This is a genomic window from Isoptericola jiangsuensis (assembly GCF_002563715.1).
Lineage (GTDB): Bacteria > Actinomycetota > Actinomycetes > Actinomycetales > Cellulomonadaceae > Isoptericola > Isoptericola jiangsuensis.
Window position 1 is genome coordinate 1,934,308 of the sequence record NZ_PDJJ01000001.1, and the last position, 57,671, is coordinate 1,991,978.

Annotated in this window: 47 protein-coding genes and 1 tRNA gene (2 of these 48 only partly in view); 40 read left to right on the plus strand and 8 right to left on the minus strand. The window is 73.1% G+C overall.

The window, feature by feature from the left end; genetic code table 11:
- The 19 genes from ATJ88_RS08755 to pyk form a co-directional block, all read left to right on the plus strand.
- Positions 1-31: the 3' end of a ubiquitin-like protein Pup gene (locus tag ATJ88_RS08755; RefSeq protein ID WP_098463496.1), read on the plus strand. It extends 170 nt beyond the left edge of the window; the window shows 31 of its 201 coding nt (coding positions 171-201); the start codon falls outside the window, past its left edge; the stop codon is at positions 29-31.
- Entirely contained in the window at positions 32-889 is an 858-nt protein-coding gene (gene prcB, locus ATJ88_RS08760; RefSeq protein WP_098463497.1) for a proteasome subunit beta, read from the plus strand.
- Positions 886-1,608 carry a proteasome subunit alpha gene (gene prcA, locus ATJ88_RS08765; protein WP_098463498.1) on the plus strand — a complete coding sequence of 241 codons (723 nt, stop codon included), beginning with the start codon at positions 886-888 and terminating at the stop codon, positions 1,606-1,608. The genes prcB and prcA overlap by 4 nt, the downstream gene beginning before the upstream one ends.
- 11 nt (positions 1,609-1,619) lie before the next feature.
- A complete protein-coding gene (gene pafA / locus ATJ88_RS08770; RefSeq protein WP_098463499.1) occupies positions 1,620-2,981 on the plus strand; it encodes a Pup--protein ligase in 1,362 nt (453 codons plus the stop codon).
- A 40-nt stretch (positions 2,982-3,021) separates the two neighbouring features.
- On the plus strand, positions 3,022-4,017 hold the full coding sequence (locus tag ATJ88_RS08775) for an FKBP-type peptidyl-prolyl cis-trans isomerase (RefSeq protein ID WP_245852279.1): 996 nt from the start codon (positions 3,022-3,024) through the stop codon (positions 4,015-4,017).
- Between the two features lie 7 nt (positions 4,018-4,024).
- Positions 4,025-4,795, plus strand: a complete 771-nt coding sequence (hisF, locus tag ATJ88_RS08780) for an imidazole glycerol phosphate synthase subunit HisF (RefSeq protein WP_098463500.1) — start codon at positions 4,025-4,027, stop codon at positions 4,793-4,795.
- A gap of 212 nt (positions 4,796-5,007) precedes the next feature.
- Positions 5,008-6,861, plus strand: a complete 1,854-nt coding sequence (locus ATJ88_RS08785) for an ABC transporter ATP-binding protein (RefSeq protein WP_098465227.1) — start codon at positions 5,008-5,010, stop codon at positions 6,859-6,861.
- Positions 6,858-8,666, plus strand: a complete 1,809-nt coding sequence (locus tag ATJ88_RS08790; RefSeq protein ID WP_098463501.1) for an ABC transporter ATP-binding protein — start codon at positions 6,858-6,860, stop codon at positions 8,664-8,666. The genes ATJ88_RS08785 and ATJ88_RS08790 overlap by 4 nt, the downstream gene beginning before the upstream one ends.
- 42 nt (positions 8,667-8,708) lie before the next feature.
- Positions 8,709-9,095 carry a phosphoribosyl-AMP cyclohydrolase gene (gene hisI / locus ATJ88_RS08795; protein ID WP_098463502.1) on the plus strand — a complete coding sequence of 129 codons (387 nt, stop codon included), beginning with the start codon at positions 8,709-8,711 and terminating at the stop codon, positions 9,093-9,095.
- Positions 9,092-10,678 carry an anthranilate synthase component I gene (locus ATJ88_RS08800; RefSeq protein ID WP_098463503.1) on the plus strand — a complete coding sequence of 529 codons (1,587 nt, stop codon included), beginning with the start codon at positions 9,092-9,094 and terminating at the stop codon, positions 10,676-10,678. Before hisI ends, ATJ88_RS08800 begins: the two co-directional genes overlap by 4 nt.
- A complete protein-coding gene (locus tag ATJ88_RS08805; RefSeq protein WP_098463504.1) occupies positions 10,675-11,262 on the plus strand; it encodes a Trp biosynthesis-associated membrane protein in 588 nt (195 codons plus the stop codon). The genes ATJ88_RS08800 and ATJ88_RS08805 overlap by 4 nt, the downstream gene beginning before the upstream one ends.
- Before the next feature lie 42 nt (positions 11,263-11,304).
- Positions 11,305-11,583, plus strand: a complete 279-nt coding sequence (locus ATJ88_RS08810; protein WP_098463505.1) for an HGxxPAAW family protein — start codon at positions 11,305-11,307, stop codon at positions 11,581-11,583.
- Positions 11,584-11,793: 210 nt separating this feature from the next.
- Positions 11,794-12,618, plus strand: a complete 825-nt coding sequence (trpC, locus tag ATJ88_RS08815; RefSeq protein ID WP_098463506.1) for an indole-3-glycerol phosphate synthase TrpC — start codon at positions 11,794-11,796, stop codon at positions 12,616-12,618.
- 54 nt (positions 12,619-12,672) lie between these two features.
- A complete protein-coding gene (gene trpB / locus ATJ88_RS08820) occupies positions 12,673-13,965 on the plus strand; it encodes a tryptophan synthase subunit beta (RefSeq protein ID WP_098463507.1) in 1,293 nt (430 codons plus the stop codon).
- A complete protein-coding gene (gene trpA / locus ATJ88_RS08825) occupies positions 13,926-14,810 on the plus strand; it encodes a tryptophan synthase subunit alpha (protein ID WP_098463508.1) in 885 nt (294 codons plus the stop codon). Before trpB ends, trpA begins: the two co-directional genes overlap by 40 nt.
- Positions 14,807-15,823, plus strand: coding sequence for a prolipoprotein diacylglyceryl transferase (gene lgt, locus ATJ88_RS08830; protein ID WP_098463509.1), 1,017 nt, complete (start codon positions 14,807-14,809; stop codon positions 15,821-15,823). The genes trpA and lgt overlap by 4 nt, the downstream gene beginning before the upstream one ends.
- A 124-nt stretch (positions 15,824-15,947) precedes the next feature.
- Complete coding sequence (gene gltB / locus ATJ88_RS08835; protein WP_098463510.1) at positions 15,948-20,516, plus strand: glutamate synthase large subunit; 4,569 nt, start codon at positions 15,948-15,950, stop codon at positions 20,514-20,516.
- Positions 20,509-21,975, plus strand: coding sequence for a glutamate synthase subunit beta (locus ATJ88_RS08840; RefSeq protein WP_098463511.1), 1,467 nt, complete (start codon positions 20,509-20,511; stop codon positions 21,973-21,975). The genes gltB and ATJ88_RS08840 overlap by 8 nt, the downstream gene beginning before the upstream one ends.
- Before the next feature lie 77 nt (positions 21,976-22,052).
- The gene (gene pyk / locus ATJ88_RS08845) at positions 22,053-23,492 is read left to right on the plus strand and encodes a pyruvate kinase (RefSeq protein ID WP_098463512.1); all 1,440 of its coding nucleotides are present in this window, start codon (positions 22,053-22,055) and stop codon (positions 23,490-23,492) included.
- A gap of 59 nt (positions 23,493-23,551) precedes the next feature.
- Here pyk and ATJ88_RS08850 read toward each other — a convergent pair.
- Positions 23,552-23,625: transfer RNA gene (locus ATJ88_RS08850), tRNA-Leu, on the minus strand.
- A 130-nt stretch (positions 23,626-23,755) separates the two neighbouring features.
- Here ATJ88_RS08850 and ATJ88_RS08855 point away from each other — a divergent pair.
- Both ATJ88_RS08855 and ATJ88_RS08860 read left to right on the plus strand, forming a co-directional pair.
- A complete protein-coding gene (locus ATJ88_RS08855; RefSeq protein WP_098463513.1) occupies positions 23,756-24,421 on the plus strand; it encodes an ANTAR domain-containing response regulator in 666 nt (221 codons plus the stop codon).
- 126 nt (positions 24,422-24,547) lie between these two features.
- Entirely contained in the window at positions 24,548-25,267 is a 720-nt protein-coding gene (locus ATJ88_RS08860) for a GNAT family N-acetyltransferase (protein ID WP_098463514.1), read from the plus strand.
- A 6-nt stretch (positions 25,268-25,273) separates the two neighbouring features.
- Here ATJ88_RS08860 and ATJ88_RS08865 read toward each other — a convergent pair whose 3' ends face one another.
- Positions 25,274-25,699 carry a PaaI family thioesterase gene (locus tag ATJ88_RS08865; protein WP_098463515.1) on the minus strand — a complete coding sequence of 142 codons (426 nt, stop codon included), beginning with the start codon at positions 25,697-25,699 and terminating at the stop codon, positions 25,274-25,276.
- Here ATJ88_RS08865 and polA point away from each other — a divergent pair.
- On the plus strand, positions 25,698-28,430 hold the full coding sequence (gene polA, locus ATJ88_RS08870) for a DNA polymerase I (RefSeq protein WP_098463516.1): 2,733 nt from the start codon (positions 25,698-25,700) through the stop codon (positions 28,428-28,430). The genes ATJ88_RS08865 and polA overlap by 2 nt on opposite strands.
- A 32-nt stretch (positions 28,431-28,462) precedes the next feature.
- On the opposite strand, the gene ATJ88_RS08875 is transcribed toward polA, so the two are convergent.
- Positions 28,463-29,260, minus strand: a complete 798-nt coding sequence (locus tag ATJ88_RS08875; protein ID WP_098463517.1) for a class I SAM-dependent methyltransferase — start codon at positions 29,258-29,260, stop codon at positions 28,463-28,465.
- An 87-nt stretch (positions 29,261-29,347) separates the two neighbouring features.
- On the opposite strand from ATJ88_RS08875, the gene ATJ88_RS08880 reads away from it, so the two are divergent.
- The 3 genes from ATJ88_RS08880 to coaE all read left to right on the plus strand — a co-directional run bounded on the left by ATJ88_RS08880 (position 29,348) and on the right by coaE (position 32,887).
- The gene (locus ATJ88_RS08880; protein ID WP_098465228.1) at positions 29,348-30,373 is read left to right on the plus strand and encodes a 6-phosphofructokinase; all 1,026 of its coding nucleotides are present in this window, start codon (positions 29,348-29,350) and stop codon (positions 30,371-30,373) included.
- 248 nt (positions 30,374-30,621) lie between these two features.
- Positions 30,622-32,094 carry a 30S ribosomal protein S1 gene (gene rpsA, locus ATJ88_RS08885; protein WP_098463518.1) on the plus strand — a complete coding sequence of 491 codons (1,473 nt, stop codon included), beginning with the start codon at positions 30,622-30,624 and terminating at the stop codon, positions 32,092-32,094.
- Between the two features lie 157 nt (positions 32,095-32,251).
- Positions 32,252-32,887, plus strand: a complete 636-nt coding sequence (gene coaE / locus ATJ88_RS08890) for a dephospho-CoA kinase (protein ID WP_098463519.1) — start codon at positions 32,252-32,254, stop codon at positions 32,885-32,887.
- Between the two features lie 74 nt (positions 32,888-32,961).
- Here coaE and ATJ88_RS08895 read toward each other — a convergent pair whose 3' ends face one another.
- Both ATJ88_RS08895 and ATJ88_RS08900 read right to left on the minus strand, forming a co-directional pair.
- Positions 32,962-36,150 carry a DUF5979 domain-containing protein gene (locus ATJ88_RS08895; protein WP_098463520.1) on the minus strand — a complete coding sequence of 1,063 codons (3,189 nt, stop codon included), beginning with the start codon at positions 36,148-36,150 and terminating at the stop codon, positions 32,962-32,964.
- 107 nt (positions 36,151-36,257) lie between these two features.
- Positions 36,258-37,664 carry a choice-of-anchor A family protein gene (locus ATJ88_RS08900; protein WP_098465229.1) on the minus strand — a complete coding sequence of 469 codons (1,407 nt, stop codon included), beginning with the start codon at positions 37,662-37,664 and terminating at the stop codon, positions 36,258-36,260.
- Positions 37,665-37,833: 169 nt separating this feature from the next.
- Here ATJ88_RS08900 and ATJ88_RS08905 point away from each other — a divergent pair, with 169 nt between their 5' ends.
- From ATJ88_RS08905 to ATJ88_RS08920, 4 genes are all read left to right on the plus strand, one after another.
- Positions 37,834-38,484 carry a pyroglutamyl-peptidase I gene (locus ATJ88_RS08905; protein ID WP_245852283.1) on the plus strand — a complete coding sequence of 217 codons (651 nt, stop codon included), beginning with the start codon at positions 37,834-37,836 and terminating at the stop codon, positions 38,482-38,484.
- Positions 38,485-38,574: 90 nt separating this feature from the next.
- The gene (uvrB, locus tag ATJ88_RS08910; protein WP_098463522.1) at positions 38,575-40,686 is read left to right on the plus strand and encodes an excinuclease ABC subunit UvrB; all 2,112 of its coding nucleotides are present in this window, start codon (positions 38,575-38,577) and stop codon (positions 40,684-40,686) included.
- A gap of 235 nt (positions 40,687-40,921) precedes the next feature.
- Complete coding sequence (locus ATJ88_RS08915; protein ID WP_098463523.1) at positions 40,922-41,926, plus strand: TerC family protein; 1,005 nt, start codon at positions 40,922-40,924, stop codon at positions 41,924-41,926.
- Positions 41,923-42,933, plus strand: a complete 1,011-nt coding sequence (locus ATJ88_RS08920; RefSeq protein ID WP_098463524.1) for a TerC family protein — start codon at positions 41,923-41,925, stop codon at positions 42,931-42,933. Before ATJ88_RS08915 ends, ATJ88_RS08920 begins: the two co-directional genes overlap by 4 nt.
- 2 nt (positions 42,934-42,935) lie before the next feature.
- Here ATJ88_RS08920 and ATJ88_RS08925 read toward each other — a convergent pair whose 3' ends face one another.
- Positions 42,936-43,229 (minus strand): YciI family protein, encoded by a 294-nt coding sequence (locus tag ATJ88_RS08925; RefSeq protein WP_098463525.1) that lies wholly within the window; start codon positions 43,227-43,229, stop codon positions 42,936-42,938.
- A gap of 118 nt (positions 43,230-43,347) precedes the next feature.
- Between ATJ88_RS08925 and uvrA the strand changes: the two genes are divergently transcribed.
- The 11 genes from uvrA (at position 43,348) to ATJ88_RS08980 (ending at position 56,150) form a co-directional block, all read left to right on the plus strand.
- Positions 43,348-46,296 carry an excinuclease ABC subunit UvrA gene (gene uvrA, locus ATJ88_RS08930; protein ID WP_098463526.1) on the plus strand — a complete coding sequence of 983 codons (2,949 nt, stop codon included), beginning with the start codon at positions 43,348-43,350 and terminating at the stop codon, positions 46,294-46,296.
- Positions 46,297-46,313: 17 nt separating this feature from the next.
- On the plus strand, positions 46,314-46,820 hold the full coding sequence (locus ATJ88_RS08935) for an OsmC family protein (RefSeq protein ID WP_098463527.1): 507 nt from the start codon (positions 46,314-46,316) through the stop codon (positions 46,818-46,820).
- A gap of 50 nt (positions 46,821-46,870) precedes the next feature.
- Positions 46,871-48,865, plus strand: a complete 1,995-nt coding sequence (uvrC, locus tag ATJ88_RS08940; protein WP_098463528.1) for an excinuclease ABC subunit UvrC — start codon at positions 46,871-46,873, stop codon at positions 48,863-48,865.
- 31 nt (positions 48,866-48,896) lie between these two features.
- A complete protein-coding gene (gene rapZ, locus ATJ88_RS08945) occupies positions 48,897-49,832 on the plus strand; it encodes an RNase adapter RapZ (RefSeq protein ID WP_098463529.1) in 936 nt (311 codons plus the stop codon).
- Positions 49,829-50,827: a gluconeogenesis factor YvcK family protein gene (locus tag ATJ88_RS08950; RefSeq protein ID WP_098463530.1), complete on the plus strand. Its 999-nt coding sequence runs from the start codon at positions 49,829-49,831 to the stop codon at positions 50,825-50,827. Before rapZ ends, ATJ88_RS08950 begins: the two co-directional genes overlap by 4 nt.
- A 38-nt stretch (positions 50,828-50,865) precedes the next feature.
- A complete protein-coding gene (whiA, locus tag ATJ88_RS08955; protein WP_098463531.1) occupies positions 50,866-51,846 on the plus strand; it encodes a DNA-binding protein WhiA in 981 nt (326 codons plus the stop codon).
- Positions 51,847-52,081: 235 nt separating this feature from the next.
- The gene (gene gap, locus ATJ88_RS08960) at positions 52,082-53,086 is read left to right on the plus strand and encodes a type I glyceraldehyde-3-phosphate dehydrogenase (RefSeq protein WP_098463532.1); all 1,005 of its coding nucleotides are present in this window, start codon (positions 52,082-52,084) and stop codon (positions 53,084-53,086) included.
- A gap of 144 nt (positions 53,087-53,230) precedes the next feature.
- A complete protein-coding gene (locus tag ATJ88_RS08965) occupies positions 53,231-54,427 on the plus strand; it encodes a phosphoglycerate kinase (RefSeq protein WP_098463533.1) in 1,197 nt (398 codons plus the stop codon).
- A gap of 78 nt (positions 54,428-54,505) precedes the next feature.
- Complete coding sequence (tpiA, locus tag ATJ88_RS08970; RefSeq protein WP_211287565.1) at positions 54,506-55,273, plus strand: triose-phosphate isomerase; 768 nt, start codon at positions 54,506-54,508, stop codon at positions 55,271-55,273.
- Between the two features lie 162 nt (positions 55,274-55,435).
- Positions 55,436-55,681 carry a preprotein translocase subunit SecG gene (gene secG, locus ATJ88_RS08975; RefSeq protein WP_098463535.1) on the plus strand — a complete coding sequence of 82 codons (246 nt, stop codon included), beginning with the start codon at positions 55,436-55,438 and terminating at the stop codon, positions 55,679-55,681.
- Between the two features lie 100 nt (positions 55,682-55,781).
- Complete coding sequence (locus ATJ88_RS08980) at positions 55,782-56,150, plus strand: RNA polymerase-binding protein RbpA (protein WP_098463536.1); 369 nt, start codon at positions 55,782-55,784, stop codon at positions 56,148-56,150.
- Positions 56,151-56,247: 97 nt separating this feature from the next.
- Here the strand turns inward: ATJ88_RS08980 and pgl are convergent, their stop codons facing one another.
- Together pgl and opcA are read right to left on the minus strand one after the other, a co-directional pair.
- A complete protein-coding gene (gene pgl, locus ATJ88_RS08985; protein WP_098463537.1) occupies positions 56,248-57,012 on the minus strand; it encodes a 6-phosphogluconolactonase in 765 nt (254 codons plus the stop codon).
- On the minus strand, positions 57,009-57,671 hold the 3' portion of the coding sequence (gene opcA, locus ATJ88_RS08990) for a glucose-6-phosphate dehydrogenase assembly protein OpcA (RefSeq protein WP_098463538.1). 273 nt of this gene lie beyond the right edge of the window; the window shows 663 of its 936 coding nt (coding positions 274-936); its start codon lies beyond the right edge, outside the window — the gene reads right to left on this strand; its stop codon occupies positions 57,009-57,011. Before opcA ends, pgl begins: the two co-directional genes overlap by 4 nt.

Sequence of the window (57,671 nt, forward strand, 5' to 3'; positions counted from 1 at the left end):
GCGCGGCTTCGTGCAGAAGGGCGGTCAGTGAGTGACGACTGCCGCTGAGGGGGCCGGCCGCCTGCCCGACGCCTTCCTGCGGCCGGGGTCGAGCTCGTTCGTGGAGTTCCTCGCGGACCACGCGCCGGACCTGCTCCCGGGCCGTCGCCCGGGTGCGGGCGGCGCGCCCGCCGCGGACCTCGCGCCGCACGCGACGACGATCGTGGCCCTGACGTTCGGCGGGCCGGACGCGCCGCGCGGCGTCGTCCTGGCCGGCGACCGGCGCGCGACCATGGGGAACCTCATCGCGAGCCGCGAGATCGAGAAGGTGTTCCCGGCGGACGAGTTCTCGGCCGTGGGCATCGCCGGGTCGGCCGGCATCGCCGTGGAGATGGTGCGCCTGTTCCAGCTGGAGCTGGAGCACTACGAGAAGATCGAGGGCTCCCTGCTGTCGCTGGACGGCAAGGCGAACCGGCTGTCGACGATGATCCGCGGCAACCTCCCGCTGGCGATGCAGGGCCTGGCCGTGGTGCCGCTGTTCGCGGGCTACGACCTGGACCGCGCCACGGGGCGGCTGTTCAGCTTCGACGTCACCGGCGGGCGCTATGAGGAGCACGACCACCACTCGGTGGGCTCGGGCTCGGTGTTCGCGCGCGGTGCCCTGAAGAAGCTGTGGCGCCCCGGCCTGCCGGCGGCGGACGCCGTGTCGGTGGCCGTGGAGGCGCTGTACGACGCCGCGGACGACGACAGCGCCACCGGGGGGCCCGACACGGTGCGCCGCATCTGGCCCGTCGTGGCCACGGTCGACGCAGACGGGTACCAGCGCGTGTCGGACGACGTCCTGGCGGGTGTCGTGGAGCGGATCGTCGCGGCGCGCCGCGACGGAGCAGCCGGAGGTGCGCGCGCATGAGCATGCCGTTCTACGTCTCGCCCGAGCAGCTGATGAAGGACCGCGCGGACTTCGCCCGCAAGGGCATCGCGCGGGGCCGGTCCGTGGTCGTCCTCGCCTACGACGAGGGGATCGCGTTCGCGACGGAGAACCCGTCGCGCGCGCTGCACAAGATCTCGGAGATCTACGACCGCATCGCGTTCGCCGCGGTGGGCAAGTACAACGAGTTCGAGAACCTGCGGGTCGCGGGCGTGCGCTACGCCGACCTGCGGGGCTACTCCTACGACCGCACGGACGTCACGGCCCGCGGCCTGGCGAACGCGTACGCCCAGACGCTCGGCACGGTGTTCACCACCGAGTCGAAGCCGCTGGAGGTGGAGCTGGTCGTCGCGGAGGTGGGGTCCACCCCGGCCGCGGACCAGGTCTACCGGCTGTCGTACGACGGCTCGGTCGCCGACGAGCACGGGTTCGTCGTCATGGGCGGCCAGGCGGAGCAGCTCACCGCCCGCGTGCGCGACGGCTGGTCGGAGGGCATGGGCCTGGCCGACGTGCTGCGCCTCGCGGTGCGCACGCTGGGCGCGGTGTCGCCCGACGGCACCGTGGTGGCCGCGGGCGAGGAGCGCGCGATCCCCGCCACGGGTCTGGAGGTGGCGGTGCTGGAGCGTCGCCGGCCCCGCCGGGCGTTCCGGCGTCTGCAGGGCGAGGTGCTCGCCGGCCTGCTGGCCGGCGACGGGAACTGAGGGGGACGGCGATGGACCGACGCATCTTCGGGCTGGAGACGGAGTACGGGGTCACGTGCGCGGCCGAGGACGGGCGCGGCCTGTCCGCGGACGAGGTGGCGCGCTACCTGTTCCGCAAGGTGGTGGCGTGGGGCCGGTCGTCGAACGTGTTCCTGCGCAACGGCTCCCGGCTGTATCTCGACGTGGGCTCCCACCCCGAGTACGCGACGGCCGAGTGCGACGACGTGCGTCAGCTCGTCGCCTACGACCGGGGCGGGGAGCGGATCCTCGAGGGCCTGGTCGCGGACGCGCAGCAGCGTCTGGAGCACGAGGGCCTGCCGGGCAAGGTGCACCTGTTCAAGAACAACACGGACTCGGCGGGCAACTCCTACGGCTGCCACGAGAACTACCTGGTGCGCCGCCAGGGCGACTTCTCGCGGCTGAGCGACGTGCTCGTGCCGTTCCTCATCACGCGGCAGGTCCTCACGGGGGCGGGCAAGGTGCTCGCGACGCCGCGGGGTGCCACGTACTGCCTGTCCCAGCGCGCCGACCACATCTGGGAGGCCGTCTCCAGCGCCACCACCCGGTCGCGCCCGATCATCAACACCCGGGACGAGCCGCACGCCGACGCCGAGCACTACCGGCGGTTGCACGTCATCGTGGGCGACTCGTCGATGTCGGAGTCGACGACGATGCTCAAGGTCGGCGCGACGGACCTGGTGCTGCGCCTCGTCGAGGCGGGCGTGCCGGTGCGCGACCTCAGCCTGGAGAACCCGATCCGCGCGATCCGGGAGATCAGCCACGACTCGTCCGGGCTGCACCCCGTGCAGCTCGCCAACGGGCGCACGGCCACCGCGGTGGACGTCCAGGCGGAGTACTACCAGCGGGTGCGCGAGCACGTCGACGCGCACGTCGACCCGACGCCGCAGGTCAAGGCGGTGCTGGACCTGTGGGAGCGGGGCCTGCGCGCGCTGGAGTCGGGCGACCTGAGCCTGGTCGACCGAGAGCTCGACTGGGTGATCAAGATGCGGCTCATCGACCGCTACCGGGCCAAGCACGGCCTGGAGCTGGACGACCCGCGCGTCGCCCGGCTCGACCTGGCCTACCACGACATCTCCCGCACCGAGGGGCTGTACAACCTGCTGGCGGCGCGCGGCATGGTGGAGCGCGTCGTGACGGACCTCGAGGTGTTCGAGTCCACCGCGGTCCCGCCGCAGACGACCCGCGCCAAGCTCCGGGGCGACTTCGTGCGGGCGGCGCAGGACGCCCGCCGGGACTACACGGTGGACTGGGTGCACCTCAAGCTCAACGACCAGGCGCAGCGCACGGTCCTGTGCAAGGACCCGTTCCGCAGCGTGGACGAGCGCGTGGAGCGCCTCATCGAGTCGATGTGAGGCGCGCGGGGGCCCGGGGCGGGCGTGGCAGACTGTCCCGGTGCTCCCCACGTCCCGCCTCCGCCAGGCCGTCGCGGCCTCGGCGGTCGCCGCGGTGCTGCTGACGGCGGGCTGCTCGTCGTCGGTGTGGTCCGACGTGACGCCGTCGGCCCCGCCGTCCCAGGTGCCGGTCGAGGTCCTGGGGGCGCAGGGCGCGCCGCCGGAGCTGGAGTACCCGCAGCCCTACGCGGTGTCGCGGGCGGGGTCGCGGACCCTCCTGCCGGGCACCGGCGCGGTGCTGGAGGACGGCGGCCCGGTGCTGCTGGACATGTACGCCGAGGACGGCCGCGACGGGAGCGTCATCTCCTCGACCTTCACCGACGCGCCGTCCTGGTACTCGATGGACCCCGAGGCGCTGGGTCAGAACCTCTACGACTCGCTGCGCGGCAAGCGCGTCGGCGCGCGGGTGCTGCTCGTCGAGGAGGACGAGGGCGTCCCCGTGGTCCTCGTGGTGGACGTCCTGCCGACCGCCGCGACGGGTGAGACGGTCGAGGTGCCCGACGGCCTGCCGGACGTGCTGCAGGAGCCCGACGGGTCCCCGCGCGTGCTCGTGCCGGACGGCGACCCGCCGCAGGACCTCGTGGTGCAACCGGTGGTCCGCGGCAACGGCGGCCAGGTGTCCGTCGGGCAGGTCGTCACCGCGCGGTACGTGGCGGTGCGCTGGAGCGACGGTACGGTGGTCGACTCGAGCTGGGGCGAGGGCGTCCCCCCGCAGTCCGCGACGATCGGCATCGGCCAGCTCGTCGAGGCGTGGGACCAGGGCCTGCTGGAGCAGTCGGTGGGGTCGCGGGTCATGCTGGTGGCACCGCCCTACCTGGCGCACGGCGGCACGAACAGCGAGCTGGCGGAGGAGACGATGGTCTACGTCGTGGACATCCTGGACGCCCGCTACCAGGTGACCGAGGAGCTCCCGCCCGACGAGCGCGAGGGCGACGGCGGCACCGGCGACGAGGCCTCCGGCGGGCAGCAGCCCGCCGGCACCACCGAGGAAGGATGACCCGCGCATGACCGTGGCTGTCCGTGTGATCCCGTGCCTGGACGTCGACGCGGGCCGCGTCGTCAAGGGCGTGAACTTCGAGAACCTCCGCGACGCCGGGGACCCGGTGGAGCTCGCCGCCCGGTACGACGCCGAGGGCGCCGACGAGGTGACGTTCCTCGACGTGTCCGCGTCGTCGGGCAACCGCGAGACGATGGTCGACGTCGTGCGCCGCACGGCCGAGCAGGTGTTCGTGCCCCTCACGGTGGGCGGCGGCGTGCGCTCGACGCAGGACGTCGACCGGCTGCTGCGCGCCGGGGCGGACAAGGTGGGCGTGAACACCGCGGCCATCGCACGGCCGGAGCTGGTGGCGGAGATCGCGGACCGGTTCGGCAACCAGGTCCTCACGCTGTCGGTGGACGCGCGCCGCGTGTCGGGCGACACCACGACGCCGTCCGGCTACGAGGTGACGACGCACGGGGGGCGGCGCGGGACCGGCATCGACGCGGTGGAGTGGGCCGAGCGGGCCGCCGGGCTGGGCGCGGGGGAGATCCTGCTGAACTCGATGGACGCCGACGGCACGACGGGCGGGTTCGACCTGGAGATGCTGCGCGCCGTGCGCGAGCGGGTCTCCGTGCCGCTCATCGCGTCGGGTGGTGCCGGCATGCCGGAGCACTTCGTCGAGGCCGCGCGCGCGGGTGCGGACGCGGTCCTCGCGGCGAGCGTGTTCCACTTCGGCGCGCTGACCGTCGGGCAGGTCAAGGACGCGATGCGCGCGGCGGGCGTGGTCGTCCGCTGACGGCCCTCCCGCGGGGGAGTGTCAGGACCGGCGGGTAGCGTGCGGCGAGCCGACGGCGGCGTGGTCCCGGACGTCGGGATGCGGTTGCCCGGAGCGATAGGATCGATTCGATCCCCCTGAACGGAACGTGAGGACCCGCTGTGCCCGAGGTGCCCGACGACGACCGCCCGGCGACGCTGAGCGGGTCACGGCTGCGTCGCAGCGCCGCGCTGATGTGGCGCGGCATGCGGACCAGCCCCCGCCTGTACGTGCTGGCCGTGCTGGCCGCGGCCGTGTTCGGCGCCACCACCGTCGCGATCAGCCGCGCCGTCGGCTGGGCGACCGACGCCGTGGTCGTCCCCGCCATCGCGGGGGACGACGCTGCCCGCGGTGACGTCTGGCTCGCCGGGCTGGTGCTGGTGGGCGTCGCCGTCACGCTCGCGGTGTCGGTCGCGTTCCGGCGCATCTGGGCCGGGTGGGGGTACGTGGGCATCCAGGCGCACCACCGCCGCGCCCTGACCCGGCAGTACCTGCGCCTGCCGATGTCGTGGCACCGGGCGCACCCCGCCGGGCAGCTCCTGTCCAACGCGAGCGCGGACGTCGAGGCCGCCACCGGCGTGTTCAACCCGCTGCCCTTCGCGCTCGGCGTCGTCGTGATGATCGGCGTCGCCACCGTGATGCTGCTGGCGATCGACCCGTGGCTGGCGGCGGCCGCCCTCGTCGTCATCCCGGCCACCATCGCCGCGAACCTGGTGTTCCAGCGGTACATGGACCCGGCCGCGACGCGGGCGCAGCAGCTGCGCGCGGACGTCGCCGACGTCGCCCACGAGTCCTTCGAGGCCGCCCTGCTCGTCAAGGCGCTCGGCACCGCCGACCGCGAGGAGGCCCGGTTCGCGGAGCGGACCGAGGCGCTGCGGCGCGCCAACGTGCGCGTCGGCGTCGTGCGGGCCGTCTTCGACCCGGTCGTCGAGCTGCTGCCGAACCTCGGCACGCTCCTCGTGCTCGGTGTGGGGGCGTGGCGGGCCACGGTCGGCGCGGTCGACGTGGGCGACGTGGTCACGGCCGCCTACCTGCTCACCCTCATGGCGGTCCCGGTGCGCGCCTTCGGCTGGGTGCTCGGCGAGCTGCCGCGCGGCCTGGTCGGCCACGACCGCATCAGCCGGGTGCTCGACACCCGCGGCGAGCTCGTGCCCGGCGACGGCTCGCTGACCCCCGGCGGCGACGGCCTGGCCGTCCGGCTCGAGGGCGTCGGGGTCGACGTCCCGGTGGCGGGCCGCCGCGTCACCCTGCTCGACGACGTCGACCTGGACGTCGCGCCGGGCACCACCGTCGCCGTCGTGGGACCGACCGGTGCCGGCAAGACCACGCTGGTGTCGCTCCTCAGCCGACTCAGCGACCCGACGCGGGGCACGGTGCGGCTCGACGGCGCGGACGTCCGGGACCTCGCCGACGGCCAGGTCCCGTCCCAGGTGGCCCTGGTCGCCCAGCAGACCTTCGTCTTCGAGGACACGGTGCGCGCGAACGTCACCCTGGCCGACGAGGTCTCGCCCACGGTCGACGCGCAGGTCTGGGAGGCCCTGCGTCTGGCCCGCGTCGACGACGTGGTGCGTGCCCTGCCCGACGGCCTCGACGCGGCGCTCGGCGAGCGCGGGGCGAACCTGTCCGGCGGGCAGCGGCAGCGCCTCGCGCTGGCCCGCGCGCTCGTGCGCCGCCCCCGCCTGCTCGTCCTCGACGACGCCACGAGCGCCGTCGACCCCCGCGTCGAGCAGGAGATCCTCGCCGGGCTCTCCGCGGGGGAGGACGGACGCCGTCCCACGACGGTCGTCATGGTCGCCTACCGCATGTCGTCGGTGGCGATGGCGGACGTCGTCGTGCACGTCGAGGCGGGCCGCGTCGTCGACGTCGGCACGCACGCCGAGCTCCTCGCCCGCGACCCGGGGTACCGGGCGCTGGCCACCGCCTACGAGGCCGAGACCGCCCGCCGCCGCGAGGAGCGGGCCGACGAACAGGCCGTGGAGGACCCGGACGGGATCGCCGCGGCGACGCGGCGGGACACCGCCGACGAGGACCAGGAGGTCGCCCGATGAGCGACTCGCGCATCGCCGTCGCCAGCGACCTCGGCGTGCTCGCCACCCTGCGCCGCGGGGTGCAGATCTCGCCGCAGATCGTCCACGGGCTCTGGCTCACCCTCGCGATCGCGGTCGTCGCGGCCGCGGGACGCGTGGTCGTGCCCCTGACCGTCCAGCGCACCGTCGACGACGGCATCCTCGCCGACGGCGGCCCCGACACGAGCCGGATCGTCCTGCTGACGGCCGTGGCCGCGGGCGCCATCGTCGTGGCGGGGATGTGCACCGCGGTGGTCAACATCCGGCTGTTCCGCTCCACCGAGTCGGGCCTGGCGGCGCTGCGCGTCAAGGCGTTCCGGCACGTGCACGACCTGTCGACGCTGTCGCAGGGCTCGGAGCGGCGCGGCTCGCTCGTCTCCCGGGTCACCGGCGACGTCGACACGATCTCGCTGTTCGTGCAGTGGGGCGGCATCATGCTGCTCGTCTCCAGCCTGCAGATCATCGTCGCCACCGTCCTCATGGCCGTGTACTCGCCGGTCCTCACCGTCGTGGTGTGGCTGTGCTTCGTCCCGCTGTTCCTCGTGCTGCGCCGCGCCCAGCGGTCCGTCGGCGAGCGCTTCGCGAGGGTCCGGGCCAAGGTCGGCACGATGCTCGGCGCGGTGTCCGAGGCCGTCGTCGGCGCCGAGACGGTGCGCGCGTACGGTGTCGCGGACCGCACGGGGAGGCGGATCGACGCGGCGGTCGAGGACACCCGGCTCGCGCAGGGCCGTGCCCAGGTGCTCGTGGCCGCCGTGTTCTCCTCCGGCACCCTCATGGCCAACCTCGTCCTCGCGGTCGTGGTCGTGGCGGGCACCTACCTCGGCATCGGGGGCCGGCTCACCGCGGGCGAGCTCGTCGCGTTCCTGTTCCTCGTGCAGCTGTTCACCGGCCCCGTGCAGATGGCCACCGAGATCCTCAACGAGCTGCAGAACGCCGTCGCCGGCTGGCGGCGCGTCATCGCCGTCGTCGACACACCGATCGACGTCCCCGACCCGGGGGCGGACGGCGTCGACAGCCCGCGCGGCGACGCGCGCGTCACCCTCCGCGGCGTCCGGTTCGCCTACCCCGACGGCCCCGAGGTCCTGCACGGGGTGGACCTCGACCTGCCCGCGCGCCGCAAGATCGCCGTCGTCGGCCGCACCGGGTCGGGCAAGACGACGATCGCGAAGCTCGCGACGCGCCTCATGGACCCCACCGAGGGCAGCGTCGAGCTGGACGGGGTGGACCTGCGCCGGATCCCGCTCGCCCGGCTGCGCGAGCGCGTCGTCCTCGTCCCGCAGGAGGGCTTCCTGTTCGACGGCACGGTGCTGACGAACACGGCCTACGGGCTGCGCGAGCTCCCCGCGGACCCGGCCGCCGACCCCGAGGTGCGCGCCCGGGTCACCGCGGCCTTCGACGCGCTCGGCCTGACGGACTGGGTCGCCGGGCTGCCGGGCGGGCTCGACACCGACGTGGGTCAGCGCGGCGAGGCGCTGTCGGCGGGGGAGCGGCAGCTCGTCGCCGTGGCCCGCGCCTACCTCGCGGCCCCCGACCTGCTCGTCCTCGACGAGGCGACGTCCGCCGTCGACCCCGCGACCGAGGTCCGCATCGCCCGCGCCCTGGACGCCCTCACGTCCGGGCGGTCCACCCTCACCATCGCGCACCGCCTGTCGACCGCCGAGGCGAGCGACCTCGTCGTCGTGGTCGACGACGGGCACGTGGTCGAGGTGGGCCACCACGACGACCTCGCGGCCGCCGGGGGCGTGTACGCCCGGATGCACGCGAGCTGGGTGGCGCAGACCCGCTGAGACGGCGTCCGGGGCGTCGCCCCGGCGTGAAAGGATGCGTGCGTGCAGAACCAGACCTCGCTGGACCCGTCCGTCGCCGACCGCCTCAAGCGTGACGAGCACGGGCTCGTCGCGGCGATCGTGCAGCAGCACGACACCGGTGACGTGCTCATGCTCGGCTGGATGGACGACGAGGCCCTGCACCGCACGCTGACCACGGGCCGGGTGACGTTCTGGAGCCGGTCCCGCGGCGAGTACTGGCGCAAGGGGGACACCTCCGGCCACCGTCAGTACGTCCGCTCCGTCGCGATCGACTGCGACGGTGACGCCCTGCTCGTGCGCGTCGACCAGGTGGGCGCCGCGTGCCACACCGGGACCCGCACCTGCTTCGAGGCCGGCGGCGCGCTGCCCGCCGTCGTCGGCCACCGCGACCCCGAGGAGAACCGGTGACCGCCACGCCCGCCACGCCCGCACCCGCTGCCGTCGCGCCGACGTCCGAGCAGCTCGCGTGGGGTGCCACGTGGCCGGGGCTGGACACGTTCCGCGAGCTGGCGCGCGACCGCCGGGTCGTCCCCGTGGTCCGGCGGGTGCTCGCCGACGACGTCACGCCCGTGGGCCTGTACCGCACCCTCGCGCAGGGTCGGCCCGGCACGTTCGTGCTGGAGTCCGCCGAGGCGGGCGGCGCGTGGGCGCGCTGGTCGTTCGTGGGCGTCGAGGCCCGCGCGACGCTCCTGTCCGACGGCGGCCGGGCGGTGTGGCGGGGCGACGTCCCCGCGGGGATCCCGACCGACGGCGACGTGCTCGACGTCCTCGGCGCCGCGCTGGAGGCGCTGCGCTCGGAGCCGATCGACGGCCTGCCGCCCCTGACGGGCGGGTTCGTCGGCGCCATGGGCTGGGACATCGTGCGGCACTGGGAGCCGACGCTGCCGGCGACGGCCCCGGACGAGCTCGACGTGCCGGAGGTCGCCCTCACCCTGGCGACCGACCTGGTCGCGGTGGACCACCACACCGGGGCCGTGTGGCTCGTGGCGAACGCCGTCAACGGTGACGCCACCGACGAGCGGGTCGACGAGGCGCACGCCGACGCCGTCGCGCGCCTCGACGCCCTGGCGGCGCGTCTCGCCAGCCCGGCGGTGCCGGTGCGCACCGTGCTCGGCGAGGCCCCGGAGCCGGAGCTGGAGTTCCGCTCGACGCGCGCCGAGTTCGAGGACGCGGTCCGCGCCGGCCAGGAGGCGATCCGTGACGGCGAGGTGTTCCAGGTGGTGCTCTCCCAGCGCCTCGACCTCGACTGCCCCGCCCCGCCGCTGGACGTCTACCGGGCGCTGCGGACCATCAACCCGAGCCCGTACATGTACTACTTCCAGCTCCGGGACCACCGTGACCGCGACTTCGCGGTCGTCGGGTCCAGCCCCGAGACGCTGGTCAAGGTCGACGCGGGGCACGTCACCACCTACCCCATCGCGGGGTCGCGGCCCCGCGGCGCCACCGTCGAGGAGGACGTCGCCCTCGGCGAGGAGCTCATCGCCGACCCCAAGGAGCGGGCCGAGCACCTCATGCTCGTCGACCTGTCGCGCAACGACCTGGTCAAGGTGTGCGAGCCGACGTCCGTCGAGGTCGTGGAGTTCATGGCGACCCGGCGCTTCAGCCACATCATGCACCTGTGCTCGACCGTGGTCGGGCGGCTGCGGGCCGGGGCGAGCGCGCTCGACACCCTGCGCGCGACCTTCCCCGCCGGGACGCTGTCCGGCGCGCCGAAGCCCCGTGCCATCGCCCTCATCGACGAGCTGGAGCCCGCGTCGCGCGGCATCTACGGCGGGACCTGCGGCTACCTCGACTTCGGCGGCAACATGGACATGGCCATCGCGATCCGCACCGCGTTCCTCCGCGACGGCCGGGCGTCCGTCCAGGCCGGCGGCGGGATCGTCGCCGACTCCGTGCCGGCGCTGGAGTACGCCGAGTCCCGCAACAAGGCCGCGGCCGCGGTCCGTGCCGTGCAGCTCGCCGCCCGCTTCGCCGACCTGGGGGACGCATGAGCCCCGCGATCCGCACCCGGTCCCGGGCCGTCGTCGCGCTGCTGGCGCTGGGCGGGGCCGCGTTCGCGGTCTCCGCGCCGGTCTGGTTGCGCACCACCGTCTCCACCGCGCTGGAGCCGCAGGTCGCGATCGAGGTGGCCGGGACGACGGCCGCCCCCGCGGTGAGCGCCGCCGCGTTCGTCACGCTCGCCTGCGCCCTCGCCACCACGCTCGCCGGGGCCGTCGCCCGCCGGGTGGCCCTCGCCGTCGCCCTCCTCGGCGGCCTCGCGGTCGGGGGCGGGGCCGCAGCCGTCCTCCTCGATCCCGAGGGCCCGGCGGTGGCCGCCGCGGCCGACGCCGCCGGGGTCACCACCCTCACCTCGTCCGTGACCGTGACCGCGTGGCCCTGGTTCACCCTCGTCGTCGGCCTCGCGATCGTCCTGGTCGCCGTCGCCTCGTTCCTGGGCGCGTCGTCGTGGCAGGCCTCCGGCGGTCGGCACGAGCGGGCCGGCGCGGCACCGGGCCCCGTCGTCGCGGACGAGCCGGACGCGCAGTCCGACTGGGACGCCCTGTCCGGGGGGACCGACCCGTCCGCGGACCGGTAGTGTTTGACCGAGCATCACGTGACCGAAAGGCCTGAGACACCCATGACCGAGAACCGCACCGCCGAGCCGTCGTACCTGCCGGAGGCGGTCCCGCCCACCAACCACGGGCACACCGTCGCCGCCTGGACGGCCATGATCGGAGTGATCCTGGGTGCGCTGGTGTCCTCGGTCGGCGTCCTGCCGGGCGTGCCGTTCGTCCTGTTCTGGGTCGGCCTGGCGATCGCCGTCGCCGCGCTGGTCGTCGGGCTCGTGCTGCGCAACATGGGCTACGGCCAGCCCAAGGCAGGCGTGGTGCCGAAGCGCACCGGCTCCGGCCACTGATCCGTCCGCACGACGCCCGCACCCCGCCCGGGGTGCGGGCGTCGTGCCGTTCCCGGCGGGTCCTGCGTCACGGAGCCATAACGATCCGGGCGGTGCCCGGACGTGATCCGCGCCACGCCACCGCGGACGCGTCTCGCACCTCGGGCGGTGGTCATCCGCTGGTCGAACCGGGCCTACGATGGCAGGACACGACCGGGGGAGGGGAGACGCATGACAGTCCTGGAGGACATCGTCGCGGGTGTGCGCGAGGACCTTGCCGTGCGCCAGGCGCGCACCTCGCTCGACGAGCTCAAGGAACGCGCCGCCAAGGTGCCGGGCGCGCTCGAGTGCTGCAGCACGCTGCTGTCGGCGGACAAGGTCTCGGTCATCGCCGAGGTCAAGAGGTCCAGCCCGTCGAAGGGCGACCTCGCGCCGATCACCGACCCCGCCGCCCTCGCCGCGGAGTACGCGGCCGGCGGGGCCAGCGTCATCTCGGTGCTCACCGAGCAGCGGCGGTTCGGCGGCAGCCTCGCCGACCTCGACGCGGTCCGCGCCCGGGTCGACGTGCCCGTGCTGCGCAAGGACTTCGTCGTCACGCCGTACCAGGTGTGGGAGGCGCGCGCCCACGGCGCGGACGTCGTCCTGCTCATCGTGGCGGCGCTCGAGCAGACCGTGCTGACCTCCCTCGTGGAGCGTGTCCACTCGCTGGGCATGACCGCGCTGGTCGAGGCGCACACGGCCGACGAGGTGCGCCGCGCGCTCGACGCGGGTGCGCGCGTGGTGGGCGTCAACGCCCGCGACCTGAAGACCCTCGAGGTCGACCGTGGGACCTTCGCGCGCCTGGCCCCCCTCATCCCGGACGACGTCGTGCGCGTCGCCGAGTCCGGCGTGCGCGGGCCCCACGACGTGCTCGAGTACGCCCGGGCCGGCGCCCACGCCGTGCTCGTCGGCGAGGCCCTCGTGACCGACGGCGCCCCGCGCCGGTCCGTCGCCGACCTCGTCGCCGCCGGTGCGCACCCCTCGCTGTGGTCGGTCCGTCCCGCCGCCCAGCCCTGACGGGGACCGCCCCGCACCCTGACCCCCCCGAGAGCCGACCCCCGAGGAGCGACCGTGCCTGACCAGCCCGTGCGCGACGCGCTGACCGAGACCCTGGCGAGCCAGGTGGCCGGACGACTCGCCGACGTCCAGGGCCCGTACTTCGGGCAGTTCGGCGGCCGATACGTCCCCGAGGCGCTCATCGCCGCGCTCGACGAGCTCGAGACAGAGTTCCGCAAGGCGCAGGGTGACCCCGGCTTCGCCGCCGAGCTCACCCGTCTGCACCGTGACTACACGGGCCGTCCCTCGCCGCTGACCGAGGTGCCGCGCTTCGCCGCCCACACGGGCGGCGCCCTGCAGGACGTCCGCGTCTTCCTCAAGCGCGAGGACCTCAACCACACGGGCTCGCACAAGATCAACAACGTGCTCGGCCAGGCCCTGCTGGTCAGGCGGATGGGCAAGAAGCGGGTCATCGCGGAGACCGGCGCCGGCCAGCACGGGGTGGCCACCGCCACCGCGGCCGCCCTGCTCGGCCTCGAGTGCGTCGTGTACATGGGCGAGGAGGACACGCGCCGCCAGGCCCTCAACGTCGCCCGCATGGAGCTGCTCGGCGCCACCGTCGTGCCCGTCGCGATCGGCACGCGCACGCTCAAGGACGCCATCAACGAGGCGCTGCGCGACTGGGTGACGAACGTCGACGACACCCACTACCTGCTCGGCACCGTCACCGGCCCGCACCCGTTCCCCGAGATGGTCCGCGAGTTCCACCGGATCATCGGCGAGGAGGCGCGCGAGCAGGTGCTCGACCGCATCGGCCGCCTGCCGGACGTCGTGGCGGCCTGCGTCGGTGGCGGCTCCAACGCGCTCGGGCTGTTCAACGCGTTCCTCGACGACGAGGGCGTCGAGCTGTACGGGTTCGAGGCCGGCGGCGACGGCGTCGACTCCGGCCGCCACGCCGCCCGGTTCTCCGGCGGCGCCCCCGGCGTCCTGCACGGCGCGCGGTCCTACCTGCTCCAGGACGACGACGGCCAGACGCGGCCCAGCCACTCCGTGTCCGCCGGGCTCGACTACCCGAGCGTGGGACCCGCGCACTCGTGGCTGCACGACCTCGGCCGGGCCACCTACGAGCCCGTGACGGACACCGAGGCGATGGACGCCTTCCGCCTGCTGTGCCGCACCGAGGGCATCATCCCCGCCATCGAGTCGGCGCACGCGCTGGCCGGTGCGCTGCGCGTCGGGCGCCGGCTCGTCGCCGAGGGCCGCACCGACCAGGTCGTGCTGGTGAACCTCTCCGGGCGCGGTGACAAGGACGTGGCCACGGCCGCACGATGGTTCGGCCTGCTGCCGGACGCGGAGGAGGACCGGTGAGCACCACGACGACCTCGCGCACGGCGGCGCGGCTCGACGCCCTGCGCGCCGCGGGCCGTCCCGCGCTGGTGGGCTACCTCCCCGTCGGCTACCCCGACGTCGCACGGTCGGTCGAGGCCGTGACGGCCATGGTCGACGCCGGCGTGGACGTGGTCGAGATCGGCGTGCCCTACACCGACCCCGTCATGGACGGCCCCGTCATCCAGGAGGCCGCCGAGGCCGCGCTGCTGGCGGGCACCCGCGTGCGGGACGTGCTGCAGGTCGTGGAGGCCGTGGCCGACCGGTCCGGGGGCACGGTGCCGTCGCTGGTGATGTCGTACTACAACCCGGTGCTGCGGTACGGGGTCGCGGCGTTCGCGCGCGACCTGGCCGCGGCGGGCGGCGCGGGCATGATCACGCCCGACCTCATCCCCGACGAGGCCGGCGAGTGGGTCGCCGCCGCCGACGAGCACGACCTGGACAAGGTCTTCCTCGTGGCGCCGAGCTCCACCCCGGAGCGCCTCCAGCTGACCGCGCGGGCCTCGCGCGGGTTCGTGTACGCGTCCTCCACGATGGGTGTCACCGGTGCCCGGGCGGCCGTCGGCCGTCGGGCCGAGCAGCTCGTCGCGGACACGCGCGCCGCCGGGGCCGAGCACGTGTGCGTCGGCATCGGCGTCACGACCGGCGACCACGCGGCCGAGGTCGGCCGTTACGCGGACGGCGTCATCGTCGGCTCCGCCCTGGTGCGCACCCTGCTGGGCGACGCCCCGTGGTCGGCGCGCCTCGACGCCCTGGGTAAGGTGACCGCCGAGCTCGCCGCCGGTGTGGCGCGGGCCCGGACCACCACCCCCGGAGGACCTGCGTGACCACCGCCGCCCGGATCGCCACGTCGATCCCCAGCCCCGACGAGTCCGTCTGGCACCTCGGCCCCGTGCCGCTGCGCGCCTACGCGCTGGCGATCCTCGCGGGGATCGTCGTCGCCGTGTGGATGACCACCAAGCGGTGGGTCGCGCGCGGCGGCGAGGCTGACGACGTCCTGGACATCGCCTTCTGGGCCGTCCCGTTCGGCATCGTCGGCGGCCGGCTCTACCACGTCTTCTCCACGCCCGACCCCTACTTCGGCGAGGGCGGCGACCCGGTCAAGGCCCTCTACATCTGGCAGGGCGGCCTCGGCATCTGGGGCGCCGTCGCGCTCGGCGCGGTCGGCGCGTGGATCGGCTGCCGCCGCAAGGGCGTCCGCCTCAGCTCCTTCGCCGACGCGCTCGCCCCCGGCCTGCTCGTCGCCCAGGCGATCGGTCGCCTCGGCAACTGGTTCAACCAGGAGCTGTTCGGGGCACCGACCACGCTCCCGTGGGGCCTCGAGATCGACCCCGACGTCATCGAGCAGCTCAACGCCGCCACCGGCACGTCGTTCGCCGCGGGCACCCTGTTCCACCCGACGTTCCTGTACGAGATGCTCTGGAACCTCGGGGCGGCAGCCCTCCTGATCTGGCTCGACCGTCGGTACAGACTCGGTCATGGGAGGGTATTCTGGGCCTACGTCGCGCTCTACACCCTTGGCCGGGTGTGGATCGAGATGCTCCGCATCGACACCGCCGAGGTGGTGCTCGGTCTGCGGCTGAACGTGTGGACGTCGATCGTGCTGGGGCTGCTCGCCCTGGTCGCGTTCGTCGTCATCGGACGGCTGCGCCCGGGCCGCGAGGACGGTGTGGCGCTGCCTGGTCGCGAACCCCGTGACCAGGACGCCGTCGAGGCGGCGACCGAGACCGACGACGCTCCCCGAGGAACGGACGCGTCCGACCCCGAGGGCGCCACCGACACGACCGCCACGGGAACGCGGGCCACCGGGACCGACCAGGACCCGGCACCGCACGCCTGACGTCGGCGAACCGGGTCACCCCCCGGACTCACCGCGTCGAGCATTCCGACGGGCCGACGACGTCCCGAACCACCATGCAAGAAGCAGACGCGCCCGCACGCGGGCGCACAGGAGGACGGTGTTGATGACCACGCCGCAGCACTGGGTCGCGCCCCCCGCGGCGCAGGGCCTCTACGACCCCGCGTCCGAGCACGACGCCTGCGGTGTCGCCTTCGTGGCGACCCTGCGCGGGACGCCCGGCCGCGACATCGTCGATGCGGGCCTGACCGCCCTGCTCAACCTGGACCACCGCGGTGCGGTGGGCGCCGAGGAGAACAGCGGCGACGGCGCGGGGATCCTCACGCAGATCCCCGACGCGTTCGTCCGCGACGTCGTGGACGCGGAGCTCCCGCCCGCGGGCCGGTACGCCATCGGGATGGCGTTCCTGCCGCAGGACCCGGCCGAGGCCGACGCGCTGGCCCGCCGGTTCGAGGCCATCGCCGTCGAGGAGAAGCTCGACGTGCTCGCCTGGCGCGACGTCCCCGTGACCGCCGACCTCGTCGGCCCGACCGCGCGCGCGTCGATGCCGACGTTCCGCCAGGTCGTCGTCGCGGACCCCGAGCGCGAGCTCGCCGGCCTCGACCTGGACCGGCGCACGTACCGGCTGCGCAAGCGCGCCGAGCACGAGCTGGACCTGTTCTTCGCGTCGCTCTCGGCGCGCACGGTGACCTACAAGGGCATGCTGACCACGGCCCAGCTGGAGCCGTTCTTCCCGGACCTGTCCGACCCGCGCTACGCGTCCGAGATCGCGCTGGTCCACTCCCGGTTCTCGACCAACACGTTCCCCTCGTGGCCGCTCGCCCAGCCGTTCCGCCTCATCGCGCACAACGGCGAGATCAACACGGTCAAGGGCAACCGCAACTGGATGGCCGCCCGCGAGGGCACGCTCTCCAGCGACGTGCTCGGGGACCTCGCGCCGCTCCTGCCGGTGTGCAGCGAGGGCTCCAGCGACTCGGCGAGCTTCGACGAGGTGCTCGAGCTGCTGCACCTGTCGGGCCGGTCGCTGCCGCACTCGGTGCTCATGATGGTCCCCGAGGCGTGGGAGAACCACACCGAGATGGACCCCGCGCGCCGGGCGTTCTACCAGTACCACGCGAACCTCATCGAGCCGTGGGACGGCCCGGCCAACCTGACGTTCACCGACGGCACGCTCATCGGCGCGGTCCTGGACCGCAACGGCCTGCGTCCGGGCCGCTACTGGGTCACGGAGGACGGCCTGGTCGTCCTCGGGTCCGAGGCGGGCGTCCTCGACATCGACCCGGCGACGGTCGTGCGCAAGGGCCGCCTGGAGCCGGGCCGCATGTTCCTCGTCGACACGGCCCAGGGCCGCATCGTCGAGGACGACGAGATCAAGTCCCAGCTGGCCGCGCAGCGTCCCTACGGCGAGTGGATCGAGCAGAACTCGATCGCGCTCGAGTCGCTGCCCGAGCGCGAGCACGTCGCCCACTCGCCGGCGTCCGTGCAGCGCCGCCAGCGGGCCTTCGGGTACACCTCCGAGGAGCTCAAGGTCATCCTCACGCCGATGGCGAACACGGGCGCCGAGCCGCTCGGCGCCATGGGCTCGGACACGCCCGTGGCCGTGCTGTCGAACCGGCCGCGGCTGCTGTTCGACTACTTCACGCAGATGTTCGCCCAGGTGACCAACCCGCCGCTCGACGCGATCCGCGAGGAGCTCGTCACGTCGATCGGCGGCGCGATCGGCCCGGAGCCGAACCTGCTGTCGGACACCCCGCTGCACGCCCGCAAGCTGCTGCTGCCGTTCCCCGTGCTCGACAACGACGAGCTCGCCAAGATCGTGCGCATCGACCGCGACGCGCGGCTCGAGGGCGAGTTCCGCGCCGTCATCGTGCGCGGCCTCTACGACGTGTCCGGGGGCGGTCGTGCCCTGCAGGAGCGCCTGCAGGAGATCTTCGCCCAGGTCGACGCGGCCATCGAGGACGGCGCGACGCACATCGTCCTGTCGGACCGCGACTCGGACGCCGAGCGCGCCCCGATCCCGTCGCTGCTGCTCACCAGCGCCGTGCACCACCACCTGCTGCGCCGGCAGACCCGCACGCGGATCTCGCTGCTCGTCGAGGCCGGCGACGTGCGCGAGGTGCACCACGTCGCGCTGCTCATCGGCTACGGCGCCGCCGCGGTGAACCCGTACCTGGCCATGGAGACGGTCGAGGACCTGGCCCGTCGCGGCTACCTCGAGGTCGCGCCCGAGACGGCCGTGAAGAACCTCATCAAGGCGCTCGGCAAGGGCGTCCTCAAGGTGATGTCCAAGATGGGCATCTCCACGATCATGTCGTACCGCGGCGCGCAGGTCTTCGAGGCCGTCGGGCTGTCGCACGAGCTGGTCGAGGACTACTTCACGGGCACGACGAGCCGCCTGGCCGGCATCGGCCTGGACGTCCTGGCCGCCGAGACCGCGGCCCGGCACACCGAGGCCTACCCGGCCTCGGGCAACCACGCCCCGCACGAGCGCCTCACCACCGGTGGCGAGTACCAGTGGCGCCGCGACGGCGAGGAGCACCTGTTCGACCCGGAGACGGTGTTCCGCCTCCAGCACGCGACCCGGTCGGGGCGGATGGACATCTTCCGCCAGTACACGCACCGTGTCGACGAGCAGTCGGAGCGCCTCATGACGCTGCGCGGCCTGCTGCGCTTCGCCGAGGGCCGCGAGCCGGTGCCGCTGGACGAGGTCGAGCCCGTCAGCGAGATCGTCAAGCGGTTCAACACCGGTGCGATGTCCTACGGTGCGATCAGCCAGGAGATGCACGAGACCCTCGCGGTCGCGATGAACCAGCTCGACGGGCGGTCCAACTCCGGCGAGGGCGGCGAGGACCCCGAGCGCCTCTACGACCCGCAGCGTCGTTCGCGCGTCAAGCAGATCGCCTCGGGCCGGTTCGGCGTCACCAGCGAGTACCTGACGCAGGCCGACGACATCCAGCTCAAGCTCGCGCAGGGCGCCAAGCCCGGCGAGGGCGGCCAGCTGCCCGGCCCGAAGGTCTACCCGTGGGTGGCCCGCACCCGGCACTCGACGCCGGGCGTCGGCCTCATCTCGCCGCCGCCGCACCACGACATCTACTCGATCGAAGACCTGGCGCAGCTCATCCACGACGCCAAGAACGCGAACCCGAGCGCCCGGATCCACGTCAAGCTCGTCTCCGAGTTCGGCGTCGGCACGGTCGCCACGGGCGTGTCGAAGGCGCACGCGGACGTCGTCCTCATCTCGGGCCACGACGGCGGCACGGGCGCGAGCCCGCTGACGTCGCTCAAGCACGCCGGCACGCCCTGGGAGATCGGCCTGGCCGAGACCCAGCAGACGCTCGTGCTCAACAACCTGCGCGACCGGATCACGGTGCAGGTCGACGGCCAGATGAAGACCGGCCGCGACGTCGTCGTGGCCGCGCTGCTGGGCGCCGAGGAGTTCGGCTTCGCCACCGCGCCGATGGTGGTCTCGGGCTGCATCATGATGCGCGTCTGCCACCTCGACACCTGCCCCGTGGGCGTCGCCACGCAGAACCCCGAGTTGCGCCGCCGGTTCACCGGCAGCCCGGAGTTCGTCGTCAACTTCTTCGAGTTCATCGCCACCGAGGTGCGCGAGCACCTCGCCGCGCTCGGCTTCCGCTCGATCGAGGAGGCCGTCGGCCAGGTGCAGGTGCTCGACACCCGCGACGCCGTCGACCACTGGAAGGCGCAGGGCCTGGACCTCGCGCCCGTGCTCGAGCGGATCGAGCCCCCGGCGGGCTCGGCCCTGTACCGCACCCAGGCGCAGGACCACGGCCTGGACCGGGCGCTCGACCAGCAGCTCATCGCAGCGGCGAAGCCCGCCCTGGAGGACGCCCGCCCGGTGCGCATGGAGTTCCCCGTGCGCAACGTCAACCGGACCGTCGGCACGATGCTCGGCCACGAGGTGACCAAGCGGTACCGCGGCGAGGGCCTGCCCGACGACACGATCGAGGTCGTGCTCACCGGTTCCGCCGGCCAGTCGTTCGGCGCGTTCCTGCCCCGCGGCGTCACGCTGCGCCTGTTCGGCGACGCGAACGACTACGTCGGCAAGGGACTCTCGGGTGGCCGCGTCGTCGTCCGCCCCGACCGGGCCGCCGTGCTCGAGGGCGCCGCGAACGTCATCGCGGGCAACGTCATCGGCTACGGCGCGACGTCGGGCGAGGTCCTGCTGCGCGGCCGCGTGGGCGAGCGCTTCGGCGTCCGCAACTCCGGGGCGACCCTGGTCGTCGAGGGCGTGGGCGACCACGGCTGCGAGTACATGACCGGCGGCGAGGTGCTGGTGCTCGGCCCCACGGGCCGCAACTTCGGCGCCGGGATGTCCGGCGGCGTCGCCTACGTGCTGGACCTGCGGACCGCGGCGATGAACTCGTCGTCGGTGGCCTCGGGCGAGCTCGTCGTGGGCGCCCTGACCGACGAGGACTGGTCGCGGGTGCGTGAGCTGCTGGAGCGGCACGCCGCCGAGACCGGCTCGACCGTCGCCGCCGCGCTGCTGGACGACGACGGTGCGCGCGCCCGGTTCTCCCGGGTGCTGCCGCCCGCGTGGGCCAACGTCCGCGCGGCACTGGCCGAGGCCGAGGCGGCGGGCACGCCGCTCGGCGAGGGCGAGGACTTCGACCCCACCCTGTGGGAGCGCATCATGGAGGTGGCTCGTGGCTGATCCCCGCGGATTCCTGAAGGTGCGGGAGCGTGAGCTCCCGCCGAACCGCCCCGTCGAGGTGCGGCTGCGCGACTGGAAGGACACCCACGCGCACCGCACCGAGGGCCAGCCGTTCCTCAAGGAGCAGGCGGGCCGCTGCATGGACTGCGGCATCCCGTTCTGCCACCAGGGCTGCCCGCTGGGCAACCTCATCCCCGAGTGGAACGACCTCGTCCGTCAGGGCCAGTGGGCCGACGCCATCGAGCGGCTGCACGCGACGAACAACTTCCCGGAGTTCACGGGCCGCGTCTGCCCCGCGCCGTGCGAGTCGAGCTGCGTGCTGGGCATCAACCAGCCCGCGGTGACGATCAAGAACATCGAGGTCTCGATCATCGACGAGGCGTTCGAGCGCGGGCTCGTCCGCCCCCAGGTGCCGCAGCGCCTCACCGGCAACACGGTCGCCGTCGTCGGCTCGGGTCCCGCAGGCCTGGCCGCGGCGCAGCAGCTCACCCGCGCGGGTCACACCGTGGTGGTGTACGAGCGCGACGACGCGATCGGCGGCCTGCTGCGCTACGGCATCCCCGACTTCAAGCTGGAGAAGGGCCACATCGACCGTCGTCTCGAGCAGATGACGGCCGAGGGCACCCGGTTCCGGCCCGGCGTCGAGATCGGCACCGACATCACGTGGGACGCGCTGCGCCGTCGGTTCGACGCCGTCGTGCTGGCCACCGGCGCCACGGTCCCGCGCGAGCTCGCGGTCCAGGGCCGCGACCTGGCGGGCGTGCACGTCGCGATGGACTTCCTCACGCCGGCGAACAAGGCCGCGGCGGGCGAGCCCGTCGAGGGTGCGCCGAGCGCCGAGGGCAAGCACGTCATCGTCATCGGCGGAGGCGACACCGGCTCCGACTGCGTGGGCACGTCCCTGCGGCAGGGTGCGGCCAGCGTCACCACGCTCGCCATCGGCAAGCGCCCGCCGCACGAGCGGCCCGCGACCCAGCCGTGGCCGACCGACCCGATCCTGTTCGAGGTGTCCACCTCGCACGAGGAGGGTGGCGAGCGCCGCTTCCTGGCCTCGACGGTCGAGCTCGTCGGCGACGACGAGGGCAAGGTCGTGGCGCTGCGGGTCGCCGAGACGGAGTACCTCCCCGACGGCCGTCGCGTGCCGAAGGCCGGGACCGAGCAGGAGATCCCCGCGGACCTCGTGCTGGTCGCGATGGGGTTCACGGGTCCGGAGACGGACTCACTGGTCGCCCAGACGGGCGCCGAGACGACGAGCCGTGGCCTCGTGCACCGTGGCGAGGACTACGCGGCCTCCGTGCCGGGGGTGTTCGTCGCCGGTGACGCGGGCCGCGGCCAGTCGCTGATCGTGTGGGCCATCGCGGAGGGGCGGGCGACCGCCGCCGCGGTGGACGCATTCCTCCAGGGCTCCACGGAGCTGCCGGCCCCGGTGGGCCCGCGCACCGTCGCCCTGAGAGGATGAGACAAGACCCGGGCGCCGTGGGGCGCCCGGGCACGGTCCCGGTGGCGCCGGGACCGTACGACGACGAGGCTGGAGACATGCGCAGAGCGAAGATCGTGTGCACCATCGGACCCGCGACGGCGTCCCCGGAGAAGCTCCGGGAGCTGGTCGACGCGGGTATGGACGTGGCCCGGATCAACCGGAGCCACGGTGAGAAGTCGGAGCACGAGGCCGTCTACCACGGCGTGCGGGCTGCGGCGAAGGACGCAGGGCGGAACGTCGCCGTGCTCGTGGACCTGCAGGGTCCCAAGATCCGGCTCGGCCGGTTCGCCGGTGACGAGAAGCACTTCCTGAACGAGGGCGACACGTTCACCATCACCACGGAGGACGTGGAGGGGTCGCGCGAGCTGGTCTCGACGACGCACCTCGGCCTCCCGCAGGACGCCCGGGTCGGCGACCCGATCCTCATCGACGACGGCAAGGTCCGCGTGCGCGTGACCGCGGTCGAGGGCCCCCGGGTCGTCACCACCGTCGAGATCCCCGGCCCCGTGTCGAACAACAAGGGCCTCAACCTGCCCGGCGTCGCGGTCTCCGTGCCGGCGCTGAGCGAGAAGGACACCGACGACCTGCGCTGGGCGCTGCGTCTCGGCGCCGACCTCATCGCGCTGTCCTTCGTGCGCAACGCGAAGGACTACGACGACGTCCGCACGATCATGGACGAGGAGGGGCGTGTCGTCCCCGTCATCGCCAAGATCGAGAAGCCGCAGGCGGTGGAGAACCTCGAGGAGGTCGTCGCCGCGTTCGACGGCTTCATGGTGGCCCGCGGCGACCTCGCCGTGGAGATGCCGCTGGAGCAGGTCCCGCTCGTGCAGAAGCGCATCGTCGAGCTGGCGCGTCGCAACGCCAAGCCCGTGATCGTCGCGACGCAGGTGCTCGAGTCGATGACCACGAGCCCGCGCCCGACGCGTGCCGAGGCCTCGGACTGCGCGAACGCCGTCCTGGACGGTGCAGACGCGGTCATGCTCTCGGGCGAGACGTCGGTGGGCGACTACCCGATCGTCACCGTGCAGACGATGGCCTCCATCATCGAGGCCACCGAGGAGATGGGCCGGGAGCGCATCGCGCCGCTCGGTTCGACCCCGCACACGCGTGGCGGCGTCATCACCCGGGCCGCCGCCGAGATCGGCGAGACGCTCGGCGTGAAGTACCTGGTGACGTTCACCCAGTCGGGCGACTCGGCGAAGCGCATGTCGCGCCTGCGCTCGGGCATCCCGCTGCTGGCGTTCACCCCGGTGGAGTCGGTGCGCAACGTGCTGGCGCTCACCTGGGGCACGACGACCTACCAGGTGCCGCGGGTCGACTCGGTCGACGCGATGGTGACCCAGGTCGACCAGACCCTCCAGGCCAACGGCCTGGCCGAGGTCGGCGACCGTGTCGTCATCGTCTCGGGCGCGCCGGTCGGCGTCCCGGGCACGACCAACTCGATCCTGGTCCACAAGGTGGGTTCGAGCTCGGACGCGCACGCCATCGCGGAGTGACGTCCTGAACGCCGCAGGGCCCGTCCACCTCGGTGGACGGGCCCTGCGGCGTTCGTGGGTGCCCCGGGTGGGACTCGAACCCACACTGGATCGGGTTTGAGCCGATTGCCTCTGCCGATTGGGCTACCGGGGCGCGGGGCCCATCGAACCACACCGCCGGGTCGGGCGCCCAACCCGTCCGCGCGGGCGGGAGGCGGGTCGTGCCGACGGTCACAGCATCCGACCGGCCGCGATGCGCGCGGTGCGCCTGCCGGGGGTCTACGATGACAACCGTGACCGACGAGAAGCTGCCCCTCGACCTGCCCCCGATGATCGACGCGGAGCCGGCTCCGGCACCTGCCGCGCCCGCGAAGCCGTCGCGCCGCGCGGTGGTCGCCGAGGACGAGGCGCTCATCCGGATGGACGTCGTCGAGACGCTCCGGGAGGCGGGCTTCGACGTCGTGGGCGAGGCGGGCGACGGCGAGACCGCCGTGCAGCTCGCGGTGGAGCTCAAGCCGGACGTCGTCGTCATGGACGTCAAGATGCCCGAGCTCGACGGGATCTCCGCGGCGGAGCGGATCGGCAAGGCGCACGCCGCGCCGGTCGTGCTGCTGACGGCGTTCTCGCAGACCGAGCTGGTCGAGCGGGCCCGCGACGCCGGCGCCATGGCGTACGTCGTCAAGCCGTTCACCCCGGCGGACCTGCTCCCCGCGGTCGAGATCGCGATCTCCCGCTACCAGCAGATCGGCGCCCTGGAGTCCGAGGTCGCGGACCTGCAGGAGCGCTTCGAGACCCGCAAGCGCGTGGACCGCGCCAAGGGTCTGCTCATGACGAAGATGGGGCTGAGCGAGCCGGAGTCCTTCCGCTGGATCCAGAAGACGTCGATGGACCGTCGTCTGACCATGCGCGAGGTGGCCGACGCCGTGATCGAGCAGGTCGGCGGCGCCTGAGACACGTTGTGCGACTCCCTGGGGACCGCTAAGGTCACCAGGGAGTCGTTATCGTTTCGTGACCGGTTCCCCTCGGCGTCTCCCGACGCCGGAGTCGTGCCGTCACAGGATCCGGTAGGGGGTTCGATGCGAGCAGGGATCGAGGTACGCGCCGCGGTCGAGGGCGACCTGCGTGCCGTCGCCGAGCTGACCGCGGCCCACGTCCCCGAGGGCGGCGCGGTCGCCACCGCGGAGCCCCGCCGCCTGTGCGAGCACCTGAGCGTGCTGGTCGCCGCCGGCGGCGAGATCCTGGTGGCCCTGGACGACGGCGAGGTCGTCGGCTTCCTCCTCGCCCGCGTGCTCGGGCCGCGCCTCTACGCCACGACCCCGAGCCTCTACGTCGACGCGATCATGGTGGCGCCGGGCTCGCGGCGTCACGGCGTCGGCCGCGCGCTGCTGGCCGCGGCCCTCGACCTCGCCACGACGGCGGGCGCGGAGAACGTCTACTGCGCGCCGGCGCCGGGGGCGCGGGACATGCACCGGTTCCTCGCGCAGCTCGGCTTCGCGCCCGCCGCGGGCCACCGCGTGGTGACCACGGCCGTGCTGGAACGACGGCTGACGCAGGACGCGGCGCCGCGGCCCACGATCATCCGCCGCGGGGACTCGCGCCGCCGTCGCGACGCCACGAGGGCCGCGATCGAGGACCTGGTCGCGCGCCGCCGCCGGGCGCGCGAGGCGGGGCTGCCCACCGGTCCCGTGGACCTGCGGGCCTTCCAGGCCGAGCACGCCGCCCAGGCCGCCGAGCTCGCGGCCGCCCGCGAGGCGGTGCCCGCCGGCCCGCAGGAACCTCGCACCAGCGCGTCCTGACGGCCCTCAGGGGGCGTCGAGCACCATGCAGGTGAGTCGCGCCGTCGCGACGCGACGCCCGTCGTCGTCGACGACCACGATCTCGTAGGCGGCCGTCGACCGTCCGAGGTGGATCGCCGTCGCCGTGCCGTGCACGGTTCCCGCGCGGGCCCCGCGGTGGTGGGTGACGTTGAGCTCGATGCCGACGGCCGCGCGGCCGGGGCCCGCGTGCACCTGGGCGGCGACGGACCCCAGGGTCTCCGCGAGCGTGGCGGTCGCGCCGCCGTGGAGCAGCCCGGCCGGCTGGGTGTTCCCGGCGACGGGCATGGTGCCGAGGGTGCGCTCGGCACCCACCTCGACGAGCTCGATCCCCGTCCGCTCCAGCAGGGTCCCTGCGGCTGCGCGCCGCCATTCCTGGGTGGTCCGGGGGTGACCCGGCGTCCTGTCGGTCATGGGCGATAGGTTGGCACCCGTGACGACCTCAGCGCGAACCGAGACCGGCGCGGCACCTCGGCCCCGGCTCCTCCTCATCGACGGCCACTCGATGGCGTACCGGGCGTTCTTCGCCCTGCCCGACACGCTGGTGACGTCCAGCGGGCAGGTGACGAACGCCGTGTACGGGTTCACTTCGATGCTCACGAACCTCCTGCGGGACGAGGAGCCGACGCACGTGGCGGTCGCGTTCGACGCGGGGCGCGTGACGTTCCGCACCGAGCGCTACGGGGAGTACAAGGCGAACCGGGCCGCGACCCCGGACGCGTTCCGCGGGCAGGTCCCCCTCATCCAGGAGGTGCTGGAGGCGCTGCGCGTGCCCGCGCTGCAGCGCGAGGGCATCGAGGCGGACGACATCCTGGCCACGCTGGCCCGGCAGGGCCGGGAGGCCGGCATGGAGGTGCTGGTCTGCTCCGGCGACCGGGACTCGCTGCAGCTCGTCACCGACGACGTGACGGTGCTCTACCCGAAGAAGGGCGTGTCCGAGCTCGCCCGCATGACGCCGGACGCGGTGGTCGAGAAGTACAAGGTGCGCCCGGAGCGCTACCCGGACCTCGCGGCGCTCGTGGGGGAGACGAGCGACAACCTGCCGGGCGTGCCCGGCGTCGGCCCGGGCGTCGCGGCGAAGTGGATCGAGCAGTTCGGCGACCTCGACACGCTGCTGGACCGGCAGGACGAGGTGACCGGCAAGCGGGGCGAGGCGCTGCGCGACCACGCCGACCAGGTGCGCCTCAACCGCGAGCTCAACGCCCTGCTCACCGACGTCGAGCTCCCGCTGGGCGTGGCCGACCTCGCGGTCGCCGGGTTCGACCGGGAGGCCGTGCACCGGGTGTCGGACACCCTGCAGTTCGGCACCCTGCGCGACCGTCTGCTCGCGGTGGACCCGGCGGCCGCCGCCGACGAGGAGGACGCCCCCGGCGAGGGCCTGGACGTGACCCTGCACGACGGCCCGCTGGCGTCCTGGCTGGAAGCCCGGGCGGGTCGTCCGACCGGCCTCGACGTGAGCGGGACGGCGCGACCCGGCGCGGGTGACGCGTGGCAGGTCGCGCTCGCGGGGGAGTCGGCGGGAGGTGCCGTCGACGGCGTCGTGCGGGACCTGGCCGACCTCGGCCCGGACGACGAGCGCGCGCTCGCCGCGTGGCTGGCCGACCCGGAGGCCCCCAAGGTGGTCCACGGCGCGAAGGCGACCTGGCACATGCTCGCCGCGCGCGGGCTGGACCTGCGGGGCGTCGTCTTCGACACCGAGCTCGCGGCCTACCTGTGCTACCCGGACCAGCGCGGCTACGACCTGGCCGACCTCGTCGTGCGGCACCTCGGGCGCGAGCTGACGGTCGCGGACGGCGGCGCGCAGGGCGCGCTGGACCTCGACCTGGACGCCGGGGAGCCGGGCGCCGACGCCGCGGCCCGGGCCGCGTCCGTGGTGGATCTCGCAGGGCGTCTGGACGGTCTCCTGGAGGACCGGGGTGCCGGGGGCCTCCTCCGGGACGTCGAGCTCCCGCTCGGGCTCGTGCTGGCCCGGATGGAGGCCACGGGCATCGCCGCCGACACGGCCTTCCTCACCGAGCTGGAGCAGTACTTCGCGACCGGCGTGGCGGACGCCGCGGCCGAGGCGTACGCGGTCATCGGGCGCGAGGTGAACCTGGGCAGCCCGAAGCAGCTCCAGGAGGTGCTCTTCGACCAGCTCGGGATGCCGAGGACGAAGAAGATCAAGACGGGCTACACGACCGACGCTGCCTCCCTCCAGGAGCTCTTCGCCAAGACGGAGCACCCGTTCCTCGCGCACCTGCTCGCGCACCGCGACGCGGCGAAGCTGCGCACCACGGTCGAGGGCCTGCTCAAGGCGGTCCAGCCCGACGGCCGGATCCGCACGACCTTCCAGCAGACCATCGCGGCCACCGGCCGGCTCAGCTCGACCGACCCGAACCTGCAGAACATCCCGATCCGCACCGAGGCGGGCCGGCGCATCCGACGGGCCTTCCGGGTGGGGGACGGCTACGCCGAGCTCCTCACCGCGGACTACAGCCAGATCGAGATGCGGATCATGGCGCACCTGTCGGGCGACGAGGGGCTCATCGCCGCGTTCCGCTCGGGCGAGGACCTCCACCGGTACGTCGGTTCGCGGGTGTTCGACGTGGAGCCCGCCGACGTCACCCCCGAGATGCGGGCCAAGGTCAAGGCGATGAGCTACGGCCTCGCGTACGGCCTGAGCGCGTTCGGCCTGTCCCAGCAGCTCGGCATCCCCACGGGCGAGGCACAGGGCCTCATGGACGACTACTTCACCCGGTTCGGCGGGGTGCGGGACTACCTGACGGGCGTCGTCGAGGAGGCGCGCGCGACGGGGTACACGGCCACGATCCTGGGTCGGCGCCGCTACCTCCCGGACCTCACGAGCGACAACCGGCAGCGGCGCCAGATGGCGGAACGGATGGCGCTCAACGCCCCCATCCAGGGCAGCGCCGCGGACATCATCAAGCTCGCGATGCTCGGCGTGCAGCGCGAGCTGGACTCCCGCGAGCTGGGTTCCCGCCTGCTGCTGCAGGTGCACGACGAACTCGTCGTGGAGGTCGCCGGCGGCGAGCGCGAGGCGGTGGAGGACGTCCTGCGCACGCAGATGGGGGCGGCCGTCGCGCTGGACGTCCCGCTGGACGTGTCGGTCGGCGCGGGGGAGACCTGGCACGACGCCGGGCACTGACCGACCGCCGGGGCCGGGCGTGCGGCGTCGCCTCAGTCCTTGGTCGTGACGAACACGGCCGTGCCGGGCAGCAGCGCGCCCCGGGTCGGGCTCCACCCGCCCCAGGTCTGACGGTTCCAGGCGGGCCACTCCGGCTCGACGACGTCGCGCAGGCGCAGCCCGGCCGCGACGACGTCGCGCACGTGGTCCCCGATCGTGCGGTGGTACTCGGCGTACTCGACGCGGCCGGCGTCGTCGGTCTCGACGTAGGGCCGCCGGTCGAAGTACGGGCGGTGGGCGGTGAGCCCGCCCGGTCCGGGGTCGTCGGGGAACGCCCACCGCACCGGGTGGGTGACCGAGAACACCCAGCGTCCGCCCGGCCGCAGCACCCGGGCGGCCTCGGCGTGCACGGCCCTCGCGTCGGGGACGAACGGGACGGCGCCGTAGGACGTGAAGGCGACGTCGAACGTGTCGTCGGCGAACGGCAGGGCGCGCGCGTCCGCCTCGACGAGCGGCACGGGGCGGGGCCGGTCGGCGTCGATCCGGGCGGCGGCGTCGAGCATCGCGGGCGCGACGTCGGTCGCGACCACCCGGGCGCCCTGGTCGGCCAGCCAGCGCGAGCAGTGCGCCGCACCGGCGCCGACCTCCAGCACCCGGGCGCCCACGACGTCGCCGAGCAGCCGCAGCTCGGCCTCCGTGACGCCCTCGGGACCCCAGCGGAACCCGGCGTCGCCGAGGAACGAGCCGTGGTCGGCGAGGTACTCCGCGGCGTTGTCGTCCCACCACCGCCGGGCGGCCTCGCCGCCCTGGTCGTCAGGGACCTCGCGGTACCCGTGTCGCGCATCCGTCACCGGGACATCGTGTCACCCGTCCGGGGCACCCCCCGCGGGTCGATAGCCTGGACCTCGACGACATCGGTCGAGGTGAAGGAGCGCACGGTGCGAGTCGGACTGCTCACGGGAGGCGGGGACGTCCCCGGTCTGAACGCGGCGATCAGGGCGGTGGTCAAGCGCGGCGAGGGGGAGCACGGCCACTCCATCGTCGGCTTCCGCAACGGGTGGAAGGGCCTCGCCGAGGGCGACGTCCTGCCGATGACCCGGCACCACATCCGCAACGTCCTCGCCACGGGCGGCACCCTGCTGGGCACCGCCCGGTTCCACCCCCGGGCGGACGACGGCAGCCTGGACGCGGTCCTCGCGACGCTCGAGGCGGAGCGGATCGAGGCCGTCATCTGCATCGGGGGCGACGGCACGCTGCACGCGGCGAGCAAGGTGGCCGAGGCGGGCGTGCGGGTCGTGGCGGTGCCGAAGACGATCGACAACGACGTGTGGGGCACGGACCGGTCCATCGGGTTCGACACGGCCGTGACGATCGCGACCGAGGCCGTGGACCGCATCCACACTACCGCGGAGAGCCACAACCGCGTGATGATCGTCGAGGTCATGGGGCGTCACGCGGGCTGGATCGCGGCAACGGCGGGTATCGCAGGCGGCGCCGAGGTGGTCCTCGCCCCCGAGGAGCCGTTCGACATCGACAAGATCGTGCGGTTCCTGAAGCACCGGCACCGGGCGCACGCGAGCTTCTCGATCATGGTCGTGGCGGAGGGCGCGGTGCCCGCCGAGGGCACGTCGATGAGCTACGAGGTGCAGCTCGGCCGGTTCGGCGAGATCGTCGCGGGCGCGATCGGCGAGCGGCTCGGCAAGGAGATCGCGGAGCGCACGGGGTTCGACACGCGCGTGTCGGTGCTCGGCCACGTGCAGCGCGGCGGGACGCCCACGCCGGCGGACCGCATCCTCGGGTCGCGGTTCGGCGTCGCGGCGATCGACGCCGTGACGGCGGGGGAGTCGGCCGTGATGACGGCGCTGCGGGGCGAGGAGGTCGTCCTGGTGCCGCTCGCCGACATCGCGGGCAAGGTGAAGCAGGTGCCGGTGGACCTCCTGGAGACGGCCCGGGCCCTCGCCTGACGGCGCGGGGGCGGACGGTGGGGGTCGGCGCGACGGGTGTCCGACGCCGCGTTGACCCGGCCCCCCGCGATCGTTAAGATGATTCGCGGTGCAGTGCGCCCGTGCGCACTCACGTCGACGGCGTCGGACACCGTCAGCGAGCGCTCCCGCAGTGCCGAGACGGACGTCCGGCAACGCGGCAGCCGTGCGAGACGCCTGCACCAGACCCTGTCCGTACTACGTCCTGTCCGCACTGGAGCATCCACTCAATGACCATCTCCACCACGAAGTCCGCCCCGCAGGTCGCCGTCAACGACATCGGCACCGAAGAGGACTTCCTTGCCGCCGTCGACGCCACCATCAAGTACTTCAACGATGGTGACATCGTCGAAGGCACGATCGTCAAGGTCGACCGCGACGAGGTCCTCCTCGACATCGGTTACAAGACCGAGGGCGTGATCCCCTCCCGCGAGCTCTCGATCAAGCACGACGTCGACCCCGGCGAGGTCGTCGCCGTCGGCGACGCCGTCGAGGCGCTCGTCCTCCAGAAGGAGGACAAGGAGGGTCGTCTGATCCTGTCCAAGAAGCGCGCCCAGTACGAGCGCGCCTGGGGCACGATCGAGAAGATCAAGGAGGAGGACGGCGTCGTCACCGGCACCGTCATCGAGGTCGTCAAGGGCGGCCTCATCCTCGACATCGGCCTCCGTGGCTTCCTCCCCGCCTCCCTGGTGGAGATGCGCCGCGTCCGCGACCTCGCGCCGTACGTCGGCAAGGAGATCGAGGCGAAGATCATCGAGCTCGACAAGAACCGCAACAACGTGGTCCTGTCGCGCCGCGCCTGGCTCGAGCAGACGCAGTCCGAGGTCCGCTCCACCTTCCTGCAGACGCTGCAGAAGGGCCAGGTCCGCCCCGGTGTCGTCTCCTCGATCGTCAACTTCGGTGCGTTCGTGGACCTCGGCGGCGTCGACGGTCTCGTCCACGTCTCGGAGCTGTCCTGGAAGCACATCGACCACCCGTCCGAGGTCGTCGAGGTCGGCCAGGAGGTCACCGTCGAGGTGCTCGACGTCGACTTCGACCGCGAGCGTGTCTCCCTGTCGCTGAAGGCGACGCAGGAGGACCCGTGGCAGACCTTCGCCCGCACCCACGCCATCGGCCAGGTCGTCCCGGGTAAGGTCACCAAGCTCGTCCCGTTCGGTGCGTTCGTGCGCGTCGAGGACGGCATCGAGGGTCTGGTCCACATCTCGGAGCTGGCCGTGCGCCACGTCGAGCTGCCGGAGCAGGTCGTCACCGTGGGTGCCGAGGTGTTCGTCAAGGTCATCGACATCGACCTCGAGCGTCGCCGCATCTCGCTGTCGCTCAAGCAGGCCAACGAGGGCATGGACCCGGAGTCCGAGGACTTCGACCCCGCGCTCTACGGCATGGCTGCCGAGTACGACGAGAACGGCGAGTACAAGTACCCCGAGGGCTTCGACCCGGAGACCAACGAGTGGCTCGAGGGCTTCGAGACGCAGCGCGAGGCCTGGGAGGCGGAGTACGCCACGGCGCACGCCCGCTGGGAGTCCCACCGCGAGCAGGTGCGCGCGGCGCTGTCGGCCGACGCCGACGCCGCGGCGGACGCCGTCTCCGGCGGCGGCTCGTCGTCGTCCTACTCCTCCGCCCCCGCGGTGCAGGAGGAGGTCGGCGGCACGCTGGCCTCGGACGAGGCTCTCGCGGCGCTCCGCGAGAAGCTCACCGGCAACTGAGCACGCCCCGGCGGGTCGACCTGACCCGCTGACACGACGCAGGCCCGTCGCCCCTTCGGGGGTGGCGGGCCTGCGCCGTCTCCCCGGACGGCGTCGTGGGGCGCGTCGAGCGCGTCGCTCGTGGCGCGTGGTCCGCGACGGCGGCAGGATGGTCCCCATGTTCCGCATCGGTCTCACAGGTGGCATCGCGTCCGGCAAGTCGAGTGCGTCCCAGCGCTTCGCCGAGCTCGGGGCGGTGGTGATCGACCACGACGTCCTGGCCCGGGAGGCGGTCGCGCCCGGCACCGTGGGCCTCGACGAGGTCGCCGAGACGTTCGGCGAGGCCGTGCTCGCGCCGGACGGCTCGCTCGACCGCCCCGCCCTCGGCCGCGTCGTCTTCGGGGACCCCGACGCCCTCGCCCGGCTCGAGGGCATCATCCACCCGCAGGTCCGGCGCCTGTCCGCCGAGCGGGAGGCCGCCGCCGCGGCCTCCACACCCGACGCCGTCGTCGTCCACGACATCCCGCTCCTGGTCGAGACGGGTCAGGTCGGGACGTTCCACCTGCTCGTCGTCGTCGACGCCCCCGCCGAGGTGCGGCTCGCGCGTCTCGTGGACGGTCGCGGCCTCACCGAGGCCGACGCCCGGGCCCGGATCGCAGCCCAGGCCACCGACGCCGAACGGCTCGCCGTCGCCGACCGCGTGCTCGACGGCGGGGGAGACGTCGACCACCTGCGCGACCAGGTCGACGACCTCTGGGTGCGGGTCCGGCAGGAGATCGCCGAGGAGCTCGACGCGGACGAGCTCGAGGCCTGACCCCGCGCTGCCCCCGTGGACCAGGTCCACGGGGGCCACGTCGTGTCAGGAGTCCGGCCGGCGCCCGCCGCGGCTCAGGCGCGACGCCTGCGCACGGCCAGCACGGCCACCGAGCCGAGCCCGACGAGCGTCAGCGCCAGCAGGGCCCAGCCGGCGACGTCGGCACCCGTGCGGGGCAGGTCGGGGCCCGGCGTGGGGACCGTGGCGGTCGGACCCGGGGTCGGCGCCGTGATCGTCGGCGCGGGCGTGGTCTCGGACGCCGTGGGCGTCGGCGTGGACGGGCTCGGCGTGGGCGTGGGGGTCGGCGTCACGGCGAACTCGTTGGTGACGGTGACGACCGGGGTGGTGCCGTCGTCCTCGGCGATGGTGATCTGGTCGGGGTCGATGACGGGGACGGCCCACGTGCCGTTGTCGTCGGTGGGGGTGGTCTCGGAGAACGTGCAGGTCGTGCCGACGGGGAAGCCGGTGACGACGACCTCGTCGCCGTCGGCGAGGGTGACGGTGCCGGTCGTGTCGCCGTCGAGGTTCTCGGCGTCGCAGGTCCAGGTGACCTCGAACTGCGTGGTGGACGCGCCGTCGTCGCCGGTGACCTCCTTGAGGATCGTGAACCCGCCGCGCGGTAGCAGGGCCTCGTTGGTCACGGTGACGGAGACGGTGGTGCCGTCGCCGATCGTCACGGGGTCGGGGGAGACGGTGACGGTGCCCCAGTCGATGCCGGGGACGTCGGGGGGTGTGACCTCGGTGAAGGTGATCTGGTCGCCGGTGAGGAGGTCGGAGGGTCCGGTGGCGGGGGCGCCGTCGGCGGTGAGGTCCAGGGTTCCGGTGCGGCCGAGGTCGGCGCTGTCGGCGGGTGCGGTGACCTCCCAGTCGACGGTGAAGGTGGTGTCGTCGGGCACGAGGCTCGCACCGTCCCCGGTGATCTCCTTGACGACCTCGAAGCCCCCCCGACCGTGGACGAAGTCGTTCGTCACGGTGAAGATCGTGGCGGACGGGTCGCCGTCGGTGACGACGATCGAGTCCGGGCTGATGGTGGGCGTCCAGGTGCCGTTGGCGTCGGTGATCGGGTCCTCGGTGACCGAGCAGGTGGTGCCGACGGGGAACCCGTCGAGGGTGAGGGTCTGGCCGTCCGACAGCGCCCAGGTGCCGCTGTCGTCGCCGTCGAGGTTGGCGGCGTCGCAGGTCCAGGTGCCGGTGAACTCGGTGACGGTGGAGCCGGGCTCGCCGCTGGTCTCCTTGGCGACGGTGAAGCCGCCGCGGTCGACGGTGAACTCGTTGGTGACGGTGACGACCTGGACGGTGCCGTCGTCCTCGGCGATGGTGATGTCCTCGGGGGTGATCACCGGGGTGGACCAGGTGCCGTTGTCGTCGGTCGGGGTGTCCTCGGAGAACGTGCAGGTGGTGCCGACGGGGAAGCCGTAGACGGTCCCCAGGTCGTCGTCGATCAGGTTGATCGTGCCGGTGGTGTCGCCGTCCAGGTTGGGGGCGTCGCAGGTCCAGGTGACGTCGAAGAACCTGGTGGAGGCGCCGGGGTCGCCGGTGACGTCCTTGGTGAGGGTGAAGCCGCCGCGCTGGAGCACCGCCTCGTTCGTCACCGTCACCGCGACGACCGAGTCCTCTTCGCCGATGGTGATCGGGTTCGGCGTGATCTCGGGCGTCCCCCAGTCGATCCCCGGCACGTCCGGGAACGTGGGCTCGGAGAAGGTGATCTCGTCACCCTCGGCCAGGTCGATCGGACCGAGCACCGGCTCGCCGGCGACCGTGACGTCGACCGTGCCCGTACGACCCAGGTTCGGGCTGTCGGACGGCGCAGTCACCTCCCACCCGACGGTGAACACCGTGGCGTCGGGGACGGAGGCCGCGCCGTCACCCGTGATCTCCTTCGCGACCGAGAAGGTCCCGGGGATCGTGCGGATGCAGCCGAGCGCCCCGTCGAACGGGTAGTCGTGGAGCTCGTCCCCGGCGGTCCCGGCGGCCGTCCCGGTGTGCAGGAGGTCGCCCGGGGTGTAGACGCGGCCGTTGGCGCCGGAGAACCCGAGCTCGGTGCTCGAGGCGGGGTCGCCCACGAGGATCGAGCCGGGGAACTGGGAGGCGCCCCCGAGCGTGAGGTCGGTGGTGAACGGGTAGTTCCACAGGATGCGGCGCCCCTCTTCGAGCGCGCGCGCGTTGAGGTCGTCCCCGACGCCGGCGCCCCAGTACACGTCCCCGATGAACTGGGTCACCGGGCCCGTGCCCAGGGTGTTCACCAGGACGGTCTGCCCGGCGGAGGCGCCCACGATGTTGATCTGGACGGGGCTGCCGCTGGTCCCCAGCGTCGCGGGCAGGACGAACTCCACGACGTCGGCGGTGCCCGTGCTCGTCAGGGTGACGACGTTGCCCACCTGGGCGAACGTGCCGTGCTCGAGGCTCAGCGTGCCGCCCTCGTTGGAGATCGTGGTCGCGTCGGTGTCGGTGCTCAGCTCGGCGTAGCACTGCTGGGAGTAGCGCGACATCTTGCCGTCGGCACCGAAGAGGTCGGTGTAGCCGTCGGTGGTGAGGACCGAGACGTCGGTGTCGAGGACGTTCTGCGTCTCGAACGCCGGCGGGTCCTGGTTCGCGGTGTCGACGTTCCCGAGGATGCCGTACGTCGTGTCGGTCGCACCGAAGGACGGGTCCCGGAAGTTCCAGGTCCCGCCGACGTGGATGTCGCCGTAGCGGCTGTTGCCGTTGGTCGTGGTGAGCCCGACACCGACGTTCGCTGGGTTGCCGCCCGCGTTCGGGTCCTCGCTCGGGTTGGCGACGGTGACGTCCCCGCCGACGACGAGCATGTCCGCCCGCTGCGCCGGGACGACGCCCGTGCCGCCCCCGGCCACGCCGACGTTGTACGAGCGCAGGAAGTCGGCGTCCCCGGCCACGACGAGCAGGCCCTCGGTCTCGGCGGAGCCGAGGCCTGCGGTGAAGTCGCCGCCGACGATGACGTTCGGGGCGTTGTCCGTGCCGGGGAAGTCCTCGACGATCGCGCCCGGCGGGATGAGCCAGCCGGAGCAGTTGTCGTCGGCGTCGGGGTCCGGGACGCAGGGCCCCCACGAGCCGGGGACCGCGCCGCCCGGGGCCGGCCCCGGCAGGATGCCGACCGCGGGCGGGAGGAGGTCGGCAGGTGCCGCCTGGGCGGGCTGCTGCCGACCCGGGACGACGAGGCCCGCGGTCGCGAGCAGCCCCACCAGTGCCACGGCGAGGGCCGCCCCGCTCGACCGGGACCGCCGTGCCGTCGTCCTCGACGTGCTCATGGACCAGGACCCCCCTGCGCCGTGCTGTCTGAGTGCACGGTACAAGGGGGCCCTCGGGCGCGCGCGCGGGGCGGGGCCGCGACCTGCGGCCCCGCCCCGCGGTGGCGTCAGCGGGTCAGGAGCCGACGGCGCCAGACGAGGACGCCGGCGCCCGCGGCGAGCAGCACCGCCACGACAGCGACGAGGACGCCGACGGACGACCCGGTGCGGGGCAGCTCGTCAGCGGCCGCGACCGTCTCGGCGTCGGGGCCGGACTCGTCGCTCACCGTCTGATCGCGGGTGCCGGGCTCGTCGGTGCCGTCCGCGGGGGCGGTGGGCACGGAGGTGGAGGGCGCCTGCGACGCCTCGGGGGTGGAGGGCGTCGACGCATCCGTCCCGGGCTCCTCCGAGGGCTCGGGGGTGGCCTCCGGAGTGGTCGACTGCTCCGGCGTGGGCTCCTCGCCCGGCCCCTCGGACGGCTCCGGGGAGGGCGTGGGGACGGTGACCAGCGGCTCGCAGGTGGTCTCCACCAGGCCGTTCCACGGGAAGTTGTGGTGCTCGAGACCGTTCCCGCTGAGCCCGAGATCGAGGTCGCCGCCGACCCAGAGCCGACCGTTGGTGTGCGTGTTCTGCACGACGTCGGCCTGCGGCGCGAGGATCGAGCCGACGAGCTGGCTGCCGCCCGCCAGGCGGAGCGACGTGGCGTCGGTGAAGTTCCACAGGATGCGGGGCGCCCAGGCGCCGAGCGCGGCACCGTCGTCGACGCGGTCGCCGACCGTCCCGGCCGCCGTGTGGGTCGTGTCCAGCACGGCGTCGGCACCGGAGACGTTGACGACGACGGCCGCGTCGCCGATCTCGGTGAAGACCACCGTGCCGAGCGCGTCGGCCTCGGCGGCGGTGAGGTCGAAGACCTGCGGGTCCGACGTGCCGTCGCCCTGCAGTGCGGGGTGGCCGCCGATCGTCGTCAGGGTCCCGGTGGTGGCCAGGGCGCCGAGCCGTGCGGAGACGGACCGCAGCGTCGCGACGCGCTCCGCGGCCGTCGGGGCGGCGGCGGCGTCGCCCTCGAACGCCGTGCCGCCGTTGAGCTCGACGGTGCCGCGGACGTCGCCGCCGCTGCGGACGTCGCCGCCGCCGTCGACCCGGTGGTTCACGTCGAGGGTGGACCCCGGCTGCACGACGACGTCCCCGCCGGAGACGATCACGTCCCCGAGCGCGACGATGCCGGAGCCGACGCCGACCCGACCGACGTTGAAGTACCCGGCGTCGATCGTCGTCGTGCCGGCCACGACGAGGCGTCCCTCGGACTCGGCGGCGGCCTCGTGCGCGACGTAGTCGCCGCCGACGACGACGGCGGTGCCGTCGTCGGACGCGAGGACGTCGTTCTGCAGACCCGAGCCGGTCGTGGTGCAGGTCGTCAGGTCGGACCCGTCGGCGGGGGTGGCCGCCGCGGGCGCGCCGAGGGCGGCGGCGCCGGCGAGGACCACGGCGGTCGACAGGAGGGTGGCGCCGGCGAGGGCCGGACGGGCGTGACGCATGGTTCTCCGCGGGCTGGGACGGACGTGTGGGTGCCACGCGGGCCCGGAAAGAGGCGGGCGGGCTCGCGTGGCCCGCGTCACCCTAGCGATAACGCAGGGCGATTCACAAATACATCGATGTGCGCCGACCAGGGCCGGGACGTCGCGGACCTCGCGTACCCTCGGGGGCGTGGAGAGCAGGTCGGGGACGACGGTCGTGGTGACGGGGTTCGAGCCGTTCGGCGGGGACGACGTCAACGAGTCGTGGGAGGCGGTGCGGCGCCTGGCGCGGGACCGGTACGCGCTCGCACCGGACGTCGAGCTGGTGACCGCGCGGCTGCCGGTCACCTTCGCCGGGGCGACCGCGGCGCTGGCCGGCCTCGTGGCCGAGCACCGCCCCGACGTGGTCGTCGCGACGGGCCTCGCCGCCGGCACGGACGCCGTCCGGCTGGAGCGCGTCGCGGTGAACGTGGTCGACGCGCGGATCCCCGACAACGACGGCGAGCAGCCCGTCGACGTCCCGGTGCGCGACGGTGGCCCGACGGCGTACCTCACGACCCTGCCGGTCAAGGCCGCGCTCGTGGCCCTGCACGCGGCCGGGCTGCCGGCGGTGGTCAGCAACACCGCCGGCACCTACGTCTGCAACGCCGCCTTCTACGCGCTGCGGCACGCCGTCGAGCCGTCCCCCGGCGTCGCGGCCGGCTTCGTGCACGTGCCGCGTGCGGACGTCGTCCCGGCGGCCGACGCCGCGCGGGCGCTCGGCGTGGTCGTGGCGACGGCGGTCGCGGCCCGCCACGGCGCGGCGCACCAGGCGCCGGTGCCGGCCGGCACCGAGCACTGAGCCGGCGCCTCACGCGGTCGCACCGGCGCGGGTCCGCGGGCCCGGAACCCGCCGCCTGTGACTGTCGGTGCCGCGACGTACGGTGGTGCCATGCGCCCTGTGACCGACCTGCAGCGGACCGTGGCCCCCTTCGAGGTGGTCTCCGAGTTCCGGCCGAGCGGTGACCAGCCCACCGCCATCGCCCAGCTCTCCGAACGCATCCGCGCGGGGGAGAAGGACGTCGTCCTGCTGGGCGCCACCGGTACCGGCAAGAGCGCGACCACGGCATGGCTGATCGAGCAGCTGCAGCGCCCCACGCTCGTCATGGCGCCGAACAAGACGCTGGCGGCCCAGCTCGCCACCGAGTTCCGCGAGCTGCTGCCGAACAACGCCGTCGAGTACTTCGTGTCGTACTACGACTACTACCAGCCCGAGGCGTACATCGCGCAGACGGACACCTACATCGAGAAGGACTCGTCGATCAACGACGAGGTCGAGCGGCTGCGCCACTCGGCGACGTCCAACCTGCTGACCCGTCGCGACACCGTCGTGGTCGCGTCCGTGTCGTGCATCTACGGCCTCGGCACGCCGCAGGAGTACGTCGACCGGATGGTGCGGCTCGACGTCGGGGACGTGGTCGACCGCGACGAGATGCTGCGCCGGTTCGTGCAGATGCAGTACACGCGCAACGACCTGGCCTTCACGCGGGGGACGTTCCGGGTGCGCGGCGACACGGTCGAGATCATCCCGGTGTACGAGGAGCTCGCCGTGCGGATCGAGATGTTCGGCGACGAGATCGAGGCGATCCAGACGCTGCACCCCCTGACGGGCGAGGTCATCCGGGAGGAGACCAGCGTCCACCTGTTCCCGGCCACGCACTACGTCGCGGGCCCGGAACGCATGGAGCGCGCCATCTCGGGGATCGAGGCCGAGCTGGAGGAGCGCCTGGCGGACCTGGAGCGGCAGAACAAGCTGCTCGAGGCGCAGCGGCTGCGCATGCGCACGACGTACGACATCGAGATGATGCGCACGATCGGCACCTGCAACGGCATCGAGAACTACTCCCGCCACATCGACGGCCGCTCGGCCGGCACCGCGCCCCACACGCTGCTCGACTACTTCCCCGAGGACTTCCTGCTCGTCATCGACGAGTCGCACGTGACGGTCCCGCAGATCGGCGCGATGTTCGAGGGCGACATGTCGCGCAAGCGGTCCCTGGTCGACCACGGGTTCCGCCTGCCGAGCGCGATGGACAACCGGCCGCTGCGCTGGGAGGAGTTCGTCGAGCGCATCGGTCAGACGGTCTACCTGTCCGCGACGCCGGGCAGCTACGAGCTCGCCCAGTCCGACGGCGTGGTCGAGCAGATCATCCGCCCGACGGGGCTCGTGGACCCGCAGGTCGTGGTCAAGCCGACCACCGGCCAGATCGACGACCTCCTCGGCGAGATCCGCGACCGGGTCGAGCGGGACGAGCGCGTGCTCGTCACCACGCTCACCAAGAAGATGGCGGAGGACCTCACCGACTACCTGCTCGGCAAGGACGTGCGCGTGCGCTACCTGCACTCGGAGGTCGACACGCTGCGTCGCGTCGAGCTGCTGCGCGAGCTGCGCCAGGGCGAGTACGACGTGCTGGTGGGCATCAACCTGCTGCGCGAGGGCCTCGACCTGCCCGAGGTGTCGCTGGTGGCGATCCTCGACGCGGACAAGGAGGGCTTCCTGCGCTCGGAGCGGTCCCTCATCCAGACCATCGGCCGCGCGGCCCGCAACGTCACCGGCCAGGTGCACATGTACGCGGACAAGATCACGCCGGCCATGCGGTTCGCCCTGGACGAGACCGACCGCCGCCGCGAGAAGCAGCAGGCCTACAACGCCGAGCGGGGCATCGACCCGCAGCCCCTGCGCAAGAAGATCGCGGACGTCACCGACATGCTGGCGCGCGAGGACATCGACACCGCCGAGCTGCTGGCCGGCGGCTACCGCCGCTCGCCGGGGGAGGGGCGCGGACCGAAGGCTCCCGTGCCGGGCTCGCCCAAGGAGGCGTCGACGTCGGGCAACCGGCTCGCGGGGCTCGCCGCGGACGAGCTCGCCGAGCTCATCCAGGAGCTCAGCGACCAGATGCACGCCGCGGCCGCGGAGCTCCAGTTCGAGGTCGCGGCACGGCTGCGCGACGAGATCGGCGGCCTGAAGAAGGAGCTCCGGCAGATGCGGGCGGCGACGGCCTGACCGGCACGCCCGGCGACCCGGTGCCGTCCCGCCCGGGCGTGGTGTGCCGTATGCTGACACCTCGTTCGTGAAGGGGAGTATTCCTCCGCGGTGACGTCGTCATCACGGTCGGCGCAGTCGTCGGCCCGGCGCCATCGGCCCTGCAACCTCCGGCCCGCGCTTCTCGCGCGTGCCCGTGACGGTGCCTGGCGGAAGAGACCTTCGGTCACAGTGCTGCGTACCGGAGGACACTCGCATGGATGTCGCCCCCTGGGTCTGGATCGTCACCGTCGCCATCATCCTGGCGATGCTCGCCGTCGACTACGTCGGCCACGTGCGCACCCCGCACGCGCCGACCCTCAAGGAGTCGGCCTGGTGGTCGCTCGCCTACGTGCTCGTCGCCGTCGTGTTCGGCTTCATCGTCATGGCCGTCTGGGGCCCGACGTACGGCGGTGAGTACTTCGCCGGGTACATCACCGAGAAGTCGTTGAGCGTCGACAACCTGTTCGTGTTCGTCCTGATCATGACGAGCTTCCGCGTCCCGCGGGAGCACCAGCAGCGGGTGCTGCTCATCGGCATCACCATCGCGCTCGTGCTGCGCACCGTGTTCATCCTCGCCGGTGCCGCGCTCATCGCGAACTTCGCGTGGATCTTCTACGTCTTCGGCGCCTTCCTCATCTGGACGGCGATCGCGCAGGCGCGCTCCGGGACCGACCACGACGACGAGTTCCAGGAGAACGGCGTCCTGCGGCTGACCCGCCGGATCTTCCCGACGACCGACGACTACGTCGACCACCACATGACGACGAAGATCGACGGCAAGCGCTACATCACGCCGATGCTCATCGTCATGATCGCCATCGGCAGCGCCGACCTGCTGTTCGCGGTCGACTCGATCCCCGCGATCTTCGGACTCACGCAGGAGACCTTCCTGGTGTTCACCGCCAACGCGTTCTCCCTGCTGGGCCTGCGTCAGCTCTACTTCCTGGTCGACGGACTGCTCGACCGGCTGGTCTACCTCAACTACGGCCTGGCGGCCATCCTGGGCTTCATCGGCGTCAAGCTGGTGATCCACGCCCTGCACACCAACGAGGTGCCGTTCATCAACGGCGGCGAGCACGTCGAGGCGATCCCGGAGATCTCCACGACGCTGTCGCTGTCCTTCATCGTCGTGACCCTGACGATCACCACGGTGGCCTCGCTGCTCAAGACACGTCGTGACCGCCGCGTGACCGCGGGGTCGGGACCGGAGGACGCATGACCCACGAGCTGCCCTACTGGTTCGAGGCGGTCTCCCTCGCCGTCATGGGCCTGGTGCTGGTCGCCGACCTCGTCATCGTCGGTCGGCGGCCGCACGTCCCCTCCATGAAGGAGGCGGGCACGTGGGTGGCAGTCTACGTCGGCCTCGCGCTCGTGTACGGGCTGATCGTGTGGTGGGTCGGCGGGATCCAGCCCGCCGGGGAGTTCTACGCGGGCTGGCTCACCGAGTACTCCCTCAGCGTCGACAACCTGTTCGTGTTCGTCATCATCATGAGCCGGTTCGCCGTGCCGCGGGAGCACCAGCAGAAGGTACTCATGGTGGGCATCATCATCGCGCTGGTGCTCCGCGGGGCGTTCATCCTCGCGGGAGCCGCGCTCATCGAGCAGTTCACGTGGATCTTCTACTTCTTCGGCGCGTTCCTCGTGTACACCGCGATCAAGCTGGTGTCCGGGGGCGACGAGGACGAGGAGTTCAAGGAGAACGTCGCGATCCGCGGGCTGCGGCGGGTGCTGCCGGTCAGCGACGGCTACGACGGCGCCAAGATCCGCACCGTGGTCGACGGGCGCCGGCTGTGGACCCCGATGCTGGTCGTCTTCGTGGCGATCGGCACGACGGACCTGCTGTTCGCGCTCGACTCGATCCCGGCGATCTTCGGGCTGACGCAGGACCCGTTCATCGTCTTCGCGACCAACCTGTTCGCGCTGATGGGCCTGCGCCAGCTCTACTTCCTCCTCGGCGGCCTGCTGGAGCGGCTGGTCTACCTGCCCGTCGCGCTGGCGTTCATCCTCGGGTTCATCGGCGTCAAGCTCGTGCTCGAGGCGCTGCACACCAACGAGGTGCCGTTCATCAACGGCGGCGAGCACGTGGCGTGGGCACCCGAGATCCCGATCTGGCTGTCGCTCGGCGTCATCATCGGCTCGCTCGCGATCGCCACGGTGGCGAGCCTGCTGCGCACGCGCGGGCGGGCCCACGCCGGTGCCGGCACCCAGGAGCCCGCCGACTCCTGACGTCAGGCGGCGAAGCCGCCGATCACGGGCAGCCACTCGCGCACCGACCGGTCGGCGATCAGGTCCGCGCGCCGGAACGGGTCGTCCGCGAGCACCGCCAGAGCGCCCTGCTCGTCGTCGGCCTCGACGACGAGCAGGGCGCCCCCGGGTGCGTCGGCGGTCGCGGGCAGCGGGCCCGACACGCGCACGACCCCGCGGGCGTGGAGCTCGCCGAGGAAGGCGCGGTGCTCGGGACGCACGGCGTCCAGGGCCGCGGCGTCGGGACGGTAGACGTAGGTGACGGCGAAGGTGGCCATGGCGGCATCCAAGCACGCCGGTCCGTCGGCCGGGCCGGGCGTCCGACGGCGGGGACCGGACCGGGACGTGTCGTAGAACACCTGTACGAATGTCGGCCGGGCGCCGTACGATGCTGCGGTGAGCAACCGCCTCGTCGTCTCCGGTGCCCGCGAGCACAACCTCCGCAACGTCGACCTCGACCTCCCGCGCGACCGTCTGGTCGTGTTCACGGGGCTGTCCGGGTCGGGGAAGTCCTCGCTGGCGTTCGACACCATCTTCGCCGAGGGGCAGCGGCGCTACGTCGAGTCCCTGTCGGCGTACGCCCGGCAGTTCCTCGGCCAGATGGACAAGCCCGACGTCGACTTCATCGAGGGTCTCAGCCCCGCGGTGTCGATCGACCAGAAGTCGACGAACCGCAACCCGCGGTCCACCGTCGGCACCATCACCGAGGTGTACGACTACCTGCGCCTGCTCTTCGCGCGCGCCGGGACGCAGCACTGCCCGGTCTGCGACGAGCCGGTGCGCGCCCAGACCCCGCAGCAGATCGTCGACAAGGTCCTGGAGCTGCCGGAGGGCACCCGCTACCAGGTGCTCGCCCCGGTCGTCCGCGGGCGCAAGGGGGAGTACACCGAGCTCTTCGCCGAGCTGCAGACGCAGGGCTTCGCCCGTGCGCGGGTCGACGGCGAGGTCGTGCAGCTCGCGTCCCCGCCCACCCTGGAGCGCAAGCTCAAGCACGACATCGAGGTCGTCGTCGACCGACTGGTCGCGCGCGACACCGTGCGCCGGCGCCTCACCGACTCCGTGGAGACGGCGCTGGGCCTGGCGGGCGGACTGGTGATGATCGAGCTCGTCGACGCCGACATCGACGACCTCGACCGGGTCCGCAAGTACTCCGAGAAGCGGTCCTGCCCCAACGACCACCCGCTGAGCCTCGACGAGATCGAGCCGCGCACGTTCTCCTTCAACGCGCCGTACGGCGCCTGCCCGGAGTGCACCGGCATCGGGTTCCGGCTCGAGGTCGACCCGGACCTCGTCGTGCCCGACGTGGAGAAGACGCTGCGCGAGGGCGCGGTGGCACCCTGGGCGCAGACCTCGTCCGAGTACTTCGAGCGCGTCCTGTCGGCGCTCGCCGACGAGATGAAGTTCTCCCTCGACGTGCCGTGGCGCGCGCTGCCGCAGCGGGCCCGGGACGCGGTGCTGCACGGCCGCAACCACGAGGTGCACGTGAAGTACCGCAACCGGTGGGGCCGCGAACGGCAGTACTCCACCGGGTTCGAGGGCGCGATCACGTTCCTCGAGCGTCGGCACGGCGAGACGGAGTCCGACTGGTCGAAGGACCGGTACGAGGCGTTCATGCGCGAGGTGCCCTGCCCGGTGTGCCGGGGGGCGCGACTCAAGCCCGAGGTGCTCGCGGTGAAGGTCGGCGACAAGTCGATCTGGGACGTCTGCCGGCTGCCGATCGCCGAGTCGAAGCAGTACCTCGACGCCCTCGACCTGGGTCCGCGCGAGGCCGCGATCGCGGGCGAGGTGCTCAAGGAGATCCACGCCCGCCTCGGGTTCCTGCTCGACGTCGGCCTGCACTACCTGACCCTCGAGCGCGCCGCGGGCACGCTGTCCGGCGGCGAGGCGCAGCGCATCCGGCTCGCCACCCAGATCGGCTCGGGCCTCGTGGGCGTGCTGTACGTCCTCGACGAGCCGAGCATCGGCCTGCACCAGCGGGACAACCGGCGCCTCATCGACACCCTCACGCGCCTGCGGGACATGGGCAACACCCTCATCGTCGTCGAGCACGACGAGGACACGATCCGGGCCGCCGACTGGATCGTCGACGTGGGTCCGGGCGCCGGCGAGCACGGCGGCCAGGTCGTGCACTCGGGCGACTACGCCGGGCTGCTGGAGTCCGCGGAGTCGATGACGGGCGCGTACCTGTCCGGTCGGCGCAGCATCGCCCTGCCGGCGGCGCGCCGTGCGCCGGACCCGAAGCGGCGCCTCACCGTCGTCGGGGCCCGGGAGAACAACCTCCGTGACATCGACGTGTCGTTCCCGCTCGGCGTCCTCACCGCGGTGACCGGCGTGTCCGGCTCCGGCAAGTCGACGCTCGTGAACTCGATCCTGCACACCGTGCTCGCGAACGAGCTCAACGGCGCCCGGCAGGTGGCGGGCCGGCACACCCGCGTCACCGGCACGGAGCACCTGGACAAGGTCGTCCACGTCGACCAGGGACCCATCGGGCGCACCCCGCGCTCGAACCCGGCCACCTACACGGGCGTCTGGGACCGGATCCGCAAGATCTTCGCCGAGACGGAGGAGGCGAAGGTCCGTGGCTACGGGCCGGGGCGGTTCTCCTTCAACGTCAAGGGCGGCCGCTGCGAGGCCTGCTCCGGCGACGGCACGCTGAAGATCGAGATGAACTTCCTGCCGGACGTCTACGTGCCCTGCGAGGTGTGCCACGGCGCCCGCTACAACCGCGAGACGCTCGAGGTGCACTTCAAGGGAAGGACGGTCGCGGACGTCCTCGACATGCCGATCGAGGAGGCGGCGGAGTTCTTCGCCGCGTTCCCCGCCATCTCCCGGCACCTGTCGACCCTCGTCGACGTCGGCCTCGGCTACGTGCGGCTCGGCCAGCCCGCCCCGACCCTGTCGGGCGGCGAGGCGCAGCGCGTCAAGCTCGCCAGCGAGCTCCAGAAGCGCTCCACCGGTCGCACCGTCTACGTGCTGGACGAGCCCACCACCGGCCTGCACTTCGAGGACATCCGTAAGCTCCTCGGCGTCCTGCAGTCCCTCGTCGAGAAGGGGAACACCGTGCTCGTGATCGAGCACAACCTCGACGTGGTCAAGAGCGCCGACTGGATCGTGGACATGGGCCCGGAGGGCGGCTCCGGCGGCGGGCTCGTCGTGGCCGAGGGCACCCCGGAGCAGGTGGCGGCCGTGGAGGCCAGCCACACCGGGCGGTTCCTCGCCCCGCTCCTCGCCGAGCACCCCGCGGTGCCCGTCGGGGACACGGTCGCGTCCGTCGGCCCGGCCCGGCCCGCGGCCGCCGCGCGGAAGACCACCAAGCGGCGAGCCACGAAGCACGACGCCGCCTGACCCCCTACGGTGGGCGCATGGGAGCCCAGCACTCGTTCGCCGCGTCCGTCACCTGGCCCACCGCGGGCGTGGCGGAGGGCGACCCCGCCGGCGCGACGACCTCCTACGCGGCGTACACGCGCGACCACGACGTCACCGCGCCGGGGCACCCCGTGGTGCCCGGCAGCGCCGACCCCGCGTTCCGTGGCGACGGCGCGCGGTACAGCCCCGAGGAGCTGCTCGTGGCGAGCCTCGCGCAGTGCCACATGCTGTGGTTCCTGCACCTGGCCGCCGAGGCGCGCGTCGTGGTGCGCGGCTACACGGACGCGGCGACCGGCACCATGCGCGTCGAGTCGCGCGGCGAGGGCCAGTTCACCGACGTCACGCTGCACCCCCAGGTGGTCGTCGACGCGGCGTCGGACGTGACCGACGCGCGCCTCGCCGAGCTCCACCACCGGGCCCACGCCCTGTGCTTCGTCGCGCGCAGCGTGAACTTCCCGGTGCTGGTCGAGCCGATGCCGCTGCGCACCTCGACCACCGTCTGAGCAGGTCCGCGGCGCACGGGGATGTCGGCGCGCTGACCTAGTCTGGGGCCATGGCCGACCCCGCGACGTACCGCCCGCGACCGGGCGAGATCCCGACCTCGCCGGGCGTCTACCGGTTCCGCGACCCGCACGGCCGGGTCATCTACGTCGGCAAGGCGAAGAACCTGCGCCAGCGGCTGTCGAACTACTTCCAGGACGTCGCGAACCTGCACCATCGCACGCAGCAGATGGTGACCACCGCGTCGTCGGTCGAGTGGACCGTGGTCGGCACGGAGGTGGAGGCGCTCGCCCTGGAGTACTCCTGGATCAAGGAGTACGACCCGCGCTTCAACGTGAAGTACCGGGACGACAAGTCCTACCCGTACCTCGCGGTGACGATGGGCGACGAGATCCCTCGCGCGCAGGTGATGCGCGGCACGAAGCGCCCCGGCACCCGCTACTTCGGGCCCTACGGCCACGCGTGGGCGATCCGCGAGACGCTCGACCTGCTGCTGCGCGTCTTCCCGGTGCGCACCTGCTCGTCGGGGGTGTACCGGCGGGCGCAGCAGTCGGGGCGGCCGTGCCTGCTCGGGTACATCGACAAGTGCGCCGCGCCGTGCGTGGGGCGGATCTCGCCGGAGGACCACCGCGCGCTCGCGTCCGACCTGTGCGACTTCATGGCGGGGGACACGGGCAGGTTCGTGCGCCGTCTGGAACGCCAGATGTCCGAGGCGGCCGCCGCGATGGAGTACGAGCAGGCGGCGCGGCTGCGCGACGACCTGGCCGCGCTGCGCCGCGTCACGGAGAAGAACGCGGTCGTGCTGTCCGACGACACGGACGCGGACGTCTTCGCCCTCGTGGGCGACGAGCTCGAGGCCGCCGTCCAGGTGTTCCACGTCCGGGGTGGACGGATCCGCGGCCAGCGCGGCTGGGTCGTGGAGAAGGTGGAGGACGTCACCGACGCCGAGCTCGTCGAGCACCTCCTGCAGCAGGTCTACGGCGCCGTGGAGGACACGGCGGCCGCGGGCGACGTCCCGGCCGCCCAGGCGCGGGCCGCCGCCCGCGAGGCCGTGCCCCGCGAGGTCCTGGTCCCCGTCCTGCCTCCGGACCTGCCCGAGGTCACGGCGTGGCTCGGCGGCCTGCGCGGTTCCCAGGTCGCGGTACGCGTGCCGCAGCGCGGCGACAAGCGGGAGCTGGCCGAGACGGTGCGCAAGAACGCGGAGCAGGCGCTCGCGCTGCACCGCACCCGTCGGGCCGGCGACCTGACGACCCGCAGCCAGGCGCTCGCGGAGATCCAGGACGCGCTCGGTCTCGACGAGGCACCCCTGCGCATCGAGTGCTACGACGTTTCCCACACCCAGGGGACCTACCAGTCGGCGTCCATGGTGGTGTTCGAGGACGGGCTGCCCCGCAAGGGGGAGTACCGCACGTTCTCGGTGCGCGGGCCCGAGGGCGACGGGGCCGCCGACGACACCGCGGCGATGCACGAGGTCATCACCCGTCGGTTCCGTCGTTACCTCGCCGACCAGCACGCCCACCCGTCGATCTCCGGGGAGGTCCCGCCCGACGACGAGGGCACGGACGAGGGCGACTCCGCCGAGCCCGCCCGCCGACGGTTCGCGTACCCGCCGAACCTCGTCGTCGTGGACGGCGGGCCGCCGCAGGTGGCGGCGGCCGCTCGCGCCCTGGCCGAGCTCGGCGTGACCGACGTCGCGCTGTGCGGGCTCGCGAAGCGGCTGGAGGAGGTGTGGGTGCCCGAGGACGACCACCCCGTCATCCTGCAGCGGGCCTCCCAGGGCCTGTACCTGCTCCAGCGGGTCCGCGACGAGGCGCACCGGTTCGCGATCGCCCAGCACCGCCGTCGGCGCAGCAAGGGCATGACCACCTCGGTGCTGGACGGCGTGCCCGGCCTGGGCCCGGCCCGCCAGCAGGCGCTGCTCGCCCGCTTCGGCTCGGTCAAGCGCCTCCGGGCGGCGAGCGTCGACGAGATCGCCGAGGTCAAGGGCGTGGGGCGACGCACCGCCCAGGCCGTCGTCGACGCGCTCGCGACCGGAGCGGCGACCTGAGATCGATGGCGACCTTTGGCATGCTGGGACCATGAGCGAACCGTCGCCCATCACCGTCCCCGCCGGCATCCCCGCGATCGAGGCGGCCACCCCCGCCCCCGACCGCTCCGACCCCGAGGTGCTCATCATCACCGGCATGTCCGGGGCCGGTCGGTCCCGTGCGGCCGGGGTGCTGGAGGACCTCGACTGGTTCGTCGTCGACAACCTGCCCCCGCTGATGATCGTCCCGCTCGTGGACCTCATGACCCGCGCGGGCTCGTCCGTGGAGCGGCTCGCCGTGGTCGTGGACGTCCGCGGCCGGGAGTACTTCTCCGAGCTGGCCGTGGCGCTGGACCACCTCCAGGCCGGGGGGATGTCGTACCGCATCCTGTTCCTCGACGCGAGCGACGAGGTGCTCGTGCGCCGGTTCGAGAGCGTCCGCCGGCCGCACCCGCTGCAGGGCGACGGCCGCATCCTCGACGGCATCGGCATCGAACGTCGTGTCCTGGCCTCGATCGCGGAGCGGGCGGACGTCGTCATCGACACGTCCGACCTGTCCGTGCACGACCTCGCCAAGGAGGTGCGCGACGTGGTCGCCGGGGGGTCCCCGGACGCGCTGCGGGTCAACGTGCTGGCGTTCGGCTTCAAGTACGGCATCCCGCTCGACGCCGACCACGTGGCCGACGTCCGGTTCCTCGCGAACCCGTACTGGATCAGCGAGCTGCGCCACCTCACGGGACGCGACGAGGCCGTGCGGCGGTACGTGCTGGACCGTCCCGGCGCCCTCGAGTTCGTCGACCGCTACGTCGCCGCCCTGGAGCCGGTCCTGGCGGGCTATCTCGCCGAGGAGAAGCGCTACGTGACGATCGCCGTCGGGTGCACCGGCGGCAAGCACCGGTCGGTGGCGATCGCGGGCGAGATCGCCGACCGGCTGCGCGCGGGCGGCCAGCAGGTGACCCTCACGGCGCGCGACCTCGGGAAGGAATGACACTGAGCACCGACGACGGCACGGCCGCACGCGTCCGTGCCCCGCACCTCGGCGGGCCCTCCGTGGTCGCCCTCGGGGGCGGGCACGGGCTGTCGGCCTCCCTGAGCGCGCTGCGCCTCATCTCGGAGCGGATCTCCGCCGTCGTGACGGTCGCCGACGACGGCGGCTCCTCCGGGCGGCTGCGCGACGAGCTCGACGTGCTGCCCCCGGGTGACCTGCGGATGGCGCTGGCGGCGCTGTGCGACGACTCCGAGTGGGGCCGGACCTGGAGCGACCTGCTCCAGCACCGGTTCACGTCCTCGGGGGACCTGGACGGGCACGCGATGGGCAACCTGCTCATCGTCTCGCTGTGGGAGCGGCTCGGCGACACCGTGCAGGGCCTCGACTGGGTCGGTCGGCTGCTCGGTGCGCGGGGCCGGGTGCTGCCGATGGCGTCCGTGCCGCTGGTCGTCGAGGCGGACGTCGCGCACGACGACGGCGGCCGCGAGACGGTGGTCGGCCAGAGCCGGGTGGCGGTCACCGACGGGCGGATCGAGCAGCTGCGGCTCGTGCCCGCCGACCCGCCGGCGTGCCCGGAGGCGGTCCGTGCCGTCCTCGACGCGGACTGGGTGGTCATGGGGCCGGGGTCCTGGTACTCGTCGGTGCTCGTGCACCTGCTGGTGCCGGGCCTCGCCGCGGCGCTGGAGGCGACCCCGGCCCGGCGGTGCGTGACCCTCAACCTCAGCGCGGAGCGCGGCGAGACGCACGGCCTGACCCACGCGGAGCACCTCGAGGCGCTGGGCAAGCACGCGCCGGGTCTGCGGGTGGACGTGGTCCTGGCGGACCCGTCGGGCGTCGACGACCCGGAGGTCCTGGCGGAGGCGGCGGCGGCGCTGGGCGCGCGCCTGGTGCTGCGGCCGGTGCGCCACCGCGACGGGTCGGCCCGCCACGACCCGTTGCTGCTGGCAGCGGCGTTCCGGGACGTGTTCGAGGGCACGTCGGAGCAGCCGCTCTGACGGCTGTCGGTCGTCCCCGCGCGTGGCAGGATGACCGCATGGCTCTCACGGCAGAGGTGAAGGACGAGCTCGCGCGCTACACGGTGACCCGGACGTCGTGCCGCAAGGCCGAGGTCTCGGCGATGCTGCGGTTCTCGGGCGGGTTGCACATCATCTCGGGACGGGTCGTGATCGAGGCCGAGCTCGACTCGGAGGCGGCGGCCGCCCGGCTGCGCAAGGCGATCGCGGACCTGTACGGGCATGCGAGCGAGCTGATCGTGGTGCGTGCGGGCGGGCTGCGCAAGAACGACCGCTACGTGGTCCGGGTGGTGCGCGAGGGGGAGTCCCTGGCGCGCCAGACGGGGCTGCTCGACGCGCGGGGCCGCCCGGTGCGCGGGCTGGCACCCGAGGTGGTCTCCGGCGGCGTCGACGAGGCGGAGGCGGTGTGGCGCGGGGCCTTCCTCGCCCACGGGTCGCTGACCGAGCCGGGGCGCTCGATGGCCCTGGAGGTCACGTGCCCGGGCCCGGAGGCGGCGCTCGCGCTCGTGGGTGCGGCGCGCCGGCTGGGCGTCCAGGCCAAGTCGCGTGAGGTGCGGGGCGTGGACCGGGTCGTGGTCCGTGACGGCGACGCGATCAGCGCGCTGCTCAAGCGCGTGGGCGCGGTGACGACCCGGGAGGCGTGGGAGGAGCGGCGTGCGCGCCGCGAGGTCCGCGGCACGGCGAACCGGCTGGCGAACTTCGACGACGCGAACCTGCGGCGCTCGGCGCGTGCCGCGGTGGCGGCCGGCGCGCGCGTGGAGCGCGCGTTCGAGATCCTCGCCGACGAGGTGCCGGAGCACCTGCGCCAGGCGGGTGAGCTGCGTCTGGCGCACAAGCAGGCGTCCCTGGAGGAGCTCGGGCAGCTGGCGGACCCGCCGCTGTCGAAGGACGCGGTGGCGGGTCGCATCCGGCGTCTGCTGTCGACCGCGGACAAGCGGGCGATGGAGCTCGGGATCCCCGACACCGAGGCCGGCCTCAGCCCGGACCTGCTGGACCTCTGAGCCCTGGTGGGCGGCCCACCTGTCTCACCGGCGGCCAAGGTCTGCGACCGGCAACGCGAGGGTATAGGCTCGGGGGCGTCAGGTGACGACGGTGACCCCTGGACGTGAGGTCCCGGAAGGCATCGTCACGGCATTCCAGGGGACACCGCGAGCATCAGCGCGCCGAGTGCGCGCATGAGATTGGCATCTACCGTGTGCGCCGGGCAAGATCCGGCGCGCCCTGAGGAGGGCTATCGTGACCATTCGCGTCGGTATCAACGGCTTCGGCCGCATCGGACGTAACTTCTACCGGGCTCTGGTCGAGTCCGGTGCGGACATCGAGGTCGTGGGCGTCAACGACCTGACGGACAACAAGACGCTCGCGCACCTGCTCAAGTACGACACCGTGCTGGGCCGGCTGGGCAAGACGGTCGAGTTCGACGACGACAACATCATCGTCGACGGCCACAAGATCCGTGCGCTCGCCGAGCGCGACCCGGCCAACCTCCCCTGGGGCGAGCTGGGTGCCGACATCGTCATCGAGTCGACCGGCTTCTTCACGGACGCGACCAAGGCGAAGGCGCACATCGACGCCGGTGCCAAGAAGGTCATCATCTCCGCTCCGGCGAAGAACGAGGACGCGACGTTCGTCATGGGCGTGAACAACGACCTGTACGACCCGGCCGCGCACCACATCATCTCGAACGCCTCGTGCACCACGAACTGCCTCGCCCCGCTGGCGAAGGCGCTCAACGACGCGATCGGCATCGAGCGTGGTCTGATGACGACCATCCACGCGTACACCGGTGACCAGAACATCCAGGACGGTCCGCACAAGGACCTGCGTCGTGCCCGTGCGGCTGCGCAGAACATCGTGCCGACCTCGACCGGCGCCGCCAAGGCCGTCGCGCTCGTGCTCCCGGAGCTCAAGGGCAAGCTCGACGGCTTCGCCATGCGCGTGCCCGTCATCACCGGCTCGGCCACCGACCTCACCTTCGAGGCGCCGAAGGACGTGACGGTCGAGGAGGTCAACGCCGCGGTCAAGGCCGCCGCCGAGGGCCCGCTCAAGGGCGTGCTGGAGTACGTCGAGGACGACATCGTCTCGACGGACATCGTCACCAACCCGCACCAGAGCATCTTCGACGCGAAGCTCACCAAGGTCATCGGCAACCAGGTCAAGGTCGTGTCCTGGTACGACAACGAGTGGGGCTACTCCAACTCGCTCGTCGCGCTGACGGTCTTCGTCGGCGAGAAGCTCTGACGACCAGCTCCGCCCCAGCGTGACCACGACGTCCGCGGGTGCGCGGTCCCGCCCGTCCCCGCGACGAGCGGGCACCGCGCCCCGCGGACGTCGTCGTGTCACGACCCTTGCGTCCTACCCGAACGACCTGCACGAGGTGAGCTCATGAAGACGATCGACTCCCTCGGGGACCTGCGCGGCAAGCGCGTCCTCGTCCGCTCCGACTTCAACGTGCCGCTGGACGGCACCACCATCACCGACGACGGCCGCATCCGCGCCGCCCTCCCGACGCTCACCCGTCTGGTCGAGGCCGGCGCCCGCGTCGTCGTCACCGCGCACCTGGGCCGCCCCAAGGGCACCCCGGACCCGCGCTACTCCCTGGCCCCGGTCGCGGCCCGCCTCGGCGAGCTCCTCGGCCAGGACGTCGCGCTGGCCGAGGACCTGGTCGGCGCGTCCGCGCAGTCCACCGTCGCCGGCCTGGCCGACGGTCAGGTCGCGCTGCTGGAGAACGTGCGCTTCGACGCCCGCGAGACCTCGAAGGTCGACGCCGAGCGCGAGGAGCTCGCCGGCGAGCTCGCGCGGCTCGCCGACGCGTTCGTCTCCGACGGCTTCGGCGTCGTGCACCGCAAGCAGGCGTCCGTCTACGACGTCGCCCAGGTGCTCCCGGCGGCCGCGGGCGACCTGGTGCTCAAGGAGGTCGAGTCGCTCTCGCGCGCCACGACCGACCCCGAGCGGCCCTACGCCGTCGTGCTCGGCGGGTCGAAGGTCTCGGACAAGCTGGGCGTCATCGCGAACCTGCTCACCAAGGCGGACCGCCTCCTCATCGGCGGTGGCATGGTCTTCACGTTCCTCGCGGCGCAGGGCCACTCGGTGGGCTCCTCGCTGCTCGAGGAGGACCAGATCGACACCGTCCGCGGCTACCTGGAGCAGGCCGAGGCCAACGGCGTGGAGATCGTCCTGCCGACGGACATCGTCGCGGCGGACGCGTTCGCGGCCGACGCCCCGCACACCACGGTGGCGGCCGACGCGATCCCCGACGGCAAGATGGGCCTCGACATCGGCCCGGACGCCGGCGCGCTCTTCGCGGCGAAGCTGGCGGACGCCCGCACCATCGCCTGGAACGGCCCGATGGGCGTCTTCGAGTTCGAGGCGTTCGCCGGCGGCACCCGCGCCGTGGCGCAGGGCATCGTCGACGCGACCGCGAACGGCGCCTTCTCCATCGTGGGCGGCGGCGACTCCGCGGCCGCGGTGCGCCGTCTCGGCTTCGACGAGGCCGGCTTCAGCCACATCTCCACCGGTGGCGGGGCGAGCCTGGAGCTGCTGGAGGGCAAGGAGCTCCCCGGCCTCACCGTCCTGGCCTGAGGCCCGGCGGACCGCACCCGACGACCGACCACCACGACACGAAGGACACGAACTGTGGCCACGAACCGCACGCCGCTGATGGCGGGCAACTGGAAGATGAACCTGGACCACGCCGAGGCGATCGCCGCGGTCCAGAAGCTGGCGTGGACGCTCAAGGACGCGTCGCACGACTACTCCGCGGTGGAGGTGGCGGTGCTCGCGCCGTTCACCGACCTGCGCTCGGTGCAGACCCTGGTCGACGCCGACAAGCTCGAGGTCCGCTACGGCGCGCAGGACGTCTCGCAGCACGAGTCGGGCGCGTACACCGGTGAGGTGTCGGGCTCGATGCTCAAGCGTCTCGGCTGCACCTACGTGGCCGTCGGGCACTCCGAGCGCCGCGAGTACCACCACGAGGACGACGCGCTGGTCAACGCCAAGGTGAAGGCGGCGTTCGGCAAGGGGATCGTCCCGATCCTGTGCGTGGGCGAGGGCCTGGACGTCCGCAAGGCGGGCGACCAGGTGGCGTACTCCCTGGCCCAGGTCGACGCGGCGCTCGAGGGCGTCCCGGCCGAGCAGGCCAAGGACGTCGTCATCGCCTACGAGCCCGTCTGGGCGATCGGCACCGGCGAGGTCGCGACCCCGCAGGACGCGCAGGAGGTGTGCGGTGCGATCCGCGCCCGCCTGGCCGAGCTGTACGACGCCCAGCTCGCCGCGGGCGTGCGCGTCCTGTACGGCGGTTCGGTGAAGTCCGGCAACGTCGCGCAGATCATGGCCGAGCCGGACGTCGACGGCGCGCTCGTCGGCGGTGCCAGCCTCGACCCGGAGGAGTTCGCGAAGATCGCGCGTTTCCAGTCGCACGTCGGCTGACGAGAACGACCGGGGAGCGCTGCTCCCCACCGGCCCCCTGTGGTGTCCCTTCGTCCTGAGATGAGGGGTTCGCCACAGGGGGTCCTCTTCACCTAGTCTTGACCCCGCCGGGCAATCCCGGCACCGACAGCCCGCCGTCAGGCGACCAAGATTCGAGGACACATGTTCGCCGCGTTGATCATCCTCCTGAAGGTCCTGCTGGTCCTGACCAGCTCCTTCCTCATCCTGCTCATCCTCATGCATAAGGGCAAGGGCGGAGGCCTGTCCGACATGTTCGGCGGGGGGATCTCCAGCGCGGCGGGCAGCTCGGGCGTCGCCGAGCGCAACCTCAACCGGATCACCATCGGCATCGCCCTGGTCTGGACGGTGGTCATCGTCCTGCTGGGTCTCGCCACCAAGGTGGGCTGACAGCACCATCCGGATCCGCGCCCGGCCGTCGAGCGTCGGCGGCCCCGGCTGCGGTTCGTCCGTGGGAGAGCTCCCACTTGATCGAAGGTGAGGACGACACGTGGTATCTGCCGGACATGCCATCCGTGGCTCCCGCGTCGGCGCGGGTCCGATGGGGGAGCAGGAGCGCGGTGAAGCGGCTCCCCGCAGGACGGTCTCGTACTGGTGCCTGAACGGGCACGAGATCAGGCCGAGCTTCGCGATGCTCGACGAGGTCGACCCGCCGGAGCAGTGGGACTGCCCGCGGTGCGGGTTCCCCGCCGGGCAGGACCGGGCGAACCCGCCGGCGCCGATCCGCAACGAGCCGTACAAGACGCACCTCGCGTACGTGAAGGAGCGACGCTCCGAGGAGGACGGTGCCGCTCTGCTGGAGGAGGCGCTGGCCACCCTGCGGGCGCGCCGGCAGGGTCGCGTGCCGAGCCGCGTGTGACGACGACGAAGGGGGCGGGCCGGGAGGATTCTCCCGGCCCGCCCCCTTCGTCGTGCGTCCCAGCGGTCCGTCCGTCGGTCCGGACGGACCGGTGTGGTCAGCGGTGCTCGGACGCTGCGGCGGCGTCGAGCAGCCACAGGGTGCGGCGGTGCCCGATCGCCCGGACCGCGGGCACGTGCGTGACGGGCCCGCCGGACAGCGCGGCGGCGGCCTGCGCGGCCTTCTCCGCGCCGGCCGCGACGACCCACACCTCCTGGGCGGCGCCGATCGCCGCGAAGGTGAGGGTGACACGCTCCGGCGGGGGCTTGGGGGAGCCGTGCACGCCGGCGGTGAACCCCGGCGCCTCGAGGGCGGCGTGGTGCGGGAACAGGGACGCCACGTGGCCGTCGGGCCCCATGCCGAGCAGGAGGACGTCGAAGTCGGGGACGTGCTCACCCCGGGGAGCGTGCTCGGCGAGGGTGCGGGCGTAGGCCGCGGCGGCCTCCTCGGGCGTGCTCGCCTCGCCAGGGCCGTCACCACGCGCCGGCATCGCGTGGACGTGCTGGGCGGGCAGGCCGTGCTCCGCGACGAGGAGGTCGAGCAGCGCGTCCCGGGCCTGGGTCTCGTTGCGGTCCGGGTCGCCGGCGGGCAGGAACCGCTCGTCGCCCCACCACAGGTGGACGCCGGACCAGTCGACCGCGCCGCGCAGCGGGCTCGCCGCGATCTCCGCGAGGGTGCGGATGCCGACGGTGCCGCCCGTGAGCACGACGTGCACCGGGGAGTGCACCGACTGCGCGTCCAGCAGCCGGGTCAGCAGGCGCGCGGCGGTCGCCCGGGCGAGCGTCGCGGCGTCGGGGTGGACGACGACCAGGCGGGTGCTCACGAGCCCGCCTCGACGGTCTCGACGCGCGCGAGGCCGCGCTGCAGCACCTGCCCGTAGACCTCGTCGGGGTCGAGTCGCCGCAGCTCCTCGATGAGCGCCTCGGACAGCGCCCGGATGGGCAGCGCCATGTGGCGGTCGGGCTTGCCGGGCTGGCTGATGGTCACGATCCGTCCGTCGGGGCGGTCGAGCACGATCGGTCCGTCCTTGCGCTCCAGCACGACCCGCGTGATGGCGTCCGAGCCGCCGGTGCGCACCACCGTGGCGGGGCACTTCAGCTTGAGCCCGAGCCACGCGGCGAGCAGGTCGAGGGACGTGTGGTCCGTCTGACCCTCGACGCGCGCGGAGGTCACGGCCGCGTAGGGCGGCTGGTCGAGCGCCGCGGCGATGAGCCCGCGCCACAGGGTGACGCGGGCCCAGGCGAGGTCCGTGTCACCGCTGTCGAACGACTCCGCGAGCCGGGCGAGCATCGCGACCGGCTCGTCGGAGGTGGTGGTGTCGGTGATGCGTCGCTGCGCCATCGCGCCGAGGGGGGCCGCGGCCGGGTCGACGGGACCGTCCGCCGGCCACCACACGACGATCGGGGCGTCGGGCAGCAGCAGCGGCATGACGAGCGTGTCGGGGTGGGCGAGCAGCGGCTCGGTGCAGCGCAGCACGACGAC

Bases quoted from the DNA above. Each gene is read 5' to 3' on its own strand.
- prcA (WP_098463498.1), top strand. From the start codon at position 886: ATGAGCATGCCGTTCTACGTCTCGCCCGAGCAGCTGATGAAGGACCGC.
- pafA (WP_098463499.1), top strand. From the start codon at position 1,620: ATGGACCGACGCATCTTCGGGCTGGAGACGGAGTACGGGGTCACGTGC.
- hisF (WP_098463500.1), top strand. From the start codon at position 4,025: ATGACCGTGGCTGTCCGTGTGATCCCGTGCCTGGACGTCGACGCGGGC.
- ATJ88_RS08785 (WP_098465227.1), top strand. From the start codon at position 5,008: ATGTGGCGCGGCATGCGGACCAGCCCCCGCCTGTACGTGCTGGCCGTG.
- ATJ88_RS08790 (WP_098463501.1), top strand. From the start codon at position 6,858: ATGAGCGACTCGCGCATCGCCGTCGCCAGCGACCTCGGCGTGCTCGCC.
- ATJ88_RS08805 (WP_098463504.1), top strand. From the start codon at position 10,675: ATGAGCCCCGCGATCCGCACCCGGTCCCGGGCCGTCGTCGCGCTGCTG.
- ATJ88_RS08810 (WP_098463505.1), top strand. From the start codon at position 11,305: ATGACCGAGAACCGCACCGCCGAGCCGTCGTACCTGCCGGAGGCGGTC.
- trpC (WP_098463506.1), top strand. From the start codon at position 11,794: ATGACAGTCCTGGAGGACATCGTCGCGGGTGTGCGCGAGGACCTTGCC.
- trpA (WP_098463508.1), top strand. From the start codon at position 13,926: ATGGTTCGGCCTGCTGCCGGACGCGGAGGAGGACCGGTGAGCACCACG.
- gltB (WP_098463510.1), top strand. From the start codon at position 15,948: ATGACCACGCCGCAGCACTGGGTCGCGCCCCCCGCGGCGCAGGGCCTC.
- pyk (WP_098463512.1), top strand. From the start codon at position 22,053: ATGCGCAGAGCGAAGATCGTGTGCACCATCGGACCCGCGACGGCGTCC.
- ATJ88_RS08855 (WP_098463513.1), top strand. From the start codon at position 23,756: ATGACAACCGTGACCGACGAGAAGCTGCCCCTCGACCTGCCCCCGATG.
- ATJ88_RS08860 (WP_098463514.1), top strand. From the start codon at position 24,548: ATGCGAGCAGGGATCGAGGTACGCGCCGCGGTCGAGGGCGACCTGCGT.
- polA (WP_098463516.1), top strand. From the start codon at position 25,698: ATGGGCGATAGGTTGGCACCCGTGACGACCTCAGCGCGAACCGAGACC.
- ATJ88_RS08865 (WP_098463515.1), bottom strand. From the start codon at position 25,699: ATGACCGACAGGACGCCGGGTCACCCCCGGACCACCCAGGAATGGCGG.
- rpsA (WP_098463518.1), top strand. From the start codon at position 30,622: ATGACCATCTCCACCACGAAGTCCGCCCCGCAGGTCGCCGTCAACGAC.
- coaE (WP_098463519.1), top strand. From the start codon at position 32,252: ATGTTCCGCATCGGTCTCACAGGTGGCATCGCGTCCGGCAAGTCGAGT.
- ATJ88_RS08895 (WP_098463520.1), bottom strand. From the start codon at position 36,150: ATGAGCACGTCGAGGACGACGGCACGGCGGTCCCGGTCGAGCGGGGCG.
- ATJ88_RS08900 (WP_098465229.1), bottom strand. From the start codon at position 37,664: ATGCGTCACGCCCGTCCGGCCCTCGCCGGCGCCACCCTCCTGTCGACC.
- uvrB (WP_098463522.1), top strand. From the start codon at position 38,575: ATGCGCCCTGTGACCGACCTGCAGCGGACCGTGGCCCCCTTCGAGGTG.
- ATJ88_RS08915 (WP_098463523.1), top strand. From the start codon at position 40,922: ATGGATGTCGCCCCCTGGGTCTGGATCGTCACCGTCGCCATCATCCTG.
- ATJ88_RS08920 (WP_098463524.1), top strand. From the start codon at position 41,923: ATGACCCACGAGCTGCCCTACTGGTTCGAGGCGGTCTCCCTCGCCGTC.
- ATJ88_RS08925 (WP_098463525.1), bottom strand. From the start codon at position 43,229: ATGGCCACCTTCGCCGTCACCTACGTCTACCGTCCCGACGCCGCGGCC.
- ATJ88_RS08935 (WP_098463527.1), top strand. From the start codon at position 46,314: ATGGGAGCCCAGCACTCGTTCGCCGCGTCCGTCACCTGGCCCACCGCG.
- uvrC (WP_098463528.1), top strand. From the start codon at position 46,871: ATGGCCGACCCCGCGACGTACCGCCCGCGACCGGGCGAGATCCCGACC.
- rapZ (WP_098463529.1), top strand. From the start codon at position 48,897: ATGAGCGAACCGTCGCCCATCACCGTCCCCGCCGGCATCCCCGCGATC.
- ATJ88_RS08950 (WP_098463530.1), top strand. From the start codon at position 49,829: ATGACACTGAGCACCGACGACGGCACGGCCGCACGCGTCCGTGCCCCG.
- whiA (WP_098463531.1), top strand. From the start codon at position 50,866: ATGGCTCTCACGGCAGAGGTGAAGGACGAGCTCGCGCGCTACACGGTG.
- ATJ88_RS08965 (WP_098463533.1), top strand. From the start codon at position 53,231: ATGAAGACGATCGACTCCCTCGGGGACCTGCGCGGCAAGCGCGTCCTC.
- tpiA (WP_211287565.1), top strand. From the start codon at position 54,506: ATGGCGGGCAACTGGAAGATGAACCTGGACCACGCCGAGGCGATCGCC.
- secG (WP_098463535.1), top strand. From the start codon at position 55,436: ATGTTCGCCGCGTTGATCATCCTCCTGAAGGTCCTGCTGGTCCTGACC.